Genomic DNA, 52,652 nt, shown 5'->3' with positions numbered 1-52,652 from the left:
GATTATGAGTCGGACGCTCTAACCAACTGAGCTACGGGCCCGTGACGCGCCACGCGTGCTGAGCCAACGCGCGTGGACCAGAAACGGAAACGCCGCCCGAAGGCGGCGTTGGCGGGTTGCCTATTCGCTTTCGAGGAAGCTGCGCAGTTTTTCCGATCGCGTCGGATGACGCAGTTTGCGCAGTGCCTTTGCTTCGATCTGCCGGATGCGTTCGCGGGTCACATCGAACTGCTTCCCGACCTCTTCCAGCGTGTGATCGGTATTCATGTCGATGCCGAAGCGCATGCGAAGCACCTTGGCTTCGCGCGAGGTCAGCCCCGCGAGCACCTGCTGGGTCGCTTCGCGCAGGCCTTCGGTGGTTGCCGCATCGGCGGGCAGCAGCGCGGCGAGATCCTCAATGAAGTCGCCGAGATGCGAATCCTCGTCGTCGCCGATCGGCGTTTCCATGGAGATCGGCTCCTTGGCGATCTTCAGCACCTTGCGAATCTTGTCCTCGGGCATGTCCATGTGTACGGACAGCTCTTCGGGCGTCGCTTCGCGGCCCATCTTCTGCAGCAACTGACGCGAGATGCGATTCAGCTTGTTGATGGTCTCGATCATGTGCACCGGGATGCGGATCGTGCGTGCCTGATCCGCAATCGAGCGCGTGATCGCCTGACGAATCCACCAGGTCGCGTAGGTCGAGAACTTGTAACCGCGGCGATATTCGAATTTGTCGACGGCCTTCATCAGGCCGATGTTGCCCTCCTGGATCAGGTCCAGGAACTGCAGGCCGCGGTTGGTGTACTTCTTCGCGATGGAAATGACCAGACGCAGGTTCGCCTCGATCATTTCCTTCTTCGCGCGCCGTGCCTTGGCCTCGCCGATGGACATCAGGCGGCTGATTTCGCGAATGTCGCCGATGGTCAGTGACGTGACCGACTCGATCTGGCGCAGGCGATTCTGGGCGCGCTCGATCTCCTCGGCGTTCGTGCGCACGCCGGAGCTGAAGCCCTTCTTCGCCTTGATCAGGCGGTCGACCCACTCCGCGTTGGTCTCGTTGCCCTTGAACGCGCGCAGGAAATCCTTTCGCGCCATGCCACATTCTTCCACGCAGACAGAGCGGATCGCGTCTTCCTGCTGACGGATGCGGTCGGTCGTGTCGCGGATAGAGAACACCAGGTCGTTGAAGAACGGCTGGACGAGCTTCACCTGGATGAAGACATCCGCCATGTCCTTGAGCGCCTTGCGGGTACGCTGCTCGACGGTGCCGTAGCGCTTGAGGTTCCTCAGGGCGCGTTTGTGGATCGTCGCCAGTTCGTCGACGAGCGCGCCGACCTGCACCGGATCCGGCCCGGTATCGGCCTGGCTGGAATCATCGTCGTCATCGTCATCGTCGTCATCGTCATCCGAATCGGAGCTCGATTCGGCGGCCTTGTTGTTGTGCGTCGGGATGACGGGGTCGGTCTCGTTCGGATCGATGATGCCGACGACGAGGTCCGTCATGCGCGCCTCGCCGGCCGCCACGCGCGACCACGCCTCGAGGAAGGTCTCGATGGCGGGCGGGTACTGGCCGAGTGCGGCGTGCATCTGCATCAGGCCCTGCTCGATGCGCTTGGCGATGTCGAGTTCGCCTTCGCGGGTCAGCAGTTCCACGGTACCCATCTCGCGCATGTACATGCGCACCGGGTCCGTGGTGCGCCCAAACTCGCTGTCCACGACGGCGAGTGCGGCGGCGGCGGCCTCGGCGGCGTCGTCGTCGGTCGAGATGTCGTCGCCCATCTGCAACGAATCGGCATCCGGCACTTCCTCGTGCACGGTGATGCCCATGTCGTTGATCATGCTGACGATGTCTTCGATCTGCTCGGGGTCGACGATGCCGTCCGGCAGGTGATCGTTGACCTCGGCGTAGGTCAGGAAGCCCTGTTCCTTGCCCTTTGCGATCAGGGCCTTGATCTGGGAGCGCTGGCTGTCGGTGTTAGACATGAAACGGTTACGTTCGCTGAGCACGTGGGAAAACTCCTCATTATACGTTCACCAGCGGGCCCGGAGCGAGTTCGCAGGCTCGGGAAACGCCGACCTAGCCAGCGTTTACTGGGGCACAGGGAAGTGCCGCCATTTTCGACGGCCGTAAGCCGTTGAAAATGAACGAAAACGAAAAATCGCACTTTTTCGTTTTCGCTGCCCTGGCGATCCGGGATGGATTGATCAGGGCTTTCCCGAGGGTTTTCGCAAATCTCGCCGGTTGGCTGGAAGTCCGGACCGCCGCGACGGCGCCATCGATCCGTGGCGGCCCGGCCGCCTGCCGCAGCCGGGAGGCTGTCGGCGTGGGCGGTCAGGCCTGGTTATCCGTCACCGGGCGGCCGACGCGCGGCCAGTCCGGCACGGATGGCCCGCTCACGCGCCTGCCGTTCGCACTGCGCTGTGATGCCGGCCAGGGCGCCATCGAACTCGGCCTTCGCACCGTCGGTCACCTCGGGCCGGCGCCCGGCCAGATCCGCGAGGCGTGCCCCGATGGGGCGGTCACGAAAGCGCTCGATCAGCGCGCCTACGCTAAGCGTAGGTTGCCTGCGAAGTATTTCAAGGAGTTCCGCCAGCACCTCGATGCCGGGCAGGTCACATTCTCGCCAGGAGTCCGGCGGGTCAAACCCGTCAGCGAACGCCGGCTCGTGCAGCAACCACTCGATCGCCTGACGCACCAGGGTGCGCCGGCCGCCCGGGCCCTCGCTCGCGCGCGGCCGCGGTCTTGGCCGCTCCGCCGCGCCGGGACTGGTCCGCGCCGTGACCCCGGTGCGCTGCGCGAGTTCCGCGCGCATCAGGTCCGCCAGCGGACCAGCGGGCAGGCGGTCGATCCGCGCGCCGGCCTGGGTTGCGAGCCAGGCACGGGCCTCGATGGTGCCGGTGCCGGCGGCTTCTGCGGCCTCGGTCTCGAGGTGGTCAAACACGAAGCCGGACAGCGGTGCGGCCGCATCGAGCCGGGCGCGGAACGCGTCGACGCCTTCGGCGCGCACCAGGCTGTCCGGATCGTGCTCGGGTGGCAGCAGCAGCACGCGCAGGGTGCGGCCGTCCGCCATCAGGGGCAGGGCCGTTTCCACGGCGCGCCAGGCGGCGCGCCGCCCTGCGACATCGCCGTCGAAGCAAAGCACCAGATGCGGGGTGATCTGCCAGGCGCGGGTGAAATGTTCGCTGGTGGCGGCCGTGCCGAGCGTGGCGACGGACTCGCCGATGCCGGCCTGGGCCAGCGCGATGACGTCCATGTAGCCCTCGACGAACACCAGTCGTTCTAGCGAACGCACGCGCGTGCGGGCCTCATGCAGCCCGTAGAGTTCGCGGCCCTTGTGGAACACAGGAGTCTCGGGCGAGTTCAGGTATTTCGGTTCGCCCTGGTCGATCACCCGCCCACCAAAGCCGATCACGCGGCCGCGCGGATCGCGGATCGGAAAGATCAGCCGGTCGCGAAAGCGGTCGTAGCGTCGGCCGGTTTCGGCGCCGGACAGCAGTCCCGCCGCAGCCAGGGTTTCGGGCTGAAACCGCTCGCCCGCGTGGCCGGCGGTCAGTGCATCGAGCAATCCCGACCAGCCTTCCGGCGCATAGCCGAGGCCGAAGGTGGCGGCGATCTCGCCCGTGACCCCGCGGCGCTTGAGGTAACCCACGGCGCGTTCGCGCGTCGGGTGGCGCCGCAATTGCTCGGTAAACCAGCGACCCGCAGCCTCCAGTGCGGCATAGATGGGTGCGCGCTCGCTGGCGTCCGGGCCCTGCCCGGCCTCGCGCGGCACCTCCATGCCAACGCGTGCCGCGAGTTCCTCGATGGCCTCGACGAAGCCGAGGTGCTCGAGCTGCATCAGAAAACCCACTGCGCTGCCATGCGCGCCGCAGCCGAAGCAGTGATAGAACTGCTTGGTCTGGCTGACCGTGAACGACGGGGTCTTTTCATCGTGGAACGGGCAGCAGGCCACGTATTCATTGCCGCGCTTTTTCAGCGGTACGCGGGTTTCCACGACGTCGACGATGTCGACGCGTGCCAGCAGATCGTCGATGAAGGGTTGGGGGATGCGCCCGGCCATGGCGCAAAGCCTAGCAGGCCTGTTGGAGGCTTAGCAGGCTGTTGAAACTCTCATTTCAACCACCTGATAACGCGAGACAGGGACGTCTCGCCCGAAAATCGAACACACAAGTGTTTGATTTTCGTGAGCCACCGAAAACCACGCTTTTCGGTTGCGACGTTGAAAAGGCCAGGGATGGGCCTTTTCAACAACCTGTTAGGGAAGCCGGCGTCGAGCCGTGCGCAAGCGCTGCCCTGGAGGTTTCAACTGGCGGTCAGGCGGGCCTTGACCATACGGCTGACGGCCGACATGTCGGCACGTCCGGCCATCTGCGGCTTGAGTTCGGCCATGACCTTGCCCATGTCGGCGATTGCCGCGGCGCCGGTCGCGACCAGTGCGGCATCGATCATGCGGGTGATTTCGTCTTCGCCGAGCGCCTTGGGCATGTAACCGGCAATGGCGTCGAGCTCGGCCTGTTCGGTCGCGACCAGGTCATCGCGGCCGGCCTTGGCAAACTGCTCGATCGACTCCCGGCGCTGTTTGGCCATCTTGTCGAGCACGGCCAGAACGGCCGCGTCGTCCAGCTTCGTGCGCGTGTCGACCTCGCGCTGCTTGATCTCGGCCGTGATGAGCCGCAGCGCTGAAACCAGACCCTTGTTGCCGGCCTTGAGCGCGGCGGTCAGGTCGGAGCGGATGCGTTCGGCGAGCACGGGCGTGCCGGCCGGGGCAGGATCAGTACTGGCGCTGGAAGCGGGCCTGCTCGCGGAACAGGCGCTTGAAGTTGCGCTTGACCGCGGCGGCGAACTTGCGCTTGCGCTCTTCGGCAGGCTTCTCGTAGGCCTCGCGCCGGCGGACCTCGTTCAGCGTGCCGGCCTTTTCGACCGCGCGCTTGAAACGCCGCATGGCAACATCGAAGCTCTCGTTCTCGCGTACCCGGACTGCAGGCATATACTGATTCGCTAGTTGGTATTTCGGTGACACAAAAAACGGGTGCGCCGGACTCACCGAAGCCCACGTACCCGGGTGAACGTACCAATATAACCCAGTATCCTGCCAAATCAAAGCACTATGCGGGTCCTTGGTATCGAAACCTCCTGCGACGAAACCGGTGTGGCCGTCTGGGACGAGGCGCGCGGGCTCGTCGCCGAACGGCTGTACAGCCAGGTTGCGCGGCACGCCGAGTACGGTGGCGTCGTGCCCGAACTCGCCTCTCGCGACCACATCCGCAAGCTCGCGCCGCTGGTGCGCGAGGTCCTGGCCGAGGCCGGGATCGACCGCGCGGACGCCGTCGCCTACACGGCCGGGCCGGGGCTTGCCGGGGCGCTGCTGGTCGGTGCGGCGTTTGGCCGCGCGCTGGCCATGGGCTGGGGCGTGCCGGCGGTGGCGGTCCACCATATGGAGGGCCATCTGCTCGCGCCGCTGATGGGGGCCGATGCCGTGCACTATCCGTTCGTGGCCCTGCTGGTCTCCGGGGGGCATACACAACTGATCGATGTTGCCGCGCACGGAAACTACCGTCTGCTCGGCGAAACCATCGACGATGCCGCGGGCGAGGCCTTCGACAAGACCGCGAAGCTGCTCGGGCTCGGCTATCCCGGCGGACCGGCGCTGGCGCGGCTTGCGGAACAGGGCCGGACTGGCGTGTACGAATTCTCCCGTCCGATGCTGGATCGGCCGGGACTCGATTTCAGCTTTTCCGGACTCAAGACCCAGGTGCGGCTCGCAATCGAACGCACCGAGGAGGCCGGCGCGCTGGATGACCAGGCGCGTGCGGACATCGCGCGCGGGTTCGAGGCGGCGGTCGTGGACACGCTGGTCGAAAAATGCCGGCGCGCGCTCGATGCGGCCGGGCGCGACACCCTGATCGTGTCGGGCGGCGTCGGTGCGAACCGGCACCTGCGCGCGGAATTGACGCGGATTCTCGGTCAGGCGGGTCGGCGGGTGGCGTTTCCGCCGCCCGAATACTGCACGGACAACGGCGCGATGATCGCCCATGCCGGCGCACTTCGTCTCGCCGCCGGCGCGGGCGAGCCGCTGGCGTTCGAGGTGCGGGCGCGCTGGCCGATGGACGAACTGAATGCCAGCGACTGAACGTCTGGGTTGCTCAGGGGCGGTCGAAACGGTCTTCGCGACCGCCGAGCAGGTTGCGGATGTTCGACCGGTGTCGCCAATAGAGCACCGTGGTCAGCAGTACCGCGCCGGCCGCCGCGTACGGATCGCGCCAAGCCAGCCAGACGTACAACGGCGCCAGTCCCATGGCGACCAGCGCCGACAGCGAGGAAATGCGGAACACTGCGGCCATTGCGAGCCAGGTCGCGATGGTGGCGAGCCCCACGCGCCAGTCCAGTCCGAGCAGCACGCCGAGCCCAGTCGCGACGCCCTTGCCGCCCTTGAACCCGAAAAACACCGGGTACAGGTGGCCGAAAAAGGCCGCGAGCGCCACGAGCATCAACTCGCCGGGGTCCAGCCCGAAGAGGCTGGCCACGACCACCGGCACGAGACCTTTCAGGAAATCGCCGACCAGGGTCAGCGCGGCGGCCTTCTTGCCGCCATGGCGCAGGACGTTGGTCGCCCCCGGGTTGCCAGAGCCAACGGTGCGTGGGTCCGGCAGGCCGAGCATGCGGCTGACGATCACTGCGCTGGAAACGGAACCGGCGAGATAGGCGGCAACTACGAGGATCGCGGTCGTGAGCATCGTGGCATTCCACTGAGTGGCCGGTGCTGCGTCAAGAGGTGCGCGTGGACCTGATCTTTCTGCGCGGGCTCGCGGCCGAGGTGCGGGTCGGGGTGCCCGATTGGGAACGCGCGCGTCCCCAGACCCTGAACTTCAGTATCGAACTCGCGATCGACGCGGCCGTGGCCGCGGTCGACGACGACCTCGCCGCGACGATCGACTACGCGGCGGTCGCCGCGCACCTGCGCGCCTTTCTTGCCCAAGGTGAGTACCGCCTGCTGGAAACCCTCGCCGAGCGGCTGGCCGCCGAACTACAGCGCGAATTCGGCGCCCCTGGCATCGTCATCGAGGTCGACAAGGGTGCGATCGTCGACGGCGTGCAAGCGGCCGGTGTTAGGATTGCGCGCGGTTGTCTCACCTGAAGATCCGCGATGCCGCGCGCCTATATCAGCATCGGCAGCAACATCGAGCCGGAACGCCACATCGACGCCGCCCTGCGCGCCCTGCGCCAGGAGTTCGATGTGCGGTCGGTGTCGCCCGTCTACCGCAGCAAGGCTGAGGGTTTCGACGGCGAGGATTTCCTGAACGTCGCAGTCGCGATCGACTCGGCGCTCAAGCCCGCCCCGATCGTCGAAATCCTCACGCGCATCGAAGACGACAACGGCCGCACGCGCGGCGGCGCGCGGTTTGCGGCGCGCACGCTCGACCTCGATCTGCTGACCTACGGTGACGAGGTCATCGACATCGGCAATCTGCACCTGCCGCGCCCGGAAATCCTGCGTTACGCATTCGTGCTCAAGCCGCTCGCCGACATTGCCGGCACGGACCGGCATCCGGTCGTCGGCGAGCGCTACGCGGATCTCTGGGAGGGTTTCGACGATGTGGGGCAGGTGCTCTGGCCGGTGGATGTCGCCGCCAGCCAGTAGCCGACCCGTCCGGTCAGCGGCCCATGAACGGCATCATCCGCATCGGATTCATTCCGCCGCCGCGCTGCGGCGACGCATTGCCCTGACCCGTCCCGGCGCCCTGCGGGCTGGACCGGACCTGGCGCAGCGCGCCGATATAGCGGCAGATGAACGCCACGTCGTCCTCGCCACGCGAATCCACCACGATCTGCGCGTTGAAGTCGCAGGCCACCGGCATTTCGTTGCCGCGCACGACGATGATGTCGCCGGCCTGGCAATGCAGGGGCTTGCCGTCCAGCGACACGCAAAGCGCGCCCTCGCTTGCATACGCGCCGAAAGACAGCAGGCCGGCGCCGAGAAAGGTAAGGCTGCGTTTCATTGGGGTTCTCCGGTAGTGGGAATGTATGAAGGCCCGTTGCCCGCACCAAGGCTAGCGCGGCGCGCGTGCAGTTCAAGCCTGCATCGCCATCGTCGGGCCGCCGCATGAGTCGCGCATTGACCGAGCGCATTCAAAACGCGATTGCCGACACCGGCGGCGCGTTGCGCTTCGATGCCTTCATGCAACTGGCGCTGTACGAACCGGGCCTCGGCTACTACGCGGGCGGTGCACGCAAGTTCGGCGCGCAGGGTGATTTCGTCACCGCGCCCGAACTCGGCGGGCTGTTTGCCGCGACGCTGGCGCGAAGCCTGGCCGCAGTCCTCGAGGCGAGCGGCGGAGAAGAGATCGTGGAACTCGGTGCGGGCTCCGGCGCATTCGCCGCGGATTGCCTCGTTGCGCTGGACGCGATCGGCGCGCCTTGTGCGCGCTATTGGATCGTCGAGCCGAGCGCGGAACTGCGCGTGCGCCAGCAGGCACTGGTTGCGCAGCGTTGCGGCGAGCTGGCGGAACGCGTCGAGTGGGTCGCCGTGCCGCCTCGCGTGCGCGGCGTGATCTTCGCGAACGAGGTCGCCGATGCGCTGCCGGTGCGGCGGGCCGGGCGCAGGGACGGCGTACTCGTCGAATGGGGTGTGGTCGCAGCGGGCGCCGGCTTTGCATGGCATGCGCTGGCGCCGGATGCGCCCCTTGCTGCCGCGCTCGACGAACTCGCGTCCTGGACCGCGGACTGGCCGGACGGCTATATGACCGAGATCCCGCTGTGGCTCGGGCCATGGCTTGCGACCCTTTCCGATGCGCTGGAGGCCGGTGCGATCCTGCTGGTCGACTACGGCACCGATCGTGCCGACTACTACCGTGCGGAGCGCGGCCGCGGCACCCTGCGCTGCCAGCGCCGGCATCGCGTGCACGACGATCCGTTCGTCGAGATGGGTGACACCGACATCACCGCCGATGTCGAATTCACGACCCTTGCGAACGCGGGTCTCGCGCACGGACTCGACCTGGCCGGCTATACGACACAGGCGAATTTTCTGCTCGCGAGCGGACTCGATCAGGTCTGCATGCAGGCGATGTCGGCGGCGAACGGCGATACGGCTCGACTCAAGCTGGCACAGGAAATGAAGACACTGACACTGCCGGGCGAGATGGGCGAACGCTTCAAGGCCATGGCGTTCACGCGCGGGATCGAACCGCGGCTCGCCGGCTTCGGCCGGCGCGATCTGCGCGATCGACTCGGTACGGTGGTCGCGCCGCGATGATCAGCAACATCCAGTGGCTGCGCTGGTGGGCCGCCGCGCTGGTCGCGATCTATCACCTGCGGGCGCTGGCGCCCGCGTCCACGGCACAGTGGCTTGCGCCGCTCGATGCCATCGGCTTCGGCGGCGTCGACGTGTTCTTCGTGATCTCCGGCTACATCATGTGGCGCACCACACAGGACATCGGTGCCGGTGGCGCGGCGGCATGGCAGTTCGTACGCCGGCGCTTCACGCGCATCTACTCGGGCTACTGGCCGTTCGCGATCATCGCGCTGATTGCGGTGTTTTCGCTTGACGTGCCGCGCGCGAACGACATCCGTATTTTTGACAGCTTCACGCTCTGGCCACACGGGCTGCACGAACGGGTCATCGAGGTGTCCTGGACCCTGACCTACGAGCTGTATTTCTACTGCATGTTCGCGCTCCTGCTGCTGGCCGGGGTCGGTCTGCGGCGGCGTCTGGTGATCGGGCTGATTGCGGTACTGCTCGCGCTAAACCTCGTCGGCCACTATGCTTTCGGTCTGTATGTCGGCGACAACCTCTACAAGCTGCCGCGACTCCTGAACATGGTGATTTCGCCGTACGTTCTCGAATTTCTGGCCGGCTGCGCGTTCGCGATGACGCGCGTCCCGGCGCGCCCGCTCATTGCCGGCGGCGTGGCGCTGGCCCTCGGTGTAGCGGGGTTGGTGTTCGCCGGACAGGTCAACCTTGCCGCGTTCGACGGCAAGATCGCGCAGGGTTTCTTCGTCGTCGAGCGGGTCGCGGTGTTCGGTTTCGCGTCGCTCCTGTTGCTGGCCGGCGGCGTGTGGCTGGAGCGCGCGGGTGTCGCGCCGTGGCCGCGCGCGGCACTGCTGCTCGGCGGGGCCTCCTATGCGCTGTACCTTGCGCACTATGTGGTCCTGCAACTCGTGGTCTGGTCCGCCTACGCGCGCTGGCAGGCGCTGGTCGAGTCCGGTGTCGCCTGGTTCTGGCTGCTGCTCCTCGCCGTCGCGGCGTACAGCGTCGCGCATTACCGCTTCGTCGAGCGGCCGCTGTATCGCGCCGGTCGGCGGCTGGTGGGGGTGCGGTGAGCGACGCCGAAGTACTGGCCGGTCTGCTTGCGCGCTGTGCGCTGGGCGACCGCGCGGCGTTCGCGGAGCTCTATCAGCGCACCTCCGCGCATCTGTTCGGGCTGGTCGTTCGTATATTGCGACGTAACGACACCGCCGAAGAGGTTTTGCAGGACGTGTATATCCGGGTCTGGACGCACGCAGCCGACTACCGCGCCGATCGCGCCCAGGCATCGACCTGGCTGGCGACGATCGCGCGCAACCGTGCGCTCGACGAGGTGCGTCGCCGTGGTCGCGAGGCGCCACTGCCCGACGATGTCATCGATACGCTCGATGACGCCGGCCCCGGACCCGCGCAGCAGGCCGAGTCGCAATCGACGGCGCGTGCGCTGGATGACTGTCTGGACCAGCTGCCGCCCGGCCAGCGCCACAGCCTCGTGCTGGCCTACTGCGAGGGCTATACGCACAGCGAACTCAGCGAGCGGCTCGCGCAACCACTCGGTACGGTCAAGTCGTGGATCCGACGCGGTCTGGACTGGCTGCGGGAGTGTCTCGGCGAATGAACCTCAACCGCCCCGGGATCGCCGATCGCCTTGCCGGCGAATACGTGCTCGGCACGCTCGCCGGCGCGGCGCGGCGGCGTTTCGAGCGCGTCGCCGCGGCCGATCCAACGCTTTCGCGGCGGGTGCGCTACTGGGAACAGCGCCTCGCGCCGCTCGCGAGCGAGGTCGAACCGGTGGTGCCGCCGCCCGCGGTCTGGTCCGCCATCGAGCGGCGTCTGGGCTGGACCCGTTCCGAACCGGCGGGTGCCGGGCTCGGCTGGTGGCGGTTTGGCGCGCTGTTTGCGTCGTTCGCGGCGCTTGCGCTGGCGGTGTTCGTGCTGCTGCGTGCGCCGGTCATCGAGCCCCCCGCGGCGCCGCCGGCCTGGGTCGCGGTCGTGCAGGACGAGGGCGCGAAGCCGCTGTGGCTGGTCGAGGCCAGCGAACAGGGCAGCCGTGTGCGCATCCGCGCGCTCGGCGATGCGGCGCCACCGGCCGGACGCGCCTACGAGCTGTGGCTGCTGCCCGATTCCGGCGGGCCGATCTCGCTCGGTCTGTTGCCGGCGCAGGGCATGACGCTGGCCGACGGTTCCGGTTTCGGCCGCTGGGCGACGGCCTCGGGGATCGCCGTCAGCGTGGAGCCGCCCGGCGGCTCGCCGACCGGTGCACCGACCGGTCCGGTCGTATTCCAGGCCAGGCTGACCCGCGCGTCCTGAGCGGGTCCGCTGGAACCGACCCGTGAACGACGATCACTGGTGTGACTATCGGGCCTTCAAGCACAGCCAGCCGGCGACCGCCGCGTATTACGACCTCGTCAGGGCCGCGTTCGTCAGCGGGCTCGAGCGACAGCATCCGAGCCGGCCCGTTCCGAACGCGATCGACCTCGGTTGCGGCGGCGGGGAACTGACCCGCGAGCTTCGACCGTTTGCCGAGCGGATCCGGGGCGTGGATTCATCGCCGGGACTGATCCGGCAGGCGCGCGAGCAGGCGGACCAGCAGCTTTCGTTTGTCGAGTCGGACGTGCTGGCGCCGGGCCTTTTCGGGCAACTGTCGGCCGTGCCGTTCGATCTCGTTACCGCCGCCTGGCTGCACAATCATCTGCTCGACGAGGAAGCCCAGCACCGCCTCGCGGCGGTGGTGAACCGGCTGATCGGACCGGGCGGGCGGTTCGTGTTCCTGATCCCCGGCGATGCGTTCTGCACCGAACGCACGCGCGAATTCATCGCCGGGCTGGGCTGGCGTCAGAGCTGGCTGTCGCACGAGGCGAACTGTTCGCGCGGGGTGTATTCGTTCGCAGGATCGCAATGGGCCGAGATGGCCGTGTGGCAGCCGCTGTGGCTCGCCAGTCTTTATCGCGAGGGCTTCGAGCTCGAGTTCCTGGACATCAAAAGCCTCGCGCTCGCGCATGGTGGTCTTGGTGATCACCTGATCGAGCCGCCGTTCGAGGTGCTCTGCGGGCGGCGCAGCGGTGCATGAACGCAGTGCGATCCGGCTGACGGTTCGGGGCGATGTTCGCGAAGATCCTCAGCGTCGTCTTTCCGATCTTTGCCCTGGTCATGCTGGGCTATCTGTATGGGCGGCGGCACCGGCCGGACATGGCCGCGGCGAACCGCCTGAATCTCGAGATGTTCACCCCCGCGCTGATCTTCTCGGTGCTCGCCGGCAAGGACTTCCAGCTCGCCGAATACGGATCGCTGGCGCTCGGTGCGCTCGTGATCGTGCTCGGCTCCGGGCTCATTGGCTGGCCAGTCGCGCGCTATGCCGGCTGGCAGCTGAAGACCTTTCTGCCGCCGCTGATGTTCACGAACTCCGGCAACATGGGCCTGCCGCTGGCGCTGTTCGCGTTCGGCGAGGCGGCGTTGCCGGCCGCGGTCGTGATGTTTCTGGTCGAGAACGTCCTGCACTTCACCGTTGGCAACGCCATGCTCGAGGGCCGCGTGCATCCCGGCGTGCTGCTGCGCATGCCGATGCTGGTCGCCACGTTGCTCGGCCTGATCGTCGCGCTGACGGATTTTCAGGTCTGGCCGCCGCTGGCCTCGGCCATTGATCTGCTCGGTCAGGTCGCGATTCCCTTGATGCTGGTCGCCCTCGGCGTACGCATGACCGGGGTGGATTTTTCGGAATGGCGCATGGGCCTCACGGGCGCATTGCTGTGCCCGCTTGCGGGGCTGGCCATCGCGCTGCCGTATGCTTGGATCGCCGGGCTGAACGGCCAGGCGTTCGATCAGCTGCTGCTGTTCGCGGCCCTGCCACCGGCGGTGTTGAATTTTCTGATCGCCGAGCGTTTCAATCAGGAGCCACGCCGGGTCGCCGCCGTGGTGCTGATGGGCAATGCCGCGAGCCTGATGGTCATTCCGCTGCTGTTGTCGGTACTGTATCGGGCGTAATGGGGTGACCATTCGGGCAACAGCGGGTCGCCTGACCCGAGGAATGGCCCGGTAGTCGCTACGGAAAGGGGTGTCTGGATGAATTCGGGTCTTCAGGAAAAGTTCGTCTGGCTGCACCAGTCGCTGGCCGAGGTGACGCACGCCGACGATTTCTTCAGCCTCGAGCATGGGCAGCGGCTGAACCTGCTCATGCGCCTGTGCAGTGAACGCCTGCCGGTCGCGCGCGCGAGCACCTGGCGATTGGATGCGGCGGGCGAGGCGCTGATGCGCGACTCGCTGTACCAGGCCGAAGTCGGGGTGATCGATCCGCACACCCGGCTGCTGGCGGCGGATTTCCCGCGCTACTTCGCGGCCCTGCGGGGCGAGTGTCTCGTGAACGCCGAGGACGCCCGAGCCGATGCGCGCACCTCGGAGTTCGTCGAAAGCTATCTCGAACCACTGCATATCGGCGCGATGCTCGATACGCCCATCTTCGTGGGCGGTGCGCTGCGCGGTGTCGTCTGTCTCGAGCATCTGGGCGGTCCGCGTCAATGGGATATCGCCGAGATGTCGTTTGCCGCGGCGGTGGCCGCGACGGTCAGCCTGAGCCTTGCGCACGAATCGTGGAAGGCCGCGCGCAGGCGTGCCGATTTCCTGGCACTGCACGACGATCTGACCGGCCTGCCGAACCGGCATGTCCTGGAACAGCGGCTCGATGCGCTGGCCGGCGAGCCCGCGGGTGCGCCGGAGCACGCGCTGCTGTGGGTCGATCTCGACCGGTTCAAGGACGTCAACGACGGTCACGGTCACGCGGTTGGCGACGAGGTCCTGCGCCAGGTGGGCAGGCGCCTGCAGGGCTGTTGTGTCGGCGACCGGATCGAGGTGTTTCGGCTGAACGGTGATGAGTTCGCCATGCTGGTCGAAGCGGTGGATGATCCGGAGCATCTCGGCACCGTGCTGGCGCGCGTCATGGGCAGTGTTCAGCGCGGCGTGAACGTCGCGAACCTGAACCTCGATCTCAGTGCCTCGATGGGCGTGGCACTGTTTCCGAAGGACAGCGACAAACCGCACGAACTGCTCCGTTTTGCTGAGATGGCCATGTATCGCGCCAAGCGCAACGGCCCGAGCCAGCTCGAATTCTTCGTCGAGGACTGGGCCAGGCAGCTGCTGGCGCGGTTTCATCTCGAGCAGGAACTGCGCGCGGCGCTGCGGCGGCAGGAGTTCGTGCTGTTCTATCAGCCGATCGTGCGGGCCGACACCTGGAAGCCGGTCGAGGTCGAGGCGCTGGTGCGCTGGCGGCGGCCGGGTCATGGCCTGCAGCTGCCGGATACGTTTCTGCCCATCCTGCGCTCGATGGGCCGGCTGGCGGAACTCGGCAGCTGGGTCCTGCGTCAGGCGGTCGCCGACCTGAACGACCTGCTCGATGCCGGTTACGAACTGCAGAAGGTGTCGGTGAATGTCGCGGCCGAACAGCTGGCGGCGCCGGAACTCGTCGACGAGGTTCGCGCGCAGATGCGCAACCATGACTCGGCCCGCTGTGTCCTCGAGATGGAAATCACCGAGGAACTCATCGGCGCCGAGCACCAGATGCTCGAGTCGAAACTGCGCAGTCTTGGCGAACTCGGGGTCGGGCTCGCCATCGACGATTTCGGCACGGGCTATTCGTCGCTGTCGCGGCTCAAGCACATGCCGGTCAGCAAGCTGAAGATCGATCGCTCGTTCGTGGCCGGTCTGCCCGACAGTGCGGAGGACCGCTCGCTGTGCCGCTCCATCATCGGGCTGGGCAAGGGCCTGGGCCTGAGCCTCGTCGCCGAGGGGGTGGAGAACGTCCGGCAGGCGCAGTGGCTGGAGGCCAACGGTTGTGATCTGCTGCAGGGCTTCGTGACGGCGCCGCCGATGGAGCGGGCCGCGCTCGAACGCTTCCTCTCGCAGCCCGTATCCAAGGCCATGTGACGGTGTTCACACCGTCGAAATTTTTCTGCTTTCCGGCCGAATCCATGCATCCATAGCGGCGGCTCCCGCGTACATGGGTCAAGCGTCGCGTTCAGGCGGCGTGCTGACACCATCACAGGAAAGGAGCCGAACATGACCGTTTCCACTGCAAGCCCGCGCGTCACGCCGCCGCCGGCCGCGATCGAGTCTGGCCAACATGAGACGCGGCGCTTCGAGGCACTGGTCGCCGCGCACCGCGGGCATCTGGTGCGCTACGCGCGGTTTCTGACCGGCGACGCGACACTGGCCGAGGACCTCGCGCAGGAGACCCTGCTGCGCGCCTGGCGCTGCTTCGATTCGCTGCGCGAGGCGGGTGCCGCACGCGGCTGGTTGTGGACCATCCTGCGGCGTGAGCACGCCCGTCACCTTGCCGGCCGCAAGCCGCTGGTTTCGCTCGACGACGTCGCCCTGCCGCCGCTCGACGACGATCCGACCGCGACCATCGAGCGTGGCGAACTTCTTGCCGCCATCGCCGGACTGTCGCCGACCTACCGCGAGCCTTTGTGGCGCTTTGCACTGACCGGCTGTTCGCTGGCCGAGATCGCCGCGGCACTGAACATCAGCGTGGATGCGGTCAAGACCCGGCTGAGCCGCGCGCGGGCCATCCTGCGCGAACGCCTGGCGCCGGCCGGCGTGGGGCAGCCCGCATGAAAACCATCGCCGCGATGATGCTTCTGCTTGCAGCCTCACTGCAGCCGGCTGCCGGGGCGTCCAGCTCAATCGACTGGCGCGAGTGGAACCCGGCCGCCTTCGCCGAGGCCCGGCGCGAAGGCCGCTTCGTGCTGCTCGACCTGGTCGCCGTGTGGTGTCACTGGTGCCACGTCATGGACGCAAAGACCTATTCGGACCCGGCCGTGCAGGCATTGATCAGTCAACACTTCGTGCCGGTGCAGGCCGACCACGACAAGCGCCCCGATCTCGCCGAGCGCTATCGGGAATGGGGCTGGCCGGCGACGATCATCCTAGCCGCCGACGGCACCGAGATCGTCAAGCGAGCCGGTTACATCGACGCGGACGCCATGGGGCGCCTGCTGCGGGCCGTCGTGGACGATCCATCGCCGGAAGCCGGGTCTAGCCCGCTGCCGGCGCGCCTGAGCGCGTCTGCGCAACTGGATCGCCTGACCCGCGAACGCCTGGAACGCCGCCATGTGGAAACCCACGACGGTGATCTCGGTGGATTGCGGAGCGGACAGAAGTTCGTCGAGCGCGATTCGGTCGAGTGGGACCTGACCCTGGCCGCGCGTGGCGATACGGCGGCCGAACGCCGCGCGCGCCGCACGCTGGACGCCGGGCTTGCGCTGATCGACCCGGCCTTCGGCGGGGTCTACCAGTACTCCACGCACGGCGACTGGGCGCATCCGCACTACGAAAAGATCATCGTCTCGCAGGCCGGCTACATTCGCCTGTACGCCCAGGCCGCGCGCGAACTCGGCGAACCGCGCTATCGCCAGGCCGTCGACGACGTGGTGCGCTACCTCGATGACTTCCTGACGTCTCCGGACGGCGCGTTCTACACCAGCCAGGACGCCGATCTGGTCCAGGGCACCAAGGGCCACGAGTACTTCGCGCTCGGGCGCGAGGCACGGCTGGCGCAGGGCGTACCGCGCATCGACAAGCACCGTTACGCGCGGCACAACGGGCTCCTGATCGAGGCGCTGGCCGATGCGGCGCGCGATCTGAAGGACCCGAACCTGCTGGCACGCGCCGATCGCGCGGCGCGCTGGATCATCGCCGAACGGCCCCTGTGGGGTGGTGGTTTCCGGCACGACCGGCTCGACGCCGCCGGGCCTTACCTCGGTGACACGCTGGCGATGGGGGCCGCGTTTTTGGCCCTGCACCGGACGACCGGCGATGCCGGATGGCTGAAGCGCGCCAGCCGCGCCGCGCAGTTCATCGACCGCAACTTTCGTCATGACGGCGGTGGGCTGAACGCGGCGGTCGACAACGGCACGCCGGTCGCACCCGCGCCGCAGCTTGATGAGAACCTTGCCGCCGCGCGCTTCGTGCTCGATCTCGCGGCGCTCACGCAGGCAGCGGAGCATCGCGAGCTGGCCACGCATGTGCTGCGCTATCTCGTGACGCCCGAGGTCGCACTGTCGCGCCTGACCGAGGCCGGCGTGCTGCTTGCGGCCGATGCGTTCGAGCGGTTGCCGCGGATCCCGGGCGGATAGCCAGTTCGGCTCGGACAGGGTTCGTCGACAGACGCAGGGACGCGAACGGGCTTGGCTGCTAGTATCGGAGAGGTGTACTGGTTCTGGTCGCGCAAGAAGTCCGAGCCGCCGGTCAACGGGCTGATCCTGCCCGGGGGTGGCGCCCGCAACGCCTATCAGGTTGGCGTGCTCAAGGCCATCGCCGAGGTGCTGCCGGAAGACGCGCGCAATCCGTTTCCGGTGATCTGCGGCACATCCTCGGGTGCAATCAACGCCGCGATCCTCGCCGGGCACGCCGCGAACTTCCGCGCCGGGGTCGCCTACCTCGAGAACATCTGGCGCAACTTCCGCGTCGACATGGTGTTCGACGCACATACCGGCAAGGCGCTCAAGACCGGGCTGCGCTGGGCGTGGTCGGTATTCACGGGCGGGCGCGGCGGCGAACAGCCGCACTCCCTGCTCGACCCTGCGCCCCTGCGGGAGTCGCTCGATCGTTACGTCCAGTTCGAGCGCATCCGCCAGGCGCTCGACGACGGTCATCTGCGCGCGCTGGGCGTGACGACCTTCGGCTACTCGACCGGTCGCTCGATCACCTTCTACCAGGCGACCCCCGATGTGCAGGACTGGGCACGCACGCGCCGCCGCGGCATTCGCACGGAAATCGGTTTCGATCACCTGTTGGCGTCGTCGGCGATCCCGCTGGTGTTTCCGGCGGTGGAGATCGACAACGAGTATTTCGGCGATGGCTCCATGCGCGAGACCTCGCCGCTCAGCCCGGCGATTCACCTGGGTGCGAACCGGCTGCTGATCATCGGTGCCCGTCCGCCGCGCGATGATCCGGCCAACGGCGCCAACGGCGCGGCCGCTTATCCGAGTGTCGCGAAGATCACCGGCTATGTGTTCGACACGCTGTTTCTGGACTCGCTGGATGCCGATCTCGAGCGCATGAACCGCATCAACCACACCATCAGCCAGACGCGCAGCGGTGAGGCCGGCCATAGCGACGGCCGTCTGCGGCCGATCGACTTCCTGATGGTCGCGCCGAGCGTGGACCTGCGCGAATACGTGCAACGCCATGTCGGGCTGTTCCCGAAATCCGTGCGCCTGCTGCTGCGCGGGCTCGGGGCGCTGACGCGCGAAGGACGCCCGCTGATGAGCTACCTGCTGTTCGAGGGCCCGTATTGCCGTGATCTCATCGATCTCGGTTATGCGGACGCCATGGCCCAGCGCGCGCAGCTGGAGCAGCTGGTGGTGGTTTGAGCGCCGCCGTTTCTGCGGTGCGTGCTTATTGACCCGGCGCGCCGCAGGTGTAATCGGGTGTGTCGGGGCTGTCGCGAAACGGGTCGGTCGGGGCATTGCGTTTCTGCCCGGTCGTACGTGCGTTCACAGAGGGGTGCGCTTTGGCCTGTCATTCGCGGGACGGGGCGACAATGATTCGCGCGAGTTCTGCCGGATCGCTACCTGACCAATCTCCGGAAATACTCGATGGTCCTTTCCAGGCCCGGTATCAGTGACACCTTCGGTTCCCACCCCAGTTTTTCCCGAGCCAGGCCGATGTCGGGCTGGCGTTGTCTGGGGTCGTCGCCGGGCAGTGGTTTGTATACGAGCTGGGAGGGGCCGCCGACGAGCTTCAGTACGGTCTTCGCGAGCTCGTTGATCGTGAACTCCCCGGGGTTGCCGAGGTTGACCGGGCCGATGCACTCGGCGGGGCTCGCCATCATGCGCAGGAAGCCGTCGATCATGTCGTCCACGTAGCAGAAGCTGCGCGTCTGCTCGCCGCTGCCGTAGATCGTGATGTCTTCGCCGCGCAGTGCCTGGACGATGAAGTTGCTGACCACGCGCCCGTCGTTCGGGTGCATGCGCGGTCCATAGGTGTTGAAGATGCGCACGACCTTGATGTCCAGGCCGTGCTGGCGCCGATAGTCGAAGAACAGGGTCTCGGCGCAGCGCTTGCCCTCGTCGTAGCACGAGCGCGGGCCGTTCGGGTTGACACGTCCCCAGTAGTCCTCGCGCTGCGGATGAACCTCGGGGTCGCCGTACACCTCGCTGGTCGACGCCTGAAAGATCCTTGCGCGCGTGCGCTTGGCGAGCCCCAGCATGTTGATCGCGCCATGCACGCTGGTCTTCGTCGTCTGCACCGGATTGCGCTGGTAGTGAATCGGCGAGGCCGGACACGCGAGGTTGTAGATCTCGTCGACCTCGACGTACAGCGGGAAGGTCACGTCATGGCGCATCAGCTCGAAGTGCGGATTCGACAACAGGTGGCTGACGTTATCGCGCGTGCCGCTGTAGAAGTTGTCGACGCACAGCACGTCACAGCCGTCGGCGAGCAGCCGCTCGCAAAGGTGCGACCCGAGAAAGCCCGCGCCGCCCGTGACCATGACCCGCTTTCGATTGGATACCCGCATGCGTTCGATCTGTTGTTGTCGTCGGGCAGATGGCTGTCGAAAACGCGTGGTGTCTGCCGGCTCAAGGCTGATGATCGGTCCGGCCGGTGGCCGGGGCACAAATGAACGGCCGCCGCGGTTGCTGGCCGCGGCGGCAATCAAGCGACCGGATCAGTCCGGCGAGGCGCCCCAGCCGCCGCGCCAGCCGGGCGGGTTCTCCCAGTTGGTGCCACGGCCGCCACGCGGACCGGGCGGATTGTTGTCCCAGTCATGGCGGTAGTACGCGCCGCTGCCGGGGCCGCCGACGGGGCCGGGCGGGTTCGCCATGCCCCAGTACGGGCCGGTGCCTGGGCCGCCGGCCGGTCCGGGCGGGTTGCGCCAGTAACGACGGTCGGGCGAGGCGCCGGGGCCGCCGACCGGTCCACGCGGGTTCTCCCAGTTCGTGCCGGGGCCGCCGCGCCAGCCGGGCGGGTTGTTGTCCCAGTCGCGGGCGAATGCGGTGCCCCCTGCGAGCAGGGCGAGTGTCGCGGTCATGGCCACAAGTTTCAGTTTCACTGGACGGACTCCTTATGTTCTTTGGGTTTCATGTGCGTCGTGCACCGCCGTGAATCGATCGGCGGCGTGCCGTGGCCCGGAGCATAGCGTGTGGCTCGGGAAATCGCTGAACTATTCAGCCGCGATGCGCTGCCAATCCCGGGTGGATTGATCCGCGCCTCCCGAGAGAACTCCACTGCCGCGGGCCGGTGTGGACTATGCTCCGGGCAAGCTGAACGGTTCCTGAAGGTAACTCGGTGTGAGCACTGTTCGTACGCGTCGGAATCGCGCGATTGCGTGGCTCGGTTCAATCGTGCTGGCCTGCCCCGTGGTCACGTTCGCGGCCGACCACGCCGCCGCGGGGCTTGCCCCATACCTGGACGGTCTGGAGGCGCTGCGGGCTGGCAATTTCGCGCAGGCCGAGCGGTCGTTCCAGTCGGCGCTGGATGCTTCCGGCAGCGACCCGCGCATGGTGCTCGCGCTCGGTGTTGCGCAGACCGCGGCCGAGCGTTTCGATCTCGCGGTGAAGACCCTGGGCCGCTTTTCGCGTCTCGGTGGCCGTGGCCGCGAGGCGCAGCTCTGGAGCACGGCCGCCGCGGGAATGGGCGGTGATGTCTATCCGGGTGGTGGACTGAAGCCACCGCGCAGTTTGCAGAAACAGGTGCCGGCCGGCGATCGCCAGTGCGAATCCGGCCGCTTCGCGGTGCCCGGTCATCTGATCCAGGGCAGCAAGAACGACTATCCGACCGACTACGCATCATTCGTCATCGACGACTACGCCCAGGCCCATGTTCAGGCCCGCTGCGACGGCCGTCTGCGCGGCAATGCGGCGCTCGACGCGGCACGCAACAGGGCGGCGAGCTGGTTCGCCAACCGCATGCTGGTCGATCCCGATCTGGCGCCGGCGCATCGCGCGAAGGCGCACGAGCGGGCCGCTTCGGGCCGCTGGTCGGACGTGCTGCTCTACGCCGGTTTCGCGCGCCGCGCCTATCCGGATGACCCGGGGATGATTTATCTCATGGGGCGCGCATGGCTGGAACTCGGACGCGCGCAGACCGCGCGCAGCGAGCTCACCATCGCGCTGACACTGGATACGCGCATGGCTGCGGCCTACCGCGAGCGGGCGCGGGCGGCCGCCCTGCTCGGCGACGGCGAACGTGCCGCCGCGGACCTCGCCCTGGCCGCGGAACTCGGCGATGCGGGTGCGCGCGACGCACGCGCGCGCATCGCGACTGCGCTGCCCGCGGCACCGAGCGCCGCAGCGGTCCAGGCCCTGCGCGAAAGGCTGGTCGACGCCGCGAACGACGGTGCTGATGAGCCGCGGCTCGACGCGGCCGCTGTGGCCCTGCAGCGCGCGGCCGGCGCACGTCGCCTGCGCTATGACGAGGGGTACCAGAACCGGCTGCGCATCCTCGAGGCCGCGGTGCGCGCGGCGCCGAAGGATGTCGCGACGCACATCGCGCTTGCGACCCATCTCGCCGACGAGGCCGACCTGCGCGGCGAGACGGTCGAACCGCGCCGGCCGCAGGTCGCGTGGCGCTGGCAGCGTTCGCGCGAGTCGGAACTCGAGCGCGCCGTCACCGCGCTCGACGCGGCGCTCGCGATCGATTCGCGCAGTGTCAAGGCGATGCTGACCAAGGCCTCGGTCCTCGCGCGGCTCCAGCGCGACGGCGAGGCCGAACAGCTCGCCGACCGGGCGCTGAAACTGGCCCCGGATGATCCCGAGGCGCTGGCCCTTTACGCCTACTACAAGGCGCGTCGCGCGAACGCGATGAATGCCCAGGCAGCGGCACTGCGCAGCGACGACTGCTCGAGCAGTTCACGCACCGAGACCCGTTACGACGGCGTCTGGGAAGTCACGACGACGACTTGCCATCCGCCCACCCAGTCCGAGCTTGCGCAGGCCGCGGCACTCGACCGGCAGGCCGAGGAGCTGCGGCGACGCGCACGCCAGGCCGTCGATCGCGCACTAAAGGCGACCGCCGGCACCTATCTCGGCCATCTGCTCGAGGCCGATGTCGCGCAGTGGTCGCGCGACCTGTCCGCCGCGGCCGCGGCGCTGGAACGCGCGATCGCACTGGACGCGAGCGACCCGCGTGCGCAGGACGAACTCGCCCGCGTCTACGCGCGCATGGGCGACGCCGATCGTGCGACCGAGCAGCGGCTGGCCGCGGACCGCTTTTACCAGACCACGGCCGCGCCGCTGTTGCGGCGCGCGTGGGCGCGCATCGGGCGTACCGATCAGCGCGGTGCGCAGGCCGATCTCGAACGCGCGGCGCGGATCGACCCGACCGACGCGCGGGCGGCGGCGTATCTGGGCGCGGCGTTCGAGGCGCAGGGCCAGCCCGGTGCCGCTGCCGTGCAATACCGCATCGCCGCCGCACTGGAACGGGCCCGTCTGGCCGCGGACGATCCGCAGACAGCCCCGCCGGCACGGCATGCCGCGGCGTTCGCCACCGCGATCGCGGCCAACGCGCGGCTGGCGGCGCTGGCCGCCGAGCGGCGCGACTGGCCTGCGGCGCTGGTTGCGAACTCCGCGATCACCGCGCTGGTGCCGCGGTTCGAGCCGGGCTGGCAGTCGGTCGAGATGTTCGGCGCGATGTTGCCGGGCGAGCGCGATCCATCGGAACCTCCGCCGGCGCCACGCAACGCGGCGAGCCTGATCGCATCGGCCTGGGCCGGCAGTGCCGAGGCGCTGCGTGCACTGGGGCGCCAGCCCGAGGCGGTCGCCGCGCTGGAGGCCGCGACGGCGCTCGGTCCGGTGGTCGGCCGGGCGAAGATCGGCAGTGCGGACGCCGGCAGCAACTACGCCGGCGAGGCCGACGCCGCAGCCGGGGATGCACGCGTCGCGCTGGCGGCCGAGCGGCTGAAGGCCGGCGACATCGCCGGGGCGCAGGAGACCCTGTCCGGCATCGGCTACGGCCAGCTCACCGAGCAGGGCCGGCGCGAGGCAAACCTGTTGCAGAACAGCCTGGCGAAGCTGCTCTCGCGTCAGCAGTCGGCGCAGCAGGCGAACGCGGGCGGTCAGTATCAGGCGCAGGACGATGCCCGGCGGGCCGAACAGGAACGCGGGCTGCGCCAGCGCTACCAGCAGCGCATCGACGTGCTGCGTGCGCGCGGCATGCATGAACACGCCGATGCCGAGCAGCGCGAACTCGACCGCCAGCTTGCGGCGCTTTCGGCGCCGCCGCCCGATGCGCGGGGTTCGACGGCGGATGCCGCGGCGCTGCTGTCGATCCCGGGCGTCACTGCGTCTCGCACCCTGGTCGGTGAGTGGACGTTGCAGCCGCAGGCGCAGTGGCGCTACATGCCCGGCGCCGGTCGACTGCGGCTGAACGGCAACGGTCGTTTCGTGTTCTGGTCGGACGGCGCGGCAACGCAGTCGCGCCAGGGTCGCTGGGGCGCGATGCAGGACGCGCAACTGTTTCTGGTCTATGACGATGGCGAGGCGGCGACCTATTACATTGAGCGACGCAGCGGCGATGATTTCGTCCTGATGACCGACGACGCAGTCAGCTATGACGTCAAACGCCGTTAGCAGGCTGTTGAGATCCTCGCTTCAACAATCCGCTGGTCGCGCGCTCGGTATTCGATTGCCGGCGGGGCGGAACGATTTCACCCATACTGAGGCCGAAGTCCTGTAACCCCGGGACGCAGAGGAATCCCTTCGACATGAGCGCACGCGTATTCAGACGCGCGTTGTTCTGGCTGATCGTGCTCGCCGTCGCCGCGGCGCTGGCCTGGGGTATTCATGCGCGCCTGAACGAGCCCGCGCCGACCGCCAAGGGGAAGGGCGCCGACAAGAAGCCGGTTCCGGTTGAAACCGCCGCGATCGAACACGGACCGATCGAGGATGTGCGTTCGTTCACCGGCACGCTCGGTGCGAGTGCCGAGTTCGACGTTGCGCCGAAGGTCGGCGGGCGGGTCAGGCAGCTCAATGTCGATCTGGCGGACCCGGTCGAACGTGGACAGGTCGTCGCATGGCTCGACGATGCGGAATTCGTGCAGGCCGTCGCCGTTGCGCGTGCCGATCTCGAGGTCGCCCGCGCCAGCCATGCCGAGGCGGAGAGTCTGGTCGCGATCGCGAAACGTGAACTCGAGCGCATCGACCAGCTGCGTACGCGCGGTGTGAGCAGCGAGTCGCAGCGCGACACCGCGAACGCGGACTACCTCGCGAAACAGGCGCAGGTGAGCGTCACGCGTGCGCGGATCGCCAGTGCCGAGGCCCAGCTCGAGGCCGCGCGCATTCGTCTGGGCTACACGAAGGTTGCCGCCGACTGGCGTGAGGACGGCGGGCGCCGGTTTGTCGCCGAACGGGTCGTCGACGAGGGCGACACCGTCGCGGCGAACGCGCCGCTGCTGCGCATCGTCGCGCTCGATCCGGTCGAGGCCGTGTTCTACGTGACCGAGCGCGACTACACGCTGCTGCGCGTCGGTCAGACGGCCGCGCTGTCCACCGACGCCCATCCGGGTGGGACCTTCGCCGGCGTCATCACGCGGATTGCGCCGGTGTTCCGCGAGGCGTCGCGGCAGGCGCGCGTGGAATTGCGCGTCGACAACCCTGAACTGAAACTCAAGCCCGGCATGTTCATTCGCGCGGCCGTGGTGCTCGCAACGGTGGAGGACGCGGTGATCGTGCCCGAGGCCGCACTGGTCAAACGCGACGATCAGCACGGCGTGTTCGTGCTCACACCCGATGGCGCGAGCGTCGTCTGGCGACCGGTGCGCGTCGGCATCCAGTCCGGCTTGCGCGTACAGGTCCACGGCGAGGGCCTCGACGGCCGTGTCGTGGTGCTCGGTCAGCAGTTGTTGAAAGACGGCTCTGCGGTTCGTACTGGCGATGGCAAATCACCCGCCGACGACAAGCCGCGCAAGGAACGCAAGAAGGCGCCATGAGTCTTGCCCAGGCGAGCGTGCGGAGGCCGGTGTTCACCACCATGGTGACCATGGTCGTCGTCGTGCTCGGGGCGGTCGCGCTCGGTCGCCTGCAGATCGACCTCCTGCCTGCGATCGAACTGCCGACGCTGACCGTGCGCACGCAATACGACGGTGCCGACCCGATCGTCGTCGAGCGGCTGGTCACGCAGATCGTCGAGGAGATCATCTCGACGGTGCCGGGCGTCGAGGAGATGACCTCGACTTCCTATGATGGCAACTCCAGCGTGAAGGTCAGCTTCGGCTGGGGCACGAGCATCGATACGGTCGCGGTCGACGTGCAGGCGACGCTGCAGGACGAGATCAGCGAACTGCCCGACGACATCGTCGGGCCGCGGGTGACGAAGTTCGACGTGGATACCTTTCCGGTGGTCTTGCTCGGTATTTCCAGCCCGCTCGACCCGGTCGAACTCACGCAGTTCGTCGAGGACCAGATCCGCTACCGCTTCGCGCGCGTTCCCGGTGTCGCGCAGGTCGATCCCTGGGGCGGATTCACGCGCGAGCTGCGCGTGGAAATCGATCCCGCGAAGGTCAACGCGCTGGGGCTGTCGCTGAACGCGATCCGCGATGCGATCGGCGCTGCGAATCTGGACCGGCCGGCCGGCAAGATCGAGCGAGGCCGTTACGAGGTCACGTTGCGCGCGCCGGCCGAGTTCACAAGCCTTGAGGAGATCCGCCAGACGGTCATCGGCCAGCACGACGGCGCGCTGGTGAAGCTCGGCGAGGTCGCGCGGGTGCACGACACCTACGAGAAGCTCACGCGCATCATCCGCGTGAACGGCGAACGCGGGCTGCGCGTGGCGATCCGCAAGCAGGCCGGCGCGAACACGGTGGAAGTCGCGCGCGCGGTGCTCGCCGAAGTCGACGAACTGAACCGGGCGTTCCCGCAGGTGCATATCGTGCCCGTGATCAACCAGGGCAATTTCATAGAGCGCTCGATCTCGAACGTCGCGCAGTCGGTGCTCTACGGTGGCGCGCTGGCGGTGCTGGTGCTGCTGTTTTTCCTGCGCAACCTGCGCAGCACGGCGGTGATTTCGCTGGCGATCCCGATCTCGGTCGTCGCCACCTTTGCGCTGCTGTTCTTTGGCGGGTTCACCCTGAACCTGATGACGCTCGGCGGGCTCGCGCTCGGCGTCGGCATGATGGTCGACAGTTCCGTGGTCGTGCTCGAGAACATCTTTCGGCGCCACCAGGAACGCGGCGAGGCGCCGATGGAAGCGGCCGTTGCCGGAACCCGCGAGGTTGCGACCGCCGTCATCGCCGGCACGGTCACGACGCTGGTGATCTTCCTGCCGCTGGTGTTCGTGCGCGGGGTGTCCGGCGAACTGTTCAAGGAACTCGCCTACGTGATCATGTTCTCGCTGGCCTGTTCGCTGCTGGTCTCGCTGAGCCTCGTGCCGATGCTCGCTTCGCGCATGCTCGCGCGCGATCCGGCGCGGGCCATGGGCGAGCGCGAAACCGGCATCGCCGCGCGCGCGGGTGCGGCGCTGAAGGCGCTGGAGACCGCCTACGGCGATGGACTGCTCACCGTATTGCGCCACCGCTTCCTGGCGATCGCGTTGTCGATTGCCGCGTTCGCGGCGAGTCTGCTGCTGGTGCCGTATATCGGCAGCGAATTCCTGCCGCCGAGCGACGAGGGCGAGGTGCGCGTCACCGGCGAGATGGAGGTCGGCACAAGGCTTGATCTCATCGACCGGCAGACCCGCGAGATGGAAAAGGTCGTCAACGCGGCCGTCCCCGAAACCGTGTCGTCGGTGACAACGGTGGTGACCTCGGGCACGCGTGGCAGCGCCAAGGCGTCCGGTGAAATGCGCCTGTCTCTGACGGCGGCCACCGAGCGCTCGCGTTCCAACGAGGAGATTGCGCGCGAACTGCGCAAACAGCTCGACGGGCGCATTCCCGGCATGACCATCAAGACCCGCGCGCCGCAGGGCCAGTTTCTGCTCGAGCGCATCCTTGCGACCGAGGAAGGTGTGACAGTCGAGGTGCGCGGGTTCGACCTCGAAACGCTCGGCCTGCTCGCGCGTCAGGTGTCGGGCGCAATCGGGGATGTGCCGGGCGTCACCGATGTGGATGTCAGCCGCGAGGCCGGCATTCCGCAGCAGCATATCCACATCCTGCGCGACAAGGTCGCGGACCTGGGCCTGAACGTTCGCGACGTGACCGACCTGATCGAGACCGCGGTTGCCGGCTCGAAGGCCGGCGAGTACCGCGTTGCCGGCAATTCCTATCGCATCCTCGTGCAGCTCGCGGACGCCGAGCGACGCTCGATCGACGAGATTCTCGACCTGGGCGTGCGTACACCCTCCGGGGAACTCGTCGCACTGCGCAATCTGGTGACGACGCAGACCGGACGCGGACCGGTGCTGATCGAACGCAAGGACCAGCAGCGCATCGTTTCCGTGAAGGCCAACGTCGCCGACCGCGATCTGGGTTCGGTCGCGCGCGACATCCGCGAACGCATCGCCGGCATTGCGCTGCCGGTCGGCTACGACCTGACCATCTCCGGCAAGTTCGAGGAACAGGAAAAGGGCTTTCGCGAACTGGCCGTCGCGCTCGGCCTGGCGCTGGTGCTGGTCTACATGGTGCTGGCCTCGCAGTACGAATCGCTGCGCGATCCGTTCATCGTCATGCTGTCGGTGCCGGTCGCGACGGTCGGCGTGCTGCTGACCCTGTTCCTGACGCACACGACGCTGAACCTGCAGTCGGCGATCGGCTGCATCCTGCTCGGTGGCATTGCTGTGAACAATGCGATCCTGCTGGTCGACCAGGCCGGACAGCTGCGCCGCGAGGGCGTGGCGACGCGCGAGGCGCTCGCCGAGGCCGGCCGTCGACGCCTGCGGCCGATTCTCATGACGACCCTGACGACCATGCTGGCGCTGCTGCCGCTCGCGCTCGGCATCGGCGAGGGCGCCGATGCCCAGGCGCCGCTCGCGCGCACGGTGCTCGGCGGGCTGGCGGCCTCGACCGTGATCACGCTGTTCCTGATTCCCGCGGTGTATTCGCTGTTCCATCGCGACCCGGCGCCCGTTGGCGGACATGCGGCCAGCGCGGGCGGTTCCGCGCCGGCTGCAACGGGCTGATCCGCGGGTAGACCCCGGGCGGATGGGCCTTTCGCGACTGAATGCCGGGATGGCCGGCGCGGCGCGTCCGGTGTGGATCGCCGTGGCCATACTCGGTGCATTCGCCGCGGTCCTGTGGCTGCCCGCGCTGCACACGCCGTTCTGGGCGGACGACTATCACTTTCTCATTGAGGCGCGGGCCGCGAATCTTGCGGGCGAGCCGCTCTGGTCGGCATTCGTCCCGGAGGTGCATGGCCAGTTCTGGCGTCCGCTGTCGCATCAGACCTGGTGGCGATTCGTGGAATCGGCGCTGGGCGGTGATGCCAGGCGAACGCATTTTGGCAATCTGGCCTTTCTGCTGATCGCGGCGGCCTCGGTGGGGCTGCTCTCGTTCACGCTCGCGCGCGCCTGTCGCTGGGGCGCGCCCGGCGCAGTCGCCGGACTGGCCGGCGCCCTGTATGCCGTGCTGGCGCTGCATCTGCTGGCGGTGCACTGGGCATCGGCCGCGAACAGTTCCGTGCTGGCGGCGTTCACCGCGCTGAGCCTGGCCGCATGGGTTGCGGCCGGTCAGGCCTCGGGACGGGCGCGGGCGGTACTGTTTGGTGCCGCCCTCGCGTTTCTGGTCGCGGCGCTGATGAGCAAGGAGGCGGCGATCATGACCCCTCTGCTGATGGCGGTGCTAACCGTGTTCGTGGCGAAACCGGTGCGCCGCGCCGAGATCGTCGTATGGATTCTGGCAGTCTGCATCGTCGTGATGTGGCTGCTGCTGCGGGTCCGCTTTACCTCGGCCATTCCGCCGGCCTATGCGCTGAACCTTGGCGACAATCTGGTTCGCAACGGGGTCTCGTTCGCGGCGTGGATGCTCAATGTGCCGCGCGAGGCGCTGCGCATGATCCTGCTCGGCGATGCCGGGCCGGGGCTGCTTTGGGCGGTCGCCACGGCAGTGCCCGTGCTGTGGGTCTGGACCGTTGCCGCGCGGAAAACCGATCTGGGGCGGCGCCGTTGGTTCATGACCGCGGCGTTTGCGCTGGCGGCGTACGCGCCGTATTTCCCGATGGCCTGGAACAGCTATGCGTACTACGCGGCGGTGGCGGCGATACTGCCGGTCATCGCCCTGGCGCGCGGCCTGCTTGGCAGCCGGCGCGTGGTGCTTGCGGCCGCGCTGGTCGGGCTGTCGTCGTGGGTCGCAGTGGCCGGCACGCGCTGGCTGGATCACCCCGCGCTGATCGGTCGCGCGCGCTGGGCCGAGTCGACCCTGCAAGCGCTTTCACAAGCGGAAATTCCCTCGCAGCTGTCGGTACGCGTGGAAGACAGCCAGCGCTTTTTCGCGATCGGCATCGACGGTCTGGCCTGGCGGCTGAACCGGAGTCGGGATTCGATCCACCTGCTCGATGACTGCGGCCCTGCCGGTCATGGCTGCCTGGTGTTCCACGCCGACGGGCGGGTGTCCTGGGTGCACCGCTGAGTGCGGCCCAGAATCCGCACACACCGGTCGGCAGGTGTCGGTTGTGAGCTTGAACAGGCCGCGGATGGGGCCGTTTTCAGCAGCCGGTGCGCGCTCGCGCCCTCCGGCAAAGTGGCGTAATGTTCGGCGGCATCGGCCGGCTCCCCGGCCGAAGCCACGGATTCACCGGAGAAGGGCATGCGCCGCAGTTCTGTTCGTCCGGGCGTCGTTGCGGCGCTCGCGTTCGGTTTGCTGTCGTTTTCCGTCGCGGCACCTGCCGTGGACGGGGTCGTCGAGATCAACCAGGCCCGGGCGCTCGCCGGAGGGGTGACGCCCGGAGATGCGCCGGGTTTCCCGGTCACCATCAGCGCGCCCGGCAGCTACCGGCTGACCGGCAATCTCGCGACTGGCGCGCACGCCGTCACGGCCATCCAGATCGAGGCCGACTACGTGACGGTCGACCTGAACGGCTTCACGATCGCATGCAGTTTCGAACAACCGCTGCCGACGCCCTGCACCGACCCCGGTACCGGACACGGCGTGTACGGCGAGACCCGCGCGGGCCTCACCGTGACCAACGGCATGGTGCGTGACATGGGTGGCCGCGGTGTCTGGCTCGGGCAGTTCTCGGAAGTCTCGCGCGTCAAGGCGCGGAACAATCGCGAAACCGGCATCCAGGTCGGCATCAGCAGCCGGGTCGACAGTTGTGTCGCTCAGGTCAACGGTTTCAACGGCATCCAGACCGGCGCCTATTCGACCTCCACGAACAATATCGCGACGGAAAACCAGGCCACCGGCATTCAGGCGGACGTCGGCAGCGTGATCCGCGGAAACTCCGTCACCCTGAACCAGATACACGGAATTGCCGCGTCATCGAGCGTAATCAGCGGAAACAGCGCACATCACAACTTTGTCGATGGAATCTCCGCCAGCGGCGGCTCTACGGTCATCGGCAATCAGGCCGCGGAAAACGGCGGGTATGGACTGAACCTGACTGGCGAGTCCGGCTACGCGCAGAACGTCATGCGCGACAACAACGAACTGGGTGACCAGAACGATGAGGTCAACGTCGGCGCCGTGGACCTGGGTGGCAACACCTGTCACGCCATGGCGTGTCCGTAATGGTCGCTGGCCCCCGCGGGGTCTGACCCGGAGTTACGTGGGCGGTTTCAGCGCGATCGACCGCCGTTTGTAGCGGTAACAACGGATCGGGGCGTTGCTGAACGCAGAAACGATAGATAATTGCGGGACAGGACACTAGATGCCGCTGAGCTGAGCTGAGCTAAGCTCGCTGTCTGAACGCCCTCACTGGCCCATTGGAGCCGCCGCGTCCGCGTGCGGGTGTGAGGGCAGCCACGATCGAGGATCGCTATGAATACCAGATTTGCATGTCGCATCGGGCACGTCGTTTTCTGGATATCCCTTGCCGGCACCGCGTCGGCAGTCGACGGCGTCATCGAGATCAATCAGGCACGTGCGCTCGCGGGTGGTGTGACAGCAGGCGATACGCCGGGGTTTCCTGTCACGATCAGTGCACAGGGCAGCTATCGGTTGACCAGCAATCTCGCGACCGGCTCACGAGATGTGACCGCCCTTCTGGTCGAGGCCGACTATGTCTCGGTTGACCTGAATGGGTTCACTATCGCGTGTAGTTTCGATCCCTCTCCGCCGACGGCCTGCACGGACCCGGGTGTGGGGCGCGGCGTGGACGCCGCGGACCGACGCGGCGTGAGCGTATCCAACGGCATCGTGCGAGACATGGGCGGGCGGGGAATCTACCTTGGCGAAATCGGTGACGTCACCCGCGTCAAAGCAACCGGCAACGGACTCGAAGGCATCGTAATCGGGTCGGCGGGCCAGATCGAAAAATGCATTGCCTTCAACAATGGATTTCACGGCATGTCTGCCGGGAACGGACTGATCACGAACAGTATCGCGTGGAACAACAAAGGCTACGGAATTGGCGTAACCGGCGGAGTCGTCATGGGCAACAGCGCCTATCTGAACGAGACAAACGGCATATCGGCCTCCGGGGCCATGGTGATTGGCAACCGCGCCTCGTCCAACGGTGGTTTCGGACTGACCCTGTCCGTGGACACCGGTTACACGCAGAATGTCATGGTTGGCAATAACGACCCCAACAACTTTGATGATGAAGTCGGCAGTGGTGTGGACCTTGGCGCAAACGTCTGCCACGGCATGGCCTGTCCGTGATCGACACTTCGCGACTTGCTCCAAGCAAGGTATCCAGCGCCATTCGCTGATTTGAGCCGGCATCCGTCCCGCTCCGGCCCGCATTGAAATCAGGGCGCCCGGGAACCTACGCTGGCGGCTGACTGGCGGTTCGCCGTGACACCGCGTTGCAGACATGCACCCCGACGATTCCGAACGCTACAGCCGCCAGATTCGCTTGCCCCAGCTCGGCGTCGATGGGCAGCAGCGTCTGCTCGACGCACGCGTACTGATCATCGGCCTCGGCGGGTTGGGCTCGCCGGCGGCGCTGTATCTGGCTGCCGCCGGTGTCGGCCATCTGGTGCTCAGTGATTTTGATCGCGTCGAGCCCTCGAACCTGCAACGCCAGATCATCCACCGCCAGACCGACATCGGCCGCGAGAAGGCACGCTCGGCGGCGGATGCGATCCATGCGCTGAATCCTCGCACTGAGGTCACGGCGCTGGACTGGCAACTCGATGCGGATGAACTCGCGCGCGAGGTCGCTGCGGCCGACTGCGTGCTGGATTGCTCCGACAACTTCCCGACGCGTTTCGCGATCAACGCAGCCTGTGTCGCGGCCGGCACGCCGCTGGTTTCGGGCGCGGCGATCCGGCTCGAGGCGCAGGTCACGAGCTTCGATCCGCGGCGCGAGGACGGCCCCTGCTACCGCTGTCTCTACGACGACGATGGCAGCGAGGGCGCGGACTGCGCGCTCGAAGGCGTGCTGGCCCCGGTCGTCGGCATCGCGGGAAGCCTCCAGGCGCTGGAGGCCGTGAAGCTCGTCGCGGGCATCGGCGAGCCGCTGGTCGGCCGGCTGCTGGCGCTCGATGCCGAGACGCTGGACCTGCGGGTGCTGCGCTTCGCGCGCGATGCGACCTGTCCGGCCTGCTCGAACAGGGTGCGCAGCCTACGCACACCACCCATGTAGGGTGCGTACCACGCACCGTTTCCGGCGGGTGATCACTCCACACGGCGCGCCGTGCGCAGCCTACGCACACCGCGGATGTAGGGTGCGTACCACGCACCGTTTCCGGCGGGTGATCACTCCACACGGTGCGCCGTGCGCACCCTACGCACGCCACCCATGTAGGGTGCGTACCACGCACCGTTTCCGGCGGGTGATCACTCCACACGGCGCGCCGTGCGCAGCCTACGCACACCGCGGATGTAGGGTGCGTACCACGCACCATTTTCGGCGCGTGATTATTCGACTCGGTGCGCACTGTGCACCCTTGGTCACTGACAATCTCTGCGCCCTCTGGGTCTGTGGGGTTCAAAGGCCGCTGGCGCGGTCGCTTCGGGCGGACACGGTCAATAAGAAAATCAGCATACCCTGATGCAGATCAGCCCGGCCGCAGGCCGGCTTCGGTAGAATTTCGCGCCGTTCCGGTTTGGTTCTGGCCAGCGTTTCCGCGTCGACCCCTGCATGTCCGCCCCCGTCCAAACTTCGCCGCGACCGCCGCGTTACCAGCCCGTGACGGGCCCGCGCCTGCGCCGCTGGCTGGTCGTCGTGCTGGTCCTGTTTGGGCTGGAGGCGATCAACTCGGTCTGGCTCGGCGGTGTCACCGTTGCGGAGAATATGACCGGAAGCCTGCTGCAGGATCGCTTCTACCTGGTCATGTTCGCCGTGCACCTGGTGCTCGGGCTGGTGCTGATCGTGCCGTTCCTGGTGTTCGGCATTCGGCATCTGCGTCGAGCCTGGCGGCGGCCCAATCGCAACGCCGTGCGCGCCGGGCTGGGGTTGTTCTCGACGGCGCTGGTCCTGCTCGTGAGCGGCGTCGTGCTGACGCGCTTCGGATTCTTCGAAATCAACGACCAGGGCGTTCGCGCCGTCGCGTACTGGGCCCACGTCATCACGCCGTTTGTCGTGGTCTGGCTGTTCGTGCTGCACCGGCTGGCGGGGCCGACGCTGCGGTGGCGCCTCGGATTGCGCTGGAGCGGTGCGGCGGCGGCGCTGGTCGTGGCGATGCTCGGACTGCATGCGCTGCCCGACCGGCCGCCTGTCGTCGCACAGGCCGATTTCACCCCGAGCCTGGTGAAGACCCGAGACGGCGGACGGATCGCCGCGCGGGACCTGCTGGTCGATCACAGCTGCCGGGAATGTCACGCCGACATCGTCGAGCGCGCCGAACACTCCGCGCACCGCCTGAGTTCATTCAACAATCCCGCGTACCGGTTCGCCGTCAACGAGGCGCGTGAACGGCTGCACGCACGCGACGGCTCCATGCAGGCCGCGCGGTTCTGCGCCGGCTGTCACGATCTCGTTCCGCTGCTGTCCGGCGCGTTCGATCAGGTCGATTTCGATACCGAAGGGGCTGAGGCCCAGGCCGGCATCGGCTGCCTGGGTTGTCACGCCATCGAGTCGGTGGACTCGCCGCGCGGCAACGGCGATTTCACCATCGGCGTGCCGCCGGCCTATCCGTTTGCCGACAGCGAGACCGGGTTGCTGCAGGCGATCAACCGTCAGCTGATCCGCGCAAAGCCCGAACTGCACAAGGCCACGCTGCTGAGACCGCTGCACAAGAGTGCCGAGTTCTGCGCGACCTGTCACAAGGTGCATCTGCCCGAGGCGCTGAACCGCTACCGCTGGCTGCGGGGCCAGAATCACTACGACAGCTTCCTGCTCTCGGGCGTGTCGGGGCATCGCGTGGACAGCTTCTACTACCCGAAGCAGGCCGAGACGAACTGCAATCGCTGCCACATGCCGGCGATCGGCGCCGACGACCCGGCCGCGCGCAGGCTCGATGACCGGCATCCGCTGGCCGTGCATGACCACCTGTTTCCGTCCGGCAATACCGGCGTCGGCGCGCTGGTGGGCAGCCCGGACTGGGCGAATACGGCGCGTCGCGCGGCACTCGAAGATGTCGTGCGCGTGGACCTGTTCGGCCTCAAACGCGGTGGCGAGATCGACGGCGAACTGCTCGCGCCGCTGCGTCCGAACGTTCCGGTGCTCGAACCCGGTGAACGCTATCTGCTTGAGGTCGTCGTGCGCACGACCGGGCTCGGCCACGCGCTGACCCAGGGCACCGCCGATTCCAACGAGCTGTGGGTGGAACTGAACGTGCGCGATGGCGAGCGGGTGATTGGCACCAGCGGCACGCGTGATGCGAGCGGCGCGGTCGATCCGTGGGCCTATTTCGTCAACGCCTACGTGCTCGACCGCGACGGCAATCGCATCGACCGTCGCAACGCCCAGGACATCTTCGTCGCGCTGTACAACCACCAGATCCCGCCCGGCGCGGCGGCCGTGGTGCATTACGCGATCGAAGTGCCGCCGGATGCGCACGGCCCGATCGATCTCGAGGTCGCGCTGCATTACCGCAAGTTCGACACGATCTACCTGCGCAAGCTGCTCGACCGGCCCGATGCGATCAACGACCTGCCAATCGTGACCATGGCGCGCGATGCGATTCGTCTGCCCGTCGCCGGCGGTGCGTCGGTCGCTGCCGTGGAGGGCCCGAAGATTCCGCCCTGGCAGCGCTGGAACGACTATGGCATCGGCCTGCTGCGCGAGGGCAACGAGGGGCTGAACAAGGGGCAGTTGCGCCAGGCCGAGGCCGCATTCGGCGCGGTCGAGGCGCTGGGGCGTGCCGACGGTGCACTGAACCGCGCGCGGGTCTACTTCAAGGAAGGTCGGCTTGCCGAGGCCGCCGACGCACTGGCCGCAGCCGGCTCGGCCGATCCGCCGGCGCCGCCGTGGACACTGGCTTGGTTCAGCGCGCAGATCGAGCGTGAGAACGGCGAGTTCGATCGTGCGATCGAACGGCTCGACGATCTACTCGCGACCAACTATGCCGAAGCCCGCGCGCGTGGGTTCGATTTCGCGCTGGACTACCGGGTTTGGAATCTCCTCGGCCGCACGCTGTTCGAGCGTTCGCGCCAGGCCCGTGGCGAGGCGCGTGCCGCCGAACGCGGCGAGTTTCTGGATCGTGCCCAGGCCGCGCTGGAGCGCGCGCTCGCAATCGATCCCGAGAACGCGACCGCGCACTACAATCTCGCGCTGGTGCACGACGATCGTGGGGAGTCCCAGCTTGCGGCCCATCACCGTGAACTGCACGAGCGCTACAAGACCGACGAACTTGCGATCGCGCAGGCCGTGGCCGTGCATCGTGCGGCGAATCCGGCGGCCGACCACGCCGCCGCACCGACGGCGATCTACGCACTGAGACTGCCGGCCGCGATGCTGGCGGAGACGCGGAGACGCGACGGCGATGGCTGAGCGCAATGACGCGAACATCGGCCGGGCGTTTCGTGCGTCGGCGATCGTCGTGCTGCTCGCGCTCGGGGCGGTCGCTGCGGTGTGGTGGTTCATCCAGCGACCGGAACCCGCGGCCCCGATCGTCGAGGCCGTGGTCGAGGCGCCGGTCATGGCCCGGAGCACGACTGAACCACCGCCCGTGGTATTCACGGACGTCACGGCAGCGGCCGGCATCGACTTCGTGCATGTCAACGGCGCACACGGCGACAAACTGCTGCCCGAAACCATCGGTTCCGGCGTGGCGTTCTTCGACTACGACGGTGACGGCGACGAGGATCTGCTGTTCGTCAACTCGACCGAGTGGCCGGAGCATGCGCGCGCGCCGGCACCGTCCGCGAAGCTCTATCGCAATGACGGGCATGGCCGGTTCGACGATGTGACGGCGGTCGCCGGTCTCGATTTCCCGCTCTATGGCATGGGCGCGGTCGCCGCGGATTACGACGGCGACGGCGACGCCGATCTGTATCTCACCGCGCTCGGCACGAATCGCCTGCTGCGCAACGACGCCGGCCGCTTCACCGACGTGACCGAGGTCGCCGGCGTCGGCGGCCTGCCGGAGGACTGGAGCACGGCCGCGGTGTTCTTCGACTACGACGGCGATGGCGATCTGGACCTGTTCGCGGCGAACTACATCCACTGGTCGCGGCAGATCGACTTCGAGATCGACTTCCAGGTCGCCGGCATCGGCCGGGCGTATGGCGCGCCGAATCACTTCACCGGCGCGACCAGCCGCCTGTACCGCAATGACGGCGACGGGCGGTTCACGGATGTCACCCTGGCCGCCGGCATCGAGCAGAACGATCCGGTGACGGGTCGCCCCGAGGGCAAGGCGCTGGGGGTGGCGGTGGTGGACGCCGACGCGGACGGTCGGCTCGATCTCGTCGTCGCCAACGACACCACGCGCAATTTCTATTTTCACAACCTCGGCGATGGTCGTTTCGAGGAGACCGGCGCACTGGAAGGCGTCGCCTACGATCGCGACGGCGACGCGACCGGTGCAATGGGCATCGATGCCGCGAACTACCGCAACGACGCCGAACTCGGCATCGCGATCGGCAACTTCGCGAACGAGCCGAGTTCGCTGCTGGTGACCGCCGGTGGCCGCGCGCCGTTCGCCGACGAGTCCGTGATCGAGGGGCTCGGTCCCGCGACGCGGCTTGCACTGACCTTCGGACTGTTCTTCTTCGACTACGATCTCGACGGGCGGCTGGACCTGTTTCAGGCCAACGGGCACCTCGACGATCAGATCAACCGCGTGCAGCCGAGCCAGCACTACGCACAGCCGCCGCAGCTGTTCTGGAACTGCGGCGGCGAGTGCCCGCGGCGGTTCGTGCATGCGACCGGGGCCGGCGATCTCGGCGAGCCGCTGGTCGCGCGCGGAGCGGCGTTCGCGGACATCGACGGTGACGGCGATCTGGACCTCGCGATCGCCCAGAACGGCCGCGCGGCGAAGCTCTACCGCAACGATCAGACGCTCGGCAAACACTGGCTGCGCGTGCGCCTGCGCGGCCGGGCGCCCAACACCGATGCGATCGGCGCCGAAGTGCGCCTCGTGGCCGGCGGCGTGACGCAGACCCGCCGCGTGGTTCCGGCGCGCAGTTTTCTATCGCAGGTCGAGGCCACTGTGACCTTCGGTCTTGGCGCGCTCACCACGGTCGACCGTCTCGAAGTGCGCTGGCCGGATGGCAGCCGGCAGCTCGTGCCGGTCGAGGGCGTGGACCGCACCGTCGACATTGCGCCGCCCGCGTGATCCGGCGGCGGATTCTCCCTCTTGTGCTTGTGTCGGCCTGCGCCACGGCGCAGGCCGATCAGGCGTCCGAGCTCCCGGATGCGACGCATCCGCAGGTCGTCGCACTGGCCGAGCCTGACATCCAGGGCGCGGAGCCGGTCATGCAGGCCGCGATCGGCGATGCGCGCAAGCGCCTGAACGCCGCGCTCGCGGCGCCGGTCGATGCAAAGCGACTGGCCGAGGCCTTCGGCGAACTCGCCGCGCTGTATCACAACGTCGGCGTGTACCCGATGGCCGAGACCGGTTATCGCAACGCGCTGGTCTATGCGCCGGCTGATTTCCGCTGGGTCTACTACCTCGCGTGGATTGCCCACTACGACGGCCGTGCCGAGACGGCGCTGGAGCGCTTCGATGCCGCCGCGCGCATCCGCCCGGACTATCCGCCGCTCGGGCTGCGTCGCGCGCAGATGCTGCTCGACCTCGCACGCATCGACGAGGCCGAGCCGCTGTTCCGCGCGGCGCTCGGCGTGCCCGGGCTCGAGGCCGGCGCCGAATACGGGCTGGGCCAGATCGCGCTGCTGCGTCGCGACAACGCCGCGGCGGCCGAGCATCTCGCGCGGGCGCTGGAGCACGATCCGCAGGCCGGACGCGTGCATTACCCGCTGGCGCAGGCGCTGATCGCGCTCGGTCGGCGCGAGGAGGCCAAGGCGCATCTGCAGGCGCCGCGGCATGGCGAACCGCGCGTGGTCGATGAATTCGTCGACGAACTCGAGGCGCTCGGGCGTCAGGCCCGTACGCATTTCATTGACGCGATGCGCGCGGTCAGCGAGCGTCGTTTCGCGGATGCCGTCGCGGCATTCGACCGGGGCCTGGGCGTCGAGCCCGCGAATGCGAATGCGCGTGTGAGCCTCGCGCGCGCGGCCTACCTGACCGGCAGCGAGGATCGCGCGCGTGCCGAGCTTGCGAAGGTCGCGAGTGAACACCCAGACCACGCGTTGGCCCTGTTTCTTCTCGGCGTGCTCGTGGATGTGGATGGCGACACGGCCGCCGCCGAGGCCCACTACCGCGCGGCGCTCGCGGCCGAGCCCGACCATGCCGGTGCGAACTTCGCGCTCGCGGGGCTGGCGATGCAGCGTGGCGATTTCGCGGCCGCCATCGGCTACGATCGCGTCGCCATCGAGGCCGATCCCGACAACCTGCCGGCACGGCTCGAACTCATCAGCGCGCTCGCCAACTCGGGTGCGAGCGAGTCGGCGATCGATGCGGAGCTAGCGCTGGCCGAGTCGCGCCGCATCAAGGGCCCGCAGCTGCGTTACGCGCGCGCCTGGCTGCAGGCGACGGCGACCGAGCCGAGGCTTCGCGATCCGGCCGCCGCTGAAACCACGGCCACGGAGATTGCCCGGACCGTGCCCGTGCCGTCTGTGCACGAACTGCTCGCCTATGCGCGTGCCGCGCAGGGCAAATTCGATTCGGCCCGCGAGGCACTCGGGCCCGTCGTGCAGATGGCGCTGTGGAAGGCGGACTACGCACTCGCCGAGCGCGCGGCACGCTGGGATGCCGCGTTTCAGTCCGGCACGCTGCCGGAGTTGAAACCGTTGTCCGCCAGCGATCCGCTGCTCGCCCGCCCGCGCCTGAACCCGACCATCATCATGCGCGAATACCCGACCGCCCGCGCGCACTAGCGGCGCGTGGACCAGGCTCAACGGTGCGCAGTGCGCACCCTACTCACTGCCAGTTCCCGGGGCGTTGTGGCTGTTGGGAGCCGGGCTCGCGGGCATGATTGCCGTTTCACGCCGCCGCCGGAATTCGTAGCACCGTAGGGTGCGTACCACGCACCGCATTCGGCATTTCAAGCGACCTCCGGTGCGTGGTGCACATCTTCGTTACCTAGAGACCGCTTGGTGTACTCGGGGCATTGGCGGTTTACGAAAGAGTTCTTGCGCCAACGGCGCATCGCACCGGAAATCCAGCAAGCATAAAAAAACGCCGCACCGCGCGCTGGCGGTGCGGCGCTTCTGACGCCGACGCGAGCTTACTTGCTCGGCGTGCTGGCCTGCGGCTGTGCCGGTGCGGCGTAGCCACCGTAGGGATAGCCGTAGCCGCCGTACGGCATGCCGCCCCAGCCGTAGCCCGGATAGCCGCCCCAGCCACCATAGCCCGGGTAGCCACCGCCCCACGGTCCACCCCAGCCACCGTAGCCCGGGTAGCCGCCATGCCAAGGACCGCCGCCCCACGGGCCGCCGCCGTAATAGTCGTCGTTGCCCCACCAGGCGCTGGCGGAGGTCGAACCGATCGTCGCGGCGCTGGCCAGCGCGAGGACCGCGGCAAGTTTCGTGATCTTCTTCATGACTTCAGTACTCCACGTTTTGCACGAAGGAAATTCCACCCCGGATCGGGGCGAAGTTCGAAAAATAGCGAAAATCCATTAGGAATGCGAGACCGCGACCGCTCCGGCATGGCGCCGGTGTGACCTGCGTCAAGCGCGCGCGAATCCGACCGTCCCGGGGCTTGAAACGCCCGCGCCGGTCCCCGTCGCGCCCGAACGCGAGGGTGGGCAGGGTCAGGCCCGGCGCAGATTCACGTCGAGCTGCGGATACGGAATGGTCAGACCGGCGCCTTCGAGGCCCAGCATGATGCGTTCGAGCAGGTCCGAGCGCACGGTCCAGTAGTCGGCGTTGTTGACCCAGGGGCGTACGTTGATGTCCACGCTGGCGTCCGAGAGTTCGCCGACCGCCACCTGCGGGGCCGGATCCTTGAGGATGCGTTCGTCTGCACCGAGAATTTCCTCGATCACGGACTTGGCCCTGCGCAGATCGTCACCGTAGGCGATGCCGAACACCAGATCGATGCGCCGCGTCGGATTCGCCGAGTAGTTCGTGATCGTGCCGCTGTAGATCGCCCCGTTCGGTACCAGCACGGCACGGTTGTCGCCGGTGCGCAGCCGGGTCGAGAACACGTTGATTTCCTCGACCGTTCCGGCGGTGTTGGCGAGTTCAACGAAGTCGCCGGTCTTGAACGGCCGGAACAGGATCAGCAGCACGCCGGCGGCGAAGTTCTTCAGCGAGTCCTGCAGCGCCAGGCCGACGGCCAGGCCTGCCGCGCCAATCAGTGCGATCAGCGAGGTCGTATCGATCCCGAGCTGATGCAGGGCGGCGATGATCACCACCAGCAGCATCATGGCCTTGGCGATGGAGCACAGGAAATTCGACAGGATCGGCGCGACCTTCGCGCGGCGCAGCACGGCGCCGAGCATCTTCACGATCAGGCCCACGACCAGGCGCCCGACCACGAACACGACCAGCGCCAGCGCGATATTGATGGCCCACGGGATCACGTACTGGTGCAGGATCGCTGACGGATCGATGTTCGACAGGGATTCGGGCATGGCAGGCTCCGTCGCGGTTTCGGCGGGGCGGGGCAGTATAGCGACGACCTCGCGGGCGGGCCGGGCGTTGCGGGGACCGACGCGCCGATTACCCCGGCCGGGGCGTGCGGGCACCAGCCCAGATCAGCACCTCTTTCGCGCCGGCCCGGCGCAGGGTGCGGGCGATCTCCGCCGCCGTGCTGCCGGTCGTGACGATGTCGTCGACGATCGCGATCGGGCCGTCCGGCAGTCGTCCGCGGACCTCGAACGCGCCGCGCAGGTTGCGTCTGCGGGCGCTGGCTTCGAGGCCGGTCTGGGCCGCAGTCGCGCGCACGCGACGCAACACATCGAGCCGCACCGGGATCGCCAGCGCCCGGCCGGCGACCCGCGCGATCTCGGCGGCCTGATTGAAGCCGCGGCCAAACAGACGGCCGCGATGCAGCGGCACGGGCAGGATCGCTGCCGGTCGGGTCCGCGGTTCGGCCGCCACGGCATCGGCGAGCGCCGCTCCAAGCACCCGCGCGACGGCGAACCGCTGGCCGAACTTCAGTTCGGTGGCCAGCAGGCGCGCACTGCCGGTGTATACGAGCGGGGCCAGCGCCGCGGCGAACGGCGGCGGATGACGCTGGCAGCGCCCGCACGCCGCACCGGCTGGTGTCGCCGGCGGCAGCGGTTCCGCACAGCGCGGGCAGGCGTGGCGGTTGCGCGGCAGTTCTGCCTGGCAGGGCGGGCACAGATCCGCGCCGTCCACCGCCGCGCCGCAGACCAGACACAGCCGCGGATAGATCGCGTCCAGGAGCCGGGCCGTCCAGTCGTCAACTTTCATGGGGCGCCCTGGTTGACGACGCCCTGCGGGCCGGTGACCATAGCCGTCCGTTTTCCCTGTCCATCGCGAGGAACCGATCATGGCGCAGACCGGCGCGATCCGCCACGACTGGCGCGTAGAGGAAGTCGAAGCCCTGTTCGACTCGCCATTCGCCGATCTGCTGTTCGCGGCGCAGACCGCGCATCGCGCGCATTTCGATCCGAACGCCGTGCAGGTCTCGACCCTGCTGTCGATCAAGACCGGCGGCTGCTCCGAGGACTGCGCCTATTGCTCGCAGAGCGCCCGTTACGACACCGGCCTCGAACGTGAACGCCTGCTGCCGCTGGACACCGTGCTCGAGGAGGCGCGCGCGGCGCGCGAACGCGGCGCGAGCCGGTTCTGCATGGGTGCGGCCTGGCGCAACCCTTCCGGGCGCAGTTTCGAGCGCGTCGTCGAGATGGTGCGCGAGGTCAAGGCGCTGGGGCTGGAGACCTGCGCGACGCTCGGCATGCTGACGCCCGAGCAGGCCGACACGCTGGCGGCGGCCGGGCTCGACTACTACAACCACAATCTCGACACCTCGCCGGAGTTCTACGGCGAGGTCATCACCACCCGGACCTACCGCGACCGGCTCGACACCCTCGAGCACGTGCGCGCCGCCGGCATGAGCGTGTGCTGCGGTGGCATCTTGGGCATGGGCGAGACGCGGCGCGATCGCGCGGCGCTGCTGGTACAGCTCGCGAACCTGCCGCGGCACCCGGAGTCCGTGCCGATCAACCAGCTGATCCGCATCGAGGGCACGCCGCTGGCCGATGTCGCGGGGCTGGATCCGCTGGAATTCGTGCGCACCATCGCCTGCGCGCGGATCATGATGCCGGCCTCGTTCGTACGCTTGTCGGCGGGTCGTACCGAGATGAGCGACGAGTTGCAGGCCCTCAGTTTTCTGGCTGGCGCGAACTCGATCTTCCACGGGGAACGCCTGCTCACGGCCGACAACCCGGACGCCGACCACGACGCGACGCTGTTCGCCAGGCTCGGACTGCATCCGCTGAATCCCGCCAACGCGGCCTCCGCCTGACAGCCATGTTCGAGCTCGCCGCCGCGCTCGATCAGCGGCGCGCCGACGGGGCCTGGCGCGAGCGTCATGCGCTGGCGGCGATGCACGGTCCGGCCGTCGAACGCGACGGGCGGCGGCTGGTGAACTTCTGCGGCAACGACTATCTGGGACTGGCCGCCGATCGAGCCGTGGTCGCAGCACTGATCGCGGCGGCACGCCGGTACGGCGTCGGTTCCGGCGCGGCGCAACTCGTGACGGGCTATAGCGATGAACACGCGGTGCTCGAGCGCGAGCTCGCCGCGTTCACCGGCCGCGAGGCGGCACTGCTGTTTCCGAGCGGCTGGATGGCGAATCAGGGCGCGATCGGCGCATTGCTCGGGCGCGGGGACGCCGTGTTCTGCGACCGCCTGAACCATGCCTCGCTGATCGATGCGGCGCGCGCCAGCGGCGCGCGTTTTGTGCGCTACCGGCATTGTGATCCCGACGATCTCGCGGCACGGCTCGCGGCCACACCGGCGCGCCGACGGCTGATCGTGACTGACGCGGTGTTCTCCATGGACGGTGACCGCGCACCGCTGGCAGCGCTCGCGGCGCTGTCCCGCCAACACGATGCTTGGCTCATGGTCGACGACGCGCATGGCTTCGGCGTGCTGGGCGCCGGCGGTGCCGGCAGCCTCGAGGCCGCGGGCCTCGGTCAGCGCGACGTGCCGGTGCTCATGGCGACGCTCGGCAAGGCGGTTGGTGTGGCCGGTGCCTTCGTCGCCGGCTCACGCGAGCTGACCGACACGCTCACGCAGTTCGCACGCAGTTTCATCTACACGACCGCGCCGCCGCCGGCGCTTGCGGCCGCCGCGCGTGCCGCGATCACGGCGATCCGCACACGGCCCGAGCTGCGGGCGGGCCTTGCCGGGAACGTCGCGCGATTTCGCGCGCGGGCCGCAGCCGCCGGAATTGAACTTTCGCCATCACAGACACCGATCCAGCCGATCCTGTTGGGCTCGAACGAACGCGCGTTGGAAGCGAGTCGGGAACTGGCCGAGGCCGGCTTTCTCGTCACGGCGATCCGTCCACCGACCGTGCCGGCCGGCAGTGCCCGGCTGCGCGTCACCCTTTCGACGGCCCACACCCACGGGCAGATCGACGCATTCGTCGCGGCGCTCGGCGAAGTCCTCGCGGCGCTGCCGACATGAGCCTGTGGTCGCACACCGCGGGGGAGGGGCCGGCACTGGTCGCCGTGCATGGCTGGGCCATGCACAGCGCGGTGTGGTCGGACTTCATGGACCGCCTGCGCGAACGGTATCGCGTGACCTGCATCGACCTGCCCGGCCATGGGCGCAGTGCGAATGTGCCAGTGCCGGATTCGCTGGACGGCTGGGCCGCGGCCTGCGCCGAGGTCGCGCCGCCGCGCGCGATCTGGGTCGGCTGGTCGCTCGGTGCGCAGGTCGCGCTGCGCTTCGCAACGCGCTGCCCGGGCCGCGTCGAGCGTCTGGTGCTGTTCGGTGCCACCCCGCGTTTCGAGCAGGCGGCCGACTGGCCGCACGCCGTGCCGGCCGCCTCGCTGGCTGGATTCAGCCGGGCCGTGGAGTCGCGCCCCAACGACACCATCGAGCGCTTCCTTGCGATCGAGGTCGGTGGCGGGGTCGAGCGGCGCGCGGAGCTGCGGCGCCTGCGCGAGTCCGTGGACGCCGGGCCGGCCGCCGATCCGCAGGGGCTGCGTGTAGGGCTGCGGCTGTTGCGCACGACGGACCTGCGTGCCGAGCTCGCCGCCCTGCGCCGGGCCAGCCTGTGGGTCTACGGCGGCCTGGACACACTCGCGCCGGTGGCCGCGGCCCCCGCCGTGGCCGCACTCGCCGAACACGCGACCACGCACGTGCTGGAAGACGCCGCACACACGCCGTTTCTCGATGCCGCGGAGGTCTGCGCGCGCCTGGTCGCGGATTTCGCCGCCAACGGCCGGCTGCCCGGATGATCGACCCGAAGGCCGCGCGCCGTGCGTTCGATCACGCGGCGACCAGCTACGACGCAGCCGCCGTGGTGCAGCGCGAGGTCGGCCGCCGGCTGATCGAGCGGCTTGCGCTGATGCGCGCGCGGCCGGCGCGTGTGCTCGATCTGGGCAGCGGCACGGGCGAAACGACCGAGGCCCTGGCCGCGGCGCTGCCCGGCGCGCGGATCACCGAACTCGACTTTGCCCCGGCGATGCTCGCGCGGGCACGGTCGCGGGTGCCTTGGGGTGCGCGACTGAAGCGGCGGCGGGCGTTCGTCTGCGCGGACTGCCGGCGGCTGCCGTTCGCGGATGCGAGCTTCGATTTCGTGTTCTCGAACCTCGCCCTGCAATGGGCGCCGGACGCCGACGCGCAGTACCGCGAGATAGCGCGTGTGCTGGCACCGGGCGGGCTGCTGCTGTTCTCCACGCTCGGGTCGGACACCCTCGCCGAACTGCGCGTGGCCTTCGCGGCCGCGGATCACGGTGTGCACGTGCATCCGTTTGCCGATCTGCACGATGTCGGCGATGCGCTGCTGGCCGCCGGTCTCGCCGAGCCGGTCATGGACTGCGAACGGATCACCCTGACCTATGCCGCGGTCGGCGACCTGCTGCGCGATCTCAAGGACCTCGGCGCGCACAACGCCGACAGCGATCGGGCCCGGGGCCTGAGTTCGCCGCGCGCGTTCGCACGCATGCGCGAGCGCTACGAGCGTGAACGCGATGCCGACGGCCGTCTGCCGGCAACCTGGGACATCGTCTATGGACACGCCTGGGGTGCCGCGCCCCGGCCGATGTCCGCGCTGCACGTCGCGCCCCCGCGACGGTGAACGCGGCGCTCGCGCGGATCGCCGCGGCCGGCGGCGCCTTCGTGACCGGCACCGACACCGGCTGTGGCAAGACCGAGGTCAGCGTCGGGCTGGTGGCGGCCCTGGTCGGCGCCGGGCTGCGCGTGGCGGTACTCAAGCCGGTCGCCAGCGGCGCCGAGCCCGATCGGAACGGCGAGCTTCGCAACGACGACGCCGAGCGTCTGCGCGCGGTGGCCAATGTCGATGCGGACCCGGCCGCGGTGAATCCGTACTGCTTCGCGCCGCCGATCGCACCGCATCTCGCGGCGCAGGCGCTGGGCGTGTCGATCCGGTTCGGGAATGTGCTGGCCGCATTGGCGGCGCTGCGGGCCCGTGCCGACGTCGTGATCGTCGAGGGCGCCGGCGGCTGGGCGGTGCCACTGGGCGAGGACGGCGATCTCGGCGCGCTCGCGCTGCGGATCGGGCTGCCGGTCGTGCTGGTCGTCGGGCTCAGGCTGGGCTGCATCAGCCACGCGCGACTGACCGCGCGGGCCGTCGTCGCCGAGGGCGCCGACCTCATCGGCTGGGTCGCCAACGAGGTCGAGCCGGCGCTGCCCGCGCTCGAGGGCAATCTCGCGACGCTGGACCGGATGCTGCCGGCCCCGCGTCTGGCCCGCGTGCCCTACGGTGCCGCGGGGTTCCCCGACCGGCTCGCCGCAGCCTGGTCCGCCGACTGAGCCAACGGGCCCAGCGCCCCGCATAGCTGCTCGACCGCGTCGAGCATCCGGCCGCTGCCGCGGTGCATGGTGTCCGGGTCGACGAACACCACGGGCAGCTGCGTGCCGCTGGCGGCGAACCAGCGCGACCACGGCGCCATGGCCAGCTCGGTCGCGCCGCCCGGCGCGGCAATGACGATCACTTCGGGGCGTGCGGCGAGCACGGCCTCGAACGACACGCTCGGCGTCAGGCCCGGGGCGTCGGCGAACACGTTGCGCCCACCGCAGGCTGCGACACCGTCAGCGATGATGTGGGCGTCGCTGACCGTCATCAGCGGCCGGTGCCAGACCTGGTAAAACACCCGCACCGGCCGGCGCGTGCGGCTCTGGGCGCGCAGTCGCCCGATCCGTTGCTTCAGCCCGGCGGCGTTGCGCGCGGCAGTCGCCGCGTGGCCGGTGAGGGCGCCGATCGCGCGCAGCGTGGCCGGGATGTCGTCCAGGCGGCGCGTTTCGATCCGCAAGACTGGGATCTCGCGTGACGCCAGCCAGTCCAGCGCGCGGCGGTCGCTGCCGCTGGCCCAGGCGATCGCGAGGTCCGGCGCCAGCGCAAGCACGCGCTCACGTTCCAGCAGGGTGGCATCGCCGATCACCGGCAGCTCGCGGGCCGCGGGCGGAAAGCCCGAAAAGCGGCTCACGCCCACGAGGCTCCGGCCGGCGCCGGCCGCAAAGCTCAGTTCGGTCGCCTGTGGCGTGAGCGCGATGACGCGGCGCGCCGGCTGGTCGAGGTGCAGCGTGTGCCCCGAGTAGTCCTCAACATCGATCGCGGTGGCACGGGCCGCCGCGACCAGTAGCAGGAGCGTCAGGCCTGTCCGCAACTGAAGCAATCCACGCGTGGCGGTCGTTCGCCGCCGGCGCTGATCCGGGTGAGGCTCGCGTAGCTGACGTTCAGTCGGTACATGCGCTCGTGGGGTATGCCGGTCAGGTGCACGACGGCGGCGCGGATGATGCCGGCATGACAGACCACCAGCGTATGGCCGGGCGGACCGGCCAGCAGGGCCTCCACGGCTGCCGCGGTACGGGCGATGAACTCACCCAGCGGCTCCGCGCCGGCCGGCCGGTTGTGCAGCGGATTGGCATAGAAGCGGCGGATCTGGTCGGGGTCGTCCGCGCGCAGCTCGGCGCCGGTTCGGCCCTCCCAGGCGCCAAAGCCGACCTCGCGCAGACGCTCGTCGACCTCCACCGGCCGATCGTCGCGCTCGCCCAGCGCGCGCGCAAACTCCACGCAGCGCAGCATCGGCGAACTGACGATGCGCTGCCAGCGACCCGCTTCCTCGCCGACGGTGGCCCACATCTGGCGCCAGCCGGTTTCGCTGAGCGGGTCGTCCACGCGCCCGCCGCGGTAGCGGGTGCCGCCGAGCGGTTCGCCATGGCGCAGCAGATCGATGCGATGGGTGTCCTTCATGCCCGGCCTCCGGCGGCGCGCACCAGCGCGCGAAACTGCGGCCAGTCGAACGCGGGACCGGGGTCGGTCTTGCGCCCGGGCGCGATGTGTTCGTGGCCGACGATGCGCTCCGGGCCGATGCCCGGGAAGCGCTTCTGCAGTGCCGCCGTCAGCGACGCCAGACGGCGGTACTGGGAGGCCGTGAAGCCGTGCCGGTCGTCGCCTTCGAGTTCGACGCCAATCGAGTAGTCGTTGCATTCCGCGCGGCCGGCAAAGCTGGAGCGGCCCGCGTGCCAGGCGCGCCGGTCGACCGGGACGAACTGCACCAGACCGCCGCGGCGGCGGACGAGGAAATGGGCGGAAACGCGCAAGGCGTGCACCTCGGCAAAGTAGGGGTCGGCGGCCGGGTCGAGCCGGTTCAGAAACAGGTCGGCAATCCAGGGGCCGCCGAAGCGTCCGGGCGGCAGGCTGATCGAGTGGATCACGAGCAGGTCGATCGCGGTGCCGGCGGGGCGCTCGTTGTGATTGGGCGAGGCGATGAAGCGCGCGTTTCGCACGCGCTGCGGATTCGCGACGCTAAACTCGATCGGGATCCTGACCTGCATGCGGGTGACTGCCGTCCGTCGGGGGAAGGCGCCGCTCGGCGCCCGGTGCGAACCCGGTCACGGTGTCCGGTACCCGCAGTGCCTAAGGATACGCGAGGATTCATCCACCCCAAAACGAAGCCGCGCATGACGCAACGTGACAACATCATCCCGATCTCCAGCGGCGCAGCATCCGGTGCGCGCCGGCGCATCATGATCGACGATCACGCCCGGCGTCTGCTGGCGAGCTGCCGCGCGACCTCGGCGAATGTGCTGCAGAGCATGGTCACCGAGGTCTTCGAGCACGCCGACGACGCCATGTTTCAGTCCGCCGACAAGGCCGAGCGTGGCGAACAGCAGGCCGCGTACTTCGACGCCATGCTGGTGCTGCGCCGCGAGCGCAAGGCCGTCGAGACGCGCTTCCAGAACGCCCTGCTCGGTCACTTCGACCGCTTCTGGATCGATGCCTCGGCGCCGTACTCGGACGCCGCCGGTCTGGCGCGCAACGCGCAGGAACTGAACATCCTCGGCGAGTCCGAACTGGAGGAATCGCTGGCGGTCAGCAACATGATCGCCAAGGCGCAGAACCGTTTCAGCGGTCCGCTGCATGGTCTGAACCGGCGCTTTTCGGCGCTGACCGGCGGCGCCGCCGTGGTCAACGACGACAACAACCCGCTCGGTCCGAAGGCACTGGGCTATGCGATCCGCGAGGCCGTCGGCGCGATCAAGGTCGACCCGCGCATCCGGCTGGTGATCTACAAGCTGTTCGACCGCTTCATGATCGTGCGGCTCGGTGAACTGTTCGACCCGATCAACGACCTGCTCAAGGACGGCGGCGTTCTGCCGGAGCTGCGCCACGAGGTGGCCGGGGCCGGGAATCGCTCGCGCAGCGCGGCATCGGTTGCGCCGCAGGAGGCGGCGGCCAAAGAGCAGCTCCATGAATTCGCCGGCGAGGCCGGGGCCGACGTGCAGCTCTACGACACCCTGCGCGGCCTGCTCGGGCGTCACCCCGGACGCGCGAACGCGCGCCAGGCCATTCCGCCGGGCATGGCGCCGTTCGAGTCCGACGAGCTGATCACCGCGCTGTCACGCGTGCAGGAGGGCGCGCCGGTGCTGTTGCCGCCTGGCTCGCACGGGGCGTATCTCGGCGGCGGTCGTGAGGTGTTGCTCGAACGCCTGCATGGGCTCGGCGCGCAGAACCGCAACAAGGTCTTCGGCCGTGCCGACAGCGACACGATCGACGTCATCACGATGCTGTTCGAGTTCATCCTCGAAGACACGGCGCTTCCCGACGCCATGAAAGCGCTGCTGAGCCGCTTGCAGATCCCGATGCTCAAGGTCGCCCTGCTCGACCGGCGCTTCTTCTCGCACAAGACCCACCCCGCGCGGCGCCTGCTCAACGCGCTCGCGCAGGCCGCGATCGGCTGGAGCGAGTCCGACGGGCGCGGCGCCGACAGCGTGTTCGCGCGGATCGAGGGCGTCGTCCAGCGCATCCTGGCGGAATTCACCGACGACATCGCGCTGTTCGATTCGCTGCTGGCCGATTTCACGGCGGTCTCCGAGCGCGAGGCGCGCAGTGCCGCGGCGATCGAGCGCCGGGTCACGACCGCGACGCGCGGTCAGCACCGCATGGCCGAGGCGCAGGCGCGTGTCGAAACCGAGGTGCGCAGGCGCATCGGCGAGCGGCAGTTGCCGGAAGCCGTGCTGGCGCTGATCGACGAGGGCTGGCGCGATGTGCTGCGCCTGACCCTGCTGCGCGACGGCGCGGACTCGCAGGAATGGCACAAGCGCCTCGAGGTGCTGGAGCTGTTGATCTGGAGCGTTGAGCCCAAGACCACGCGTGATGCGCGTCAGGCCCTGCTGAACCGCATCCCGGCGCTGCTGCGGGCGGTGCGCGAGAACCTGGGCGGTATTTCGTTCGATCATCGCCGGCTCGGCCATCTGCTGAAGGACTTGCAGGCGCTGCACTTTGCCTGTCTGCGTGGCGAGGGCGATGCGGCCGAGATCGCCGCGGCCGCGGCGGAGACGATCGAGGAGGCCGGCGGCGAAACGGACAGCGCGGCCGCCACGCCGCAGCCGGCGCGTGGTCCCACGGCGCCGGTGGTGCCGACCAGCCGGCACGCCGCCCAGGTCGAGGAGATCGTGCTGGCCTCGCCGAGCAGCCTCGACGAGCATGTCACCGACGAGTTCAGCGCCCAGGCGCGTGAACTCGGCGAGGGTGCCTGGGTCGAGTTCATCCAGGGCGACGACCGCACCGTGCGCGCGAAGCTGGCCTGGAAGAGCGATGTGAACTCGCGCTACGTGTTCGTCGACCGGCGCGGCGCGCGGGTCGCCGAGGTCTCGCCGAACGGGCTGGCCGCCTCGCTGCGAAGGGGCGGCGTGCGCCTGCTCGAACAGGCCGAGGTGCCGTTGATGGACCGCGCGCTGGACGCGATGCTGTCGGTTCTGCGTACCGACTCACGGGCGCCCGCGAAACCGGAGTCTGATCCGGCCTGATCGGCAACCGGGCCGGCCCCATTCAGGCCGGTCCGCATTGCATGGCCCGTCCCCACGGCGATCGGCTATAGTCGCGCCGGATCAATAACACCGGGGGAGCCATGCAAGCCATCCACGATCTGTTGGACCGCCTCAGCGGCATCATCTGGGGCGAATTCCTGCTGATTCCGCTGCTGGCGGTCACCGGCGTCTATCTGACGCTGGGGCTGCGGCTGATGCCCTGGCTGCGGATCGGCGAAGGCTTTCGGCTGCTGTTCCGCGGGCGTCGGCCGAGCGACGGCGCGCCCGGCGACATCACGCCGTTCCAGTCGCTGATGACGGCGCTGTCGGCGACCATCGGCACCGGCAACATCGCCGGCGTGGCGACGGCGATCCATCTCGGCGGACCCGGCGCGCTGTTCTGGATGTGGGTCATTGCGCTGTTCGGCATGGCGACGAAATACGCCGAAGCCGTGCTGGCGGTGAAGTACCGCGAGGTCGACGAACTCGGCCAGCATGTCGGCGGGCCGATGTACTACATCCGCAACGGACTGGGCCCGGGCTGGGCCTGGCTGGGCGGGACGTTCGCGCTGTTCGGCATGATTGCCGCGTTCGGCATCGGCAACACCGTGCAGTCGAATTCCGTCGCCGACGCCATGCAGTCGAACTTCGATGTGCCGCTGTGGCTGACCGGCGTGGTCATGGCCGTGCTGGCCGGCCTGGTGATCCTGGGTGGCATCAAGCGTATCGCCGAGGTGGCGGGCAAACTCGTGCCGTTCATGGCGATCGCCTACGTGGTCGGCGCGCTGGTCATTCTCGTGGCGCATGCCGGAGCGCTGCCGGCGGCGTTCGCGACCATCTTCGACAGTGCCTTCAACGGCACCGCCGCGACCGGCGGCTTCGCGGGTGCAACGGTCTGGGCCGCGCTGCGGTTCGGCTTCGCGCGCGGAATATTCTCGAACGAATCCGGACTCGGCTCGGCGCCGATCGCGCACGCGGCGGCCCGCACCAATGACCCGGTGCGTCAGGGCAAGATCGCGATGCTGGGCACGTTCATCGACACCATCATCGTCTGTTCGATGACCGGGCTGGTGATCGTCGTGACCGGCGAGTGGACCAGCGGTGCGACGGGCGCGGCGCTGTCGTCGAGCGCGTTCAGCAACGGCATCGCCGGTGGCCAGTACATCGTGACCTTCGGGCTGGTGATCTTCGCGTTCACCACGCTGCTGGGCTGGAGCTACTACGGCGAACGCTGCGCGGAGTATCTGTTCGGTACGAAGGTGATCCTGCCCTACCGCATCCTGTGGATCGCGGCGATCTTCGGCGGCTCAATCGTCAAACTCGGTCTGGTGTGGGTGTTCGCCGACGTGCTCAACGGCCTCATGGCGCTGCCGAACCTCGTCGCGCTGCTGCTGCTGAGTCCCGTCGTGTTCGCCATCACGCGCGAGGCCGGACGGCGGCGTGATCGGGACGCCTGATGATGTCGGCACGGTAGTCGCGCGCGCCGTCGAGGAGGACCTCGGCGCCGGCGACGCCAGCGCCCTGCTGA

Annotated in this window: 46 protein-coding genes (1 of these 46 only partly in view); 32 read left to right on the top strand and 14 right to left on the bottom strand. The window is 68.4% G+C overall.

Annotated elements, in window-relative coordinates:
- Window positions 1-120: 120 nt before the first annotated feature.
- The 4 genes from rpoD to rpsU form a co-directional block, all read right to left on the bottom strand.
- A complete protein-coding gene (gene rpoD / locus KDG50_10170; protein ID MCB1865786.1) occupies window positions 121-1,965 on the bottom strand; it encodes an RNA polymerase sigma factor RpoD in 1,845 nt (614 codons plus the stop codon).
- A gap of 359 nt (window positions 1,966-2,324) precedes the next feature.
- Window positions 2,325-4,043, bottom strand: a complete 1,719-nt coding sequence (locus KDG50_10165) for a DNA primase (protein MCB1865785.1) — start codon at window positions 4,041-4,043, stop codon at window positions 2,325-2,327.
- 242 nt (window positions 4,044-4,285) lie between these two features.
- Window positions 4,286-4,732, bottom strand: coding sequence for a GatB/YqeY domain-containing protein (locus tag KDG50_10160; protein ID MCB1865784.1), 447 nt, complete (start codon window positions 4,730-4,732; stop codon window positions 4,286-4,288).
- 22 nt (window positions 4,733-4,754) lie between these two features.
- Complete coding sequence (gene rpsU / locus KDG50_10155; protein MCB1865783.1) at window positions 4,755-4,970, bottom strand: 30S ribosomal protein S21; 216 nt, start codon at window positions 4,968-4,970, stop codon at window positions 4,755-4,757.
- A 120-nt stretch (window positions 4,971-5,090) separates the two neighbouring features.
- Between rpsU and tsaD the strand changes: the two genes are divergently transcribed.
- On the top strand, window positions 5,091-6,113 hold the full coding sequence (gene tsaD, locus KDG50_10150; protein MCB1865782.1) for a tRNA (adenosine(37)-N6)-threonylcarbamoyltransferase complex transferase subunit TsaD: 1,023 nt from the start codon (window positions 5,091-5,093) through the stop codon (window positions 6,111-6,113).
- Between the two features lie 13 nt (window positions 6,114-6,126).
- On the opposite strand, the gene plsY is transcribed toward tsaD, so the two are convergent.
- Window positions 6,127-6,717, bottom strand: coding sequence for a glycerol-3-phosphate 1-O-acyltransferase PlsY (gene plsY / locus KDG50_10145; protein MCB1865781.1), 591 nt, complete (start codon window positions 6,715-6,717; stop codon window positions 6,127-6,129).
- 23 nt (window positions 6,718-6,740) lie between these two features.
- On the opposite strand from plsY, the gene KDG50_10140 reads away from it, so the two are divergent.
- Window positions 6,741-7,118, top strand: coding sequence for a dihydroneopterin aldolase (locus KDG50_10140; protein ID MCB1865780.1), 378 nt, complete (start codon window positions 6,741-6,743; stop codon window positions 7,116-7,118).
- A gap of 9 nt (window positions 7,119-7,127) precedes the next feature.
- Window positions 7,128-7,622: a 2-amino-4-hydroxy-6-hydroxymethyldihydropteridine diphosphokinase gene (folK, locus tag KDG50_10135; protein ID MCB1865779.1), complete on the top strand. Its 495-nt coding sequence runs from the start codon at window positions 7,128-7,130 to the stop codon at window positions 7,620-7,622.
- A 13-nt stretch (window positions 7,623-7,635) separates the two neighbouring features.
- Here the strand turns inward: folK and KDG50_10130 are convergent, their stop codons facing one another.
- Entirely contained in the window at window positions 7,636-7,980 is a 345-nt protein-coding gene (locus tag KDG50_10130) for a hypothetical protein (protein ID MCB1865778.1), read from the bottom strand.
- Between the two features lie 104 nt (window positions 7,981-8,084).
- Between KDG50_10130 and KDG50_10125 the strand changes: the two genes are divergently transcribed.
- The 10 genes from KDG50_10125 to KDG50_10080 all read left to right on the top strand — a co-directional run bounded on the left by KDG50_10125 (window position 8,085) and on the right by KDG50_10080 (window position 18,589).
- Window positions 8,085-9,236: an SAM-dependent methyltransferase gene (locus tag KDG50_10125; GenBank protein ID MCB1865777.1), complete on the top strand. Its 1,152-nt coding sequence runs from the start codon at window positions 8,085-8,087 to the stop codon at window positions 9,234-9,236.
- A complete protein-coding gene (locus KDG50_10120; protein ID MCB1865776.1) occupies window positions 9,233-10,303 on the top strand; it encodes an acyltransferase in 1,071 nt (356 codons plus the stop codon). Before KDG50_10125 ends, KDG50_10120 begins: the two co-directional genes overlap by 4 nt.
- Window positions 10,300-10,845, top strand: a complete 546-nt coding sequence (locus tag KDG50_10115; GenBank protein ID MCB1865775.1) for a sigma-70 family RNA polymerase sigma factor — start codon at window positions 10,300-10,302, stop codon at window positions 10,843-10,845. Before KDG50_10120 ends, KDG50_10115 begins: the two co-directional genes overlap by 4 nt.
- Window positions 10,842-11,537: an anti-sigma factor gene (locus tag KDG50_10110; protein ID MCB1865774.1), complete on the top strand. Its 696-nt coding sequence runs from the start codon at window positions 10,842-10,844 to the stop codon at window positions 11,535-11,537. The genes KDG50_10115 and KDG50_10110 overlap by 4 nt, the downstream gene beginning before the upstream one ends.
- A gap of 22 nt (window positions 11,538-11,559) precedes the next feature.
- Window positions 11,560-12,297: a class I SAM-dependent methyltransferase gene (locus KDG50_10105; GenBank protein MCB1865773.1), complete on the top strand. Its 738-nt coding sequence runs from the start codon at window positions 11,560-11,562 to the stop codon at window positions 12,295-12,297.
- A 32-nt stretch (window positions 12,298-12,329) separates the two neighbouring features.
- Complete coding sequence (locus KDG50_10100; GenBank protein MCB1865772.1) at window positions 12,330-13,208, top strand: AEC family transporter; 879 nt, start codon at window positions 12,330-12,332, stop codon at window positions 13,206-13,208.
- A gap of 78 nt (window positions 13,209-13,286) precedes the next feature.
- A complete protein-coding gene (locus KDG50_10095) occupies window positions 13,287-15,140 on the top strand; it encodes a GGDEF domain-containing protein (protein ID MCB1865771.1) in 1,854 nt (617 codons plus the stop codon).
- A gap of 132 nt (window positions 15,141-15,272) precedes the next feature.
- Window positions 15,273-15,830 carry a sigma-70 family RNA polymerase sigma factor gene (locus KDG50_10090; GenBank protein ID MCB1865770.1) on the top strand — a complete coding sequence of 186 codons (558 nt, stop codon included), beginning with the start codon at window positions 15,273-15,275 and terminating at the stop codon, window positions 15,828-15,830.
- A complete protein-coding gene (locus KDG50_10085; GenBank protein MCB1865769.1) occupies window positions 15,827-17,350 on the top strand; it encodes a thioredoxin domain-containing protein in 1,524 nt (507 codons plus the stop codon). Before KDG50_10090 ends, KDG50_10085 begins: the two co-directional genes overlap by 4 nt.
- Window positions 17,351-17,401: 51 nt before the next feature.
- The gene (locus KDG50_10080) at window positions 17,402-18,589 is read left to right on the top strand and encodes a patatin-like phospholipase family protein (protein ID MCB1865768.1); all 1,188 of its coding nucleotides are present in this window, start codon (window positions 17,402-17,404) and stop codon (window positions 18,587-18,589) included.
- Window positions 18,590-18,786: 197 nt separating this feature from the next.
- On the opposite strand, the gene KDG50_10075 is transcribed toward KDG50_10080, so the two are convergent.
- Window positions 18,787-19,737, bottom strand: coding sequence for an SDR family oxidoreductase (locus KDG50_10075; GenBank protein ID MCB1865767.1), 951 nt, complete (start codon window positions 19,735-19,737; stop codon window positions 18,787-18,789).
- A gap of 150 nt (window positions 19,738-19,887) precedes the next feature.
- Window positions 19,888-20,250, bottom strand: coding sequence for a hypothetical protein (locus KDG50_10070; GenBank protein MCB1865766.1), 363 nt, complete (start codon window positions 20,248-20,250; stop codon window positions 19,888-19,890).
- Window positions 20,251-20,509: 259 nt separating this feature from the next.
- On the opposite strand from KDG50_10070, the gene KDG50_10065 reads away from it, so the two are divergent.
- From KDG50_10065 to KDG50_10015, 11 genes are all read left to right on the top strand, one after another.
- Complete coding sequence (locus KDG50_10065) at window positions 20,510-23,788, top strand: tetratricopeptide repeat protein (GenBank protein MCB1865765.1); 3,279 nt, start codon at window positions 20,510-20,512, stop codon at window positions 23,786-23,788.
- Window positions 23,789-23,922: 134 nt separating this feature from the next.
- Window positions 23,923-25,146 (top strand): efflux RND transporter periplasmic adaptor subunit, encoded by a 1,224-nt coding sequence (locus KDG50_10060; GenBank protein ID MCB1865764.1) that lies wholly within the window; start codon window positions 23,923-23,925, stop codon window positions 25,144-25,146.
- The gene (locus KDG50_10055) at window positions 25,143-28,268 is read left to right on the top strand and encodes an efflux RND transporter permease subunit (protein ID MCB1865763.1); all 3,126 of its coding nucleotides are present in this window, start codon (window positions 25,143-25,145) and stop codon (window positions 28,266-28,268) included. The genes KDG50_10060 and KDG50_10055 overlap by 4 nt, the downstream gene beginning before the upstream one ends.
- A 22-nt stretch (window positions 28,269-28,290) precedes the next feature.
- Complete coding sequence (locus KDG50_10050) at window positions 28,291-29,712, top strand: hypothetical protein (GenBank protein ID MCB1865762.1); 1,422 nt, start codon at window positions 28,291-28,293, stop codon at window positions 29,710-29,712.
- Window positions 29,713-29,889: 177 nt separating this feature from the next.
- On the top strand, window positions 29,890-30,813 hold the full coding sequence (locus KDG50_10045) for a right-handed parallel beta-helix repeat-containing protein (GenBank protein MCB1865761.1): 924 nt from the start codon (window positions 29,890-29,892) through the stop codon (window positions 30,811-30,813).
- A gap of 249 nt (window positions 30,814-31,062) precedes the next feature.
- Window positions 31,063-31,905, top strand: a complete 843-nt coding sequence (locus KDG50_10040) for a right-handed parallel beta-helix repeat-containing protein (GenBank protein ID MCB1865760.1) — start codon at window positions 31,063-31,065, stop codon at window positions 31,903-31,905.
- Between the two features lie 154 nt (window positions 31,906-32,059).
- Window positions 32,060-32,833, top strand: coding sequence for a molybdopterin-synthase adenylyltransferase MoeB (gene moeB, locus KDG50_10035; GenBank protein ID MCB1865759.1), 774 nt, complete (start codon window positions 32,060-32,062; stop codon window positions 32,831-32,833).
- A gap of 498 nt (window positions 32,834-33,331) precedes the next feature.
- The gene (locus KDG50_10030; GenBank protein ID MCB1865758.1) at window positions 33,332-36,124 is read left to right on the top strand and encodes a tetratricopeptide repeat protein; all 2,793 of its coding nucleotides are present in this window, start codon (window positions 33,332-33,334) and stop codon (window positions 36,122-36,124) included.
- A complete protein-coding gene (locus tag KDG50_10025; GenBank protein MCB1865757.1) occupies window positions 36,117-37,913 on the top strand; it encodes a CRTAC1 family protein in 1,797 nt (598 codons plus the stop codon). The genes KDG50_10030 and KDG50_10025 overlap by 8 nt, the downstream gene beginning before the upstream one ends.
- A gap of 23 nt (window positions 37,914-37,936) precedes the next feature.
- Window positions 37,937-39,574 (top strand): tetratricopeptide repeat protein, encoded by a 1,638-nt coding sequence (locus tag KDG50_10020; protein ID MCB1865756.1) that lies wholly within the window; start codon window positions 37,937-37,939, stop codon window positions 39,572-39,574.
- A 46-nt stretch (window positions 39,575-39,620) separates the two neighbouring features.
- Window positions 39,621-39,704, top strand: coding sequence for a PEP-CTERM sorting domain-containing protein (locus KDG50_10015; GenBank protein MCB1865755.1), 84 nt, complete (start codon window positions 39,621-39,623; stop codon window positions 39,702-39,704).
- Window positions 39,705-39,924: 220 nt separating this feature from the next.
- Here KDG50_10015 and KDG50_10010 read toward each other — a convergent pair whose 3' ends face one another.
- From KDG50_10010 to KDG50_10000, 3 genes are all read right to left on the bottom strand, one after another.
- On the bottom strand, window positions 39,925-40,239 hold the full coding sequence (locus KDG50_10010; GenBank protein MCB1865754.1) for a hypothetical protein: 315 nt from the start codon (window positions 40,237-40,239) through the stop codon (window positions 39,925-39,927).
- 213 nt (window positions 40,240-40,452) lie between these two features.
- Window positions 40,453-41,277, bottom strand: coding sequence for a mechanosensitive ion channel (locus KDG50_10005; protein MCB1865753.1), 825 nt, complete (start codon window positions 41,275-41,277; stop codon window positions 40,453-40,455).
- 88 nt (window positions 41,278-41,365) lie between these two features.
- Entirely contained in the window at window positions 41,366-42,082 is a 717-nt protein-coding gene (locus KDG50_10000) for a ComF family protein (protein MCB1865752.1), read from the bottom strand.
- Window positions 42,083-42,161: 79 nt separating this feature from the next.
- On the opposite strand from KDG50_10000, the gene bioB reads away from it, so the two are divergent.
- Genes bioB through bioD form a run of 5 tightly spaced genes read left to right on the top strand, consistent with a single transcriptional unit; the run spans window position 42,162 to window position 46,624 of the window.
- A complete protein-coding gene (gene bioB, locus KDG50_09995; GenBank protein ID MCB1865751.1) occupies window positions 42,162-43,139 on the top strand; it encodes a biotin synthase BioB in 978 nt (325 codons plus the stop codon).
- 5 nt (window positions 43,140-43,144) lie between these two features.
- The gene (gene bioF / locus KDG50_09990) at window positions 43,145-44,308 is read left to right on the top strand and encodes an 8-amino-7-oxononanoate synthase (protein ID MCB1865750.1); all 1,164 of its coding nucleotides are present in this window, start codon (window positions 43,145-43,147) and stop codon (window positions 44,306-44,308) included.
- Entirely contained in the window at window positions 44,305-45,087 is a 783-nt protein-coding gene (gene bioH / locus KDG50_09985; GenBank protein ID MCB1865749.1) for a pimeloyl-ACP methyl ester esterase BioH, read from the top strand. Before bioF ends, bioH begins: the two co-directional genes overlap by 4 nt.
- Window positions 45,084-45,929, top strand: a complete 846-nt coding sequence (gene bioC / locus KDG50_09980; GenBank protein MCB1865748.1) for a malonyl-ACP O-methyltransferase BioC — start codon at window positions 45,084-45,086, stop codon at window positions 45,927-45,929. The genes bioH and bioC overlap by 4 nt, the downstream gene beginning before the upstream one ends.
- A gap of 17 nt (window positions 45,930-45,946) precedes the next feature.
- On the top strand, window positions 45,947-46,624 hold the full coding sequence (bioD, locus tag KDG50_09975; protein ID MCB1865747.1) for a dethiobiotin synthase: 678 nt from the start codon (window positions 45,947-45,949) through the stop codon (window positions 46,622-46,624).
- On the opposite strand, the gene KDG50_09970 is transcribed toward bioD, so the two are convergent.
- From KDG50_09970 to ampD, 3 genes are read right to left on the bottom strand one after another with little or no spacing between them, the layout of a single operon-like run.
- Entirely contained in the window at window positions 46,570-47,478 is a 909-nt protein-coding gene (locus tag KDG50_09970; protein ID MCB1865746.1) for a cobalamin-binding protein, read from the bottom strand. The genes bioD and KDG50_09970 overlap by 55 nt on opposite strands.
- Window positions 47,463-48,065: a histidine phosphatase family protein gene (locus KDG50_09965; protein ID MCB1865745.1), complete on the bottom strand. Its 603-nt coding sequence runs from the start codon at window positions 48,063-48,065 to the stop codon at window positions 47,463-47,465. Before KDG50_09965 ends, KDG50_09970 begins: the two co-directional genes overlap by 16 nt.
- Window positions 48,062-48,649, bottom strand: a complete 588-nt coding sequence (ampD, locus tag KDG50_09960; GenBank protein MCB1865744.1) for a 1,6-anhydro-N-acetylmuramyl-L-alanine amidase AmpD — start codon at window positions 48,647-48,649, stop codon at window positions 48,062-48,064. The genes KDG50_09965 and ampD overlap by 4 nt, the downstream gene beginning before the upstream one ends.
- A gap of 126 nt (window positions 48,650-48,775) precedes the next feature.
- Between ampD and KDG50_09955 the strand changes: the two genes are divergently transcribed.
- The 3 genes from KDG50_09955 to nadC form a co-directional block, all read left to right on the top strand.
- A complete protein-coding gene (locus KDG50_09955) occupies window positions 48,776-51,124 on the top strand; it encodes a DUF1631 domain-containing protein (GenBank protein ID MCB1865743.1) in 2,349 nt (782 codons plus the stop codon).
- Between the two features lie 101 nt (window positions 51,125-51,225).
- Window positions 51,226-52,581 (top strand): sodium:alanine symporter family protein, encoded by a 1,356-nt coding sequence (locus KDG50_09950; GenBank protein ID MCB1865742.1) that lies wholly within the window; start codon window positions 51,226-51,228, stop codon window positions 52,579-52,581.
- Window positions 52,568-52,652 carry the start of a carboxylating nicotinate-nucleotide diphosphorylase gene (nadC, locus tag KDG50_09945; protein MCB1865741.1) on the top strand. Its footprint extends 749 nt past the window's final position, so the window shows 85 of its 834 coding nt (coding positions 1-85); the start codon lies at window positions 52,568-52,570; its stop codon lies beyond the right edge, outside the window. Before KDG50_09950 ends, nadC begins: the two co-directional genes overlap by 14 nt.

The sequence above is a fragment of the Chromatiales bacterium genome (assembly GCA_020445605.1).
Lineage (GTDB): Bacteria > Pseudomonadota > Gammaproteobacteria > JAGRGH01 > JAGRGH01 > JAGRGH01.
Note: the sequence above shows the minus strand (reverse complement) of the source record. Positions and strands in the feature narration are given on the sequence as shown.

Coding starts and splice junctions, on each gene's coding strand:
- KDG50_10125 (MCB1865777.1), top strand. CDS start 8,085: ATGAGTCGCGCATTGACCGAGCGCATTCAAAACGCGATTGCCGACACC.
- bioB (MCB1865751.1), top strand. CDS start 42,162: ATGGCGCAGACCGGCGCGATCCGCCACGACTGGCGCGTAGAGGAAGTC.
- KDG50_10165 (MCB1865785.1), bottom strand. CDS start 4,043: ATGGCCGGGCGCATCCCCCAACCCTTCATCGACGATCTGCTGGCACGC.
- moeB (MCB1865759.1), top strand. CDS start 32,060: ATGCACCCCGACGATTCCGAACGCTACAGCCGCCAGATTCGCTTGCCC.
- KDG50_10030 (MCB1865758.1), top strand. CDS start 33,332: ATGTCCGCCCCCGTCCAAACTTCGCCGCGACCGCCGCGTTACCAGCCC.
- KDG50_10090 (MCB1865770.1), top strand. CDS start 15,273: ATGACCGTTTCCACTGCAAGCCCGCGCGTCACGCCGCCGCCGGCCGCG.
- KDG50_10070 (MCB1865766.1), bottom strand. CDS start 20,250: ATGACCGCGACACTCGCCCTGCTCGCAGGGGGCACCGCATTCGCCCGC.
- KDG50_09965 (MCB1865745.1), bottom strand. CDS start 48,065: ATGAAGGACACCCATCGCATCGATCTGCTGCGCCATGGCGAACCGCTC.
- KDG50_09950 (MCB1865742.1), top strand. CDS start 51,226: ATGCAAGCCATCCACGATCTGTTGGACCGCCTCAGCGGCATCATCTGG.
- KDG50_09955 (MCB1865743.1), top strand. CDS start 48,776: ATGACGCAACGTGACAACATCATCCCGATCTCCAGCGGCGCAGCATCC.
- KDG50_10000 (MCB1865752.1), bottom strand. CDS start 42,082: ATGAAAGTTGACGACTGGACGGCCCGGCTCCTGGACGCGATCTATCCG.
- plsY (MCB1865781.1), bottom strand. CDS start 6,717: ATGCTCACGACCGCGATCCTCGTAGTTGCCGCCTATCTCGCCGGTTCC.
- bioH (MCB1865749.1), top strand. CDS start 44,305: ATGAGCCTGTGGTCGCACACCGCGGGGGAGGGGCCGGCACTGGTCGCC.
- KDG50_10010 (MCB1865754.1), bottom strand. CDS start 40,239: ATGAAGAAGATCACGAAACTTGCCGCGGTCCTCGCGCTGGCCAGCGCC.
- folK (MCB1865779.1), top strand. CDS start 7,128: ATGCCGCGCGCCTATATCAGCATCGGCAGCAACATCGAGCCGGAACGC.
- ampD (MCB1865744.1), bottom strand. CDS start 48,649: ATGCAGGTCAGGATCCCGATCGAGTTTAGCGTCGCGAATCCGCAGCGC.
- KDG50_10120 (MCB1865776.1), top strand. CDS start 9,233: ATGATCAGCAACATCCAGTGGCTGCGCTGGTGGGCCGCCGCGCTGGTC.
- KDG50_10005 (MCB1865753.1), bottom strand. CDS start 41,277: ATGCCCGAATCCCTGTCGAACATCGATCCGTCAGCGATCCTGCACCAG.
- KDG50_10055 (MCB1865763.1), top strand. CDS start 25,143: ATGAGTCTTGCCCAGGCGAGCGTGCGGAGGCCGGTGTTCACCACCATG.
- KDG50_10060 (MCB1865764.1), top strand. CDS start 23,923: ATGAGCGCACGCGTATTCAGACGCGCGTTGTTCTGGCTGATCGTGCTC.
- KDG50_10050 (MCB1865762.1), top strand. CDS start 28,291: ATGGGCCTTTCGCGACTGAATGCCGGGATGGCCGGCGCGGCGCGTCCG.
- KDG50_10100 (MCB1865772.1), top strand. CDS start 12,330: ATGTTCGCGAAGATCCTCAGCGTCGTCTTTCCGATCTTTGCCCTGGTC.
- bioC (MCB1865748.1), top strand. CDS start 45,084: ATGATCGACCCGAAGGCCGCGCGCCGTGCGTTCGATCACGCGGCGACC.
- KDG50_10110 (MCB1865774.1), top strand. CDS start 10,842: ATGAACCTCAACCGCCCCGGGATCGCCGATCGCCTTGCCGGCGAATAC.
- KDG50_10085 (MCB1865769.1), top strand. CDS start 15,827: ATGAAAACCATCGCCGCGATGATGCTTCTGCTTGCAGCCTCACTGCAG.
- KDG50_10025 (MCB1865757.1), top strand. CDS start 36,117: ATGGCTGAGCGCAATGACGCGAACATCGGCCGGGCGTTTCGTGCGTCG.
- KDG50_10040 (MCB1865760.1), top strand. CDS start 31,063: ATGAATACCAGATTTGCATGTCGCATCGGGCACGTCGTTTTCTGGATA.
- KDG50_10095 (MCB1865771.1), top strand. CDS start 13,287: ATGAATTCGGGTCTTCAGGAAAAGTTCGTCTGGCTGCACCAGTCGCTG.
- tsaD (MCB1865782.1), top strand. CDS start 5,091: ATGCGGGTCCTTGGTATCGAAACCTCCTGCGACGAAACCGGTGTGGCC.
- rpoD (MCB1865786.1), bottom strand. CDS start 1,965: ATGTCTAACACCGACAGCCAGCGCTCCCAGATCAAGGCCCTGATCGCA.
- bioF (MCB1865750.1), top strand. CDS start 43,145: ATGTTCGAGCTCGCCGCCGCGCTCGATCAGCGGCGCGCCGACGGGGCC.
- rpsU (MCB1865783.1), bottom strand. CDS start 4,970: ATGCCTGCAGTCCGGGTACGCGAGAACGAGAGCTTCGATGTTGCCATG.
- KDG50_10075 (MCB1865767.1), bottom strand. CDS start 19,737: ATGCGGGTATCCAATCGAAAGCGGGTCATGGTCACGGGCGGCGCGGGC.
- KDG50_10045 (MCB1865761.1), top strand. CDS start 29,890: ATGCGCCGCAGTTCTGTTCGTCCGGGCGTCGTTGCGGCGCTCGCGTTC.
- KDG50_10130 (MCB1865778.1), bottom strand. CDS start 7,980: ATGAAACGCAGCCTTACCTTTCTCGGCGCCGGCCTGCTGTCTTTCGGC.